Origin of the sequence: Fibrisoma montanum (assembly GCF_003583365.1) — a bacterium.
In the GTDB taxonomy this organism is placed as follows: domain Bacteria; phylum Bacteroidota; class Bacteroidia; order Cytophagales; family Spirosomataceae; genus Fibrisoma; species Fibrisoma montanum.
This window is the reverse complement of sequence record NZ_QXED01000010.1, coordinates 1-57,671: the sequence shown is the minus strand read 5'-3', so window position 1 is coordinate 57,671 and position 57,671 is coordinate 1. Positions and strand designations below refer to the sequence as shown.

Here is a 57,671-nt window from a genome sequence, read left to right as displayed (position 1 = left end):
GGCCTTGCGGCCATGATCCTGCTGGCATGCACGATGAAGGAGACAGCAAACGTCGTTCAAACCGTGCCCCCAACGACGCTTGCCGAAGCGTCTCCGTTTCCTGTCGGATTTGCCATTAACCCATCCCCCATGCAGAACAATGCACGGTATCGGCAGACTGTAACGCAGGAAGCAAGCAGTATCACGGCAGACCTGGCCATGAAGCCCAGTCGGATTAGTCCACAAAAAGGGGTGTTTAACTTCGAAGGGGCGGATTATCTGGTTGACTTTGCCCGCTCACAGAAAAAAAGAGTACATGGGCACACGCTGGTGTGGTACATCAATACCAGTCCGGAATGGCTGAAACAACTCCGCGATTCGACCGAACTGGAAACAACGTTGCGGGAGTATATCCAGACCGTTGGTACGCATTTTAAGGGAAAAGTTGCTTCCTGGGATGTAGTCAATGAAGCCTTCGACAATAACCAGGGAGCTATCCGCCGGGATTCGGTTGATAAATCGGGCCGAACGCTGTTCAACGTTGGTAAAATTTTGGGGAATGATTATGTAGCCCGGATGTTTCAATACGCCCATAAGGCCGACCCGGGTGCTAGGCTCTTTTACAACGATTATGGCCAGGAAACCATACCGGCCAAACTCAACGCCATTGTGGCGATGGCCACTGATTTTCAACAGCGTGGGATTCCTATTCATGGGCTTGGCCTACAGATGCACATTAGCATCGACACTCCTGATGCGGGTATTGAAACCGCCATTCGCAAACTGGCCGACACGGGCTTGCTGATCCACATTTCGGAACTGGACGTTGCCATGAACCCGGGGAAGAAGAAGGATTTCATCGCTACGCCGGCACTCATCGAGCAACAGTATCAGAAATACAAATTTGTGGTCAGTACCTACAAAAAAGTCGTACCCGTCAGTCAGCAGTTTGGCATCACGTTCTGGGGTGTCGACGATGGTACGTCCTGGATACCGGGCCATTGTCAGTGTACGGATTATGCACTGCCATTTGACGCACAATTTGCCAGGAAGCGCGCTTATCAGGGCTTTCTGGATGGATTACACTGAACTGATGATTTCCTGAAATTTTCCTGAGTCTCCTCACATTCCTTTCCCAAGGCAAACAGTCTCCATATCTCAAAAACACGAAACGATGACGACTTCTCCCTCTAGCAGCCCCATTACTCCGCGTACTACTGTCAGTTACCTGACTACTTGTCAGTTACCCGCCATACTCTACAAAACGTTGTTAATCGCTTTTGTCCTTGTTTATGGCCTGTCGACTTGTACGCAGGCACAATCCCTCTCGGTAAGCATGAATTACCCGGCGTTCAGATCGTCATTTATTACAGGATCACAGGTAAACATACAGGCAACGGCAACGGCTCCTGCCGGCGAGACGGTGGCTAAAGTTGAGTTTTTCCTGGCTACGTTTGCAACGGGTCCTAAAACGACGACCAAACTGGGTGAAGACTTGACGGCTCCTTTTTCTTACACCTGGACGATTCCGGAAGGTCAGATTTCCTATAATGAACTGAGTGTAAAAGTAACCAGTTCCACAGGAGCCACGGCGGTGCAGGGAGGTACGGGTTACATCCGGGTAGACGTATATGCGCCTAACCACAATGGTGGAAAAAAATACTATGTTCAGGCCAGTGCCCCGGCAACCAACACGGCCGGAACGCTGGCTGCACCGTTCAACACCATTCAGAAAGCAGTAGATGTCACTACGCCCGGCGACAGTGTTTTTGTGATGGCCGGAACCTATACCAATACGGGTACAAGTGATGTAGCACTCATCCGACGCACCGGCACCGCCGATCACTGGATTGTCTATACCAACTACCAGAACGACAAACCCAAACTGTCGTTTACGGGCTGGCAGGGCTTTAACCTGGTTCCCGGAGCTGCTTACATAAAGATACAGGGTTTCGAGATCGAAGGAAACAATAGAAACGTAACGCTGGCTGAGGCCCAGCAGCAGCCTGGTGCTTGTGAGGGCCCCAATCCGACGGCAATAAGCTCGGCGTTGCCTAAGTTTAATGGGAACGGAATCTCAGTCAGCGGGCGGACAGGCGGTAACTTTCGACCCCACCACATTGTCCTTGCCGATAACATTGTTCACGATTGTGGCGGAGGAGGCATTTCGGTTATCGAGAGTGACTACATAACGATCGAGAACAACACGGTCTACAATACCTCTTGGTACACGATTTTTGGCACCAGCGGAATTAGCGTGCTCAATAGCTGGAATTATGATACCAATTCCGGGGCACCCCGATTCATCATCCGGAATAACCGTTGCTACGGCAATCGCTTGTTCATCAAATGGAATAACAACGGGCTGTGCAAAATCACCGACGGTAACGGTATTATACTCGATAATAACAACGACCGGTTTGGTGCCAACCCACTGGGTGCTTATTCGGGTAAGTTTCTAATTGAAAATAACCTTATTTACCTCAACGGAGGTCGGGGTATCAACCTCAACTACACCAATAATGTGACGTTGCTCAACAACACCAGTTACCAGAATGCGGCCAGCCCTGATATTGAGTCAGATTTTACCATGCGCTACTCGGACAATACCCGTTTTTATAACAACATCTTTTACGGGCGGGCGGATAAACCACTGACGTTAGTTGTAAACTCACTCAATCTTCAGCAGGATAATAACCTTTCATTTGGTGGTACCGGTGAAATCTCCTATTTCACCGGGGGCCAGAACAAGACGGGGCTCAACCCCCAGTTCGTGGATGCTTCAACCGGTGATTTCCAGCTCGCCAGCACCAGTCCTGCCATCAACGCCGGTAGTTCGACACCGGGCCAGTTTACGGCTAAAGATATTCTTGGAACAGCGCGTCCCCAGGGATCGGGCACCGACATCGGGGCGTATGAATTCCAGGGAATGCCCATCCTGATTACTCAGCAACCCGCCAGTAGTTCAGCCGTTTGCACGGGCGCGAGCGTCAGCGCATCGTTGAGCGCCGATGGAGCGGTTCAGTCGTATCAATGGTATAAAGACGGGAGCGTCCTGACGGGAGTTGCCTCAGCGACCACCGCCACGCTGTCGCTCACCCACGTAACCGCCAGCGACCAGGGCACGTATTACGTAGTGATTACTGGTTTCAATAGCCTCACATCGACCGCGTTTAACCTGACTGTCAATGCCCCCCCCACGGTTGGTTTGTCGGCCAGTGGCACCATCAGTTGCCTCACCCCAACCATTACCCTGTCCGCAACGGCCGGTTCAAACCTTACCTATACATTTAGCACCGGTGCCACCCAGCTCGACAATGGCAATACGGCCACTGTCTCACAGGCCGGTACGTATTCGGTGCTGGTCACCTCCGCCGACGGTTGCACGGCATCCGCTTCGGTCGACGTATCGGGAAATCTGACTACGCCCGATGCACCTGCTGTCAGTAGCGTAACGGCCACTCAGGGAACGGGCAACGTAACCCTGGTCGTCTCCAACTGTTCGGGTATGGTGAATTGGAACGGAACCGATGGCAGTAGCTCGATGGTGGTCTCTACCTCTGCGGTTGGCGAGTTCGTCTACTCGGTAACCTGTAAAGTAGGCGTTTGTGTCAGTCCAGCCACCAGCGTGACCGTCAGTGTCAGGGCACTTCCGGCCAGCCTGCGTGTTCACCATCGGGATGCCGACAACAATCAGTTGGCAAACAACATGATTCGACCCTATCTGAACCTGTATAACGAAGGCAGTAATTCCATTCCGTACGGAGAAATCACCGTCCGTTATTGGCTGACGGTGGAAAATTTTTCTCCCCTGACGAACCTGACGGTGTATTGGTCACAACTGGGTACGAACAAGGTCAGCATGAAGTACGTACCGCTGGCCCAGCCGCGTCAGGGCGCATTGGGCTACGTGGAATATTCGTTCGATGCGTCGGCCGGAACTTTAGCCGGGGGTAGTAGTTCGGGCGAAATTCAGACGGGTGTGGGCAAACAGAACTGGACGAATTTCGCTGAATCAGACGACTACTCCTTCGCGTCAAACGGTTCTTACACCCCCAACGACCGAATCACGATTTACCGAAACGGCACGTTGGTGGGTGGTATTGAGCCAGCGTTAATTCCGGCGGTGACCACCCTGAGGGTGTACTCGGAAAACAAAAATGGTAACTCGAACACCAACCAGATCAGTACCCACCTGAAGGTGACCAATGAAGGCAACGTAGCGGTAGACTACAGCCAGCTAACGGTTCGCTACTGGTTCAGTTCGGAGGGCGATAACCCTTTGGTTTACACCCTAGATTACGCCGAATTGGGTAATAACAACATCCGCAGCCGATTTGTCAGAGAGAATCGGGCGGGCACGGATACATACCTGGAACTGAGTTTCGGGCCTGCGCTTAGTCAGCTAAATCCATTGAGTTCAACGGGCATCATTCAGCAGCGGATCAACAAAAATGACTGGTCGAATTTTAACCAAGTCAATGACCATTCGTATAAACCGGCGGGTGTGCTATCGGAAAACACCAAAATTACGGCTTACCTGAACGGATCGCTGGTCTATGGCCAGGAGCCAGCCTCCGCCGGAGCCCGTATCGGCAACGATGAGTTCGCTTCAGCAATGCAGGCCACGGTGCTGGGCAATCCGCTGCCAGGGGGCAGTGAGACTGTCGAAGTAGAAGTAAGGGGTGTTGAAGGGCAGTCCCTTTGGGTATCGCTCACCGATGTGCAGGGTCGGCTTCTTTCCCGCCATCAGGTCGAAACGGCGAGCACTGTGGAGCGTTGCCGACTGCCGATTACGCAACAGCAAACGGGTATTTTCCTGGTACAGGTACGTACCGAGCGGGAGAAACAAACCATTAAAGTGTTAAAATGACGTAAGCAATCGCGCAGAATCAGAGATGAATATTTTAGGTAATGTATTGCTTAACAGCTAATCTACTACGAAAGATGTCATCTCTGATTTTTCTCAATAACGTAATGTTTTTCAGTCATTTAACCGGACGATAGTAGATCAGGAATGAAAAAAGAACGTTTCCTTCTATTCTTTTTCTTCGTTTTCTGTTTGTGGACAGGCTTTTGTGTTGGGCAAAAACCTTCATCCAAAAACTATAGATTATGGTATGACAAACCCGTACCCATGCTGCCAATTACGAATCTGGATTCGCTCAATGCCCAGACATTGGTAGAAGCGACCCCATTGGACCCTGCCTGGGAAAACTGGTCGCTGCCGATTGGGAATGGCTACATGGGTGCCTCGTTGTTTGGCCGGACGGTAACCGAACGGGTGCAACTGACCGAAAACAGCATGGCCGCCAAAAGTCTCTACGGTGGTGTAGGCTTAACTAATTTTGCCGAACTATACCTCGATTTCAACCACAAAACGCCCCAGGAGTATAGACGTAGTTTACGGCTCAACGATGCGGTGTCAACGGTGAAATACGAACAGGACGGGGTCGTTTACGAGCGGGAATACATCGCCAGTTTCCCGGACAAAGTACTCGTCATTCGGTTAATGGCCAGCAAAAAAGGCAAACTGTCGTTTACCGTTCGGCCCGAAATTCCGTACAAAAAACCATTTGGTCCGGCATCAAAAAACAATGGACGGATGGGCCGGGTATCGGCCCAAAACGACCTCATTACGTTGTCGGGCAAGCTGGAACAACTCAACATCCTGTTTGAAGGCCAATTCAAAGTCATACCAACGGGCGGTACGCTGAAAGCCTTCACGGACGCGGAGGGTGATAACGGAAAGATTGTGGTTACCGGCGCTGACGCAGCCCTTATTCTGGTAGCGGTTGGCACAAATTATAAATTAGACAGCTCCATTTTTGAGGAGCATACGAACACCAAAAAATTAGCCGACACCACTTCGCCCCACCCTAAGGTTACGGCTATTATGGAAAAGGCTTCGGCTAAACCTTATACTGACTTGCTGGCGGCTCACAAAAAAGACTACACTATGTTATTCGCAAGAGCCACGGTCGATTTTGGCGCAAACGAGTCGAAATTGACAACGGACGCGCTGTTGAAGAACTACAAAGCGGGCGTAATTGACCATTACCTCGAAGAATTGTACTTTCAGTATGGCCGATACCTGCTCATTTGTTCGTCCCGTCCGGGTACGCTGCCACCTAATCTTCAGGGCATCTGGAGCCAGTACGACGTCACGCCCTGGACGGGGGGCTACTGGCACAACATCAACATACAGATGAATTACTGGCCTGTCTTTACGACTAACTTGAGCGAACTGTTTCAGTCGTTTGCCGATTATAACCTGGCTTATCGCCGGGCCGCCACCAAGGGAGCGACGGACTACATTAGACAAAACAATCCCAACAGGCTGATGGCGGGTGAGGGCGAAAATGGTTGGACCATTGGAACCGGGGCGAGTGCCTATAACATTTCAAAGCCGGGCGTTCATTCTGGGCCGGGCACTGGCACGATGACCACTAAACTGTTTTGGGACTATTATGCGTTTACGGGCGATGAAAAAATCCTGAAAAAAATCACCTATCCGACCCTGTTGGGTATGTCTAAATTCTTAGCCAAAGTAGTGGTCGATACGGCGGGCCTACTCCTCACGTATCCATCATATTCCCCTGAGCAACGCTGGCAGCGAGTGAAAGAGCATTATAAAACAATGGGCAGCGCGTTCGACCAGCAAATGATCTACGAAAACCACCAGGACGTACTGAAAGCCGCTAAACAATTGGGCGACAACGATCCTTTTTTGGCTGTAATTCAGTCTCAGTTACCGAAGTTAGACCCGGTTCAGGTTGGCTGGTCGGGGCAGATTAAAGAATACCGGGAGGAAAATTACTACGGTGAAATCGGCGACCCTCAGCATCGCCATACGTCGCAGTTGGTTGGCCTGTTTCCGGGTACCCTCATCAACTCGACGACCCCCGCCTGGCTGGATGCTGCTAAAATAAGTTTGAATGGACGGGGTGATAAAGCAACGGGCTGGGGCATGGCGTTCAAGCTGAACCTTTGGGCAAGAATTAAAGATGGCGAACGAGCCTACGCCTTATACTGGTCATTGTTGCAGAAAGGAACGTTAAACAATTTATGGGATACTCACCCACCTTTTCAAATCGACGGCAATTTTGGCGGAACGGCGGGCGTGGCCGAAATGCTCCTGCAAAGCCATGAAGGGTTTATTGATCTCTTGCCCGCTCTGCCGCATGCGTGGAAAACCGGTGCTTATTCGGGTTTGGTAGCACGGGGAAATTTTGAGGTGTCTGCTAAATGGGCTGATGGACAAGCGCAAAAGTTTATCATCAAATCCAATGTAGGTGGTATTTGCCAATTAAGATATCCGGATATTCAACAGTCTACTGTGAAAAAAGCTACAGGGAACAACGTAACTGTCACATCAAAAAAGCGGGATTTTATTGCGTTTGATACCAAGATGGGTGATGTGTTTACTATAACGACTATACCGGTTTATAGGGCAGTTAGCAATCCGTTAAACCTAAGTATCAAAGAGCAGGACGACGAAAAAGTCGTTATCCGTTGGAATAAAAGCCCTGACGCAGTTGCGTATAACATCTATGCTCATGTAGGCGATTCCCCGCACTACGACTTAATTCAAGCGAACAGCACAGAGACTAAGGCTGAGTACAAAATCACAGGCATGAAAGGTGCTAAGCACGGGAGATTGAGGGTCACGGCTGTTGATAAAACCGGCCGAGAAAGCAGTGGCCTCATAGTGCAAGTGGTCTATTGATAAGGCAAAACCGGCGGAGGAGCAGGGCCGTTTATTACTACCTAAAAAAGGCAATGTTGTATAAACCTAACGTACCTGCCAGGGCCATGACAGACGCTATGAAGGAACAGTTTATGAAACGGGATGTCATCAACGAGCTGTACTCTCATGATGATTTTCTAAACCCCCTCGGTCGGCCGTTCATGGGTTCGCGGGGCCCGTACAGGTGGACTGTTCGTGAAACCAGAGGCATCAGGAGAGCTATCGCAATTGTTGCGTGACATGGCTCTGGCGGCTAAAATCGCCAACCGGGAAATTAACTGGGCCGGCTTGGTCGATATAACTGGGAGGCTGGGTTCGGCTAACATTCAGGGTGAACATCAGCAGAAGCTGGATGCAATCGCTGATATTTGTTTCTGCAGGGCCTTGACAAATGGGGGACGAAGTGGTGGCTATTGTTTCAGAAGACAAAGAGCTCATAATTCATACGGCCAACTACCAGGCCAAATACGTTGTTGCCATTGACCCACTCGATGGTTCATCGAACATTGATGAAAACGTATCAATTGGCACCATTTTTTCCATTTATCAGCGAGTAACGCCGGTTGGTGCTCCGCCTGAACTAATCGACTTTTTGCAGGGAAGTCGTCGGCAGATTGCGGCCGGGTATATTCTCTACGGGTCTTCGACGATGCTGGTCTATGCAACTGGGCATGGCGTTAACGGCTTTACGTATGACCCTTCGCAGGGAGAGTTTTTTCTTTCCCATGATAACATTCGCTGTCCACAAGCCGGAATGGTCTATTCCTGTAACGAAGGCTACGCCCCTACTTTTTCGGACGGTGTGCAGCACGATTTGCATCAATGCCGAAATCGTAGCTATTCGGCCGCTATATTGGTTCGCTGGTTGGCAATTTTCACCGAAATCTGCTCAAGGGCGGTATCTTTCTTTATCCGGCCACCTCAGAAACTCCGCAGGGTAAGCTTCGCCTGTTGTATGAGTGTTACCCGCTGGCTTATTTAATCGAACAGGCAGGTGGACAAGCTTTCGACTGGGAAGTAGATATCCTGGATAGTATGCCCCAAACCACTTATCAACGGTCAGCGCTGTTTGTAGGTTCAACGGTAATGATGGACGATCTTTTTCAGGTGATGCAACTCCCACATCCAAGCTAATGAATTCACAATATAAGGGGGGACTAGCATAGGGTAAGGACAGAAGCAGTAGGCTTTATTAACCCAACATAATAGAGTAAGTATTGCCGAAATACTTACTTTTAATTTATAAAGGCTTGATTGTCAAATGGTAATAATCTTGTAAGTGATACAATTTATGACTACCCAGGAACTTCAGACCGTGTTGGCTATAAGCCGAACAATAGCCACCATTCGCAAGAAATCTGAATTGCTCCAACTGATTATTGAGCAGCTTCAACCTCTTTTTGGTTTCTATGACTGCGGCTTGTTTGTATTCAATAGGGACAAAACAACGCTGGAGGATTGGGCAGTGAGCATGCCTACCATCAGCCCATCGGAGGCCAATGTGCTACTGGCCCAGCAGCACGCGGCTGTGTTTACGTATTCGGGGTCAGTCTTTGAGTGGGTGTTCGATCGATTAAGGTCGACTAATGCGCCCTTCATTCATAATTATGAGGATCAGGTACCAGGCTGGGTTAATTATGTTCAGGCGTCTGTCATTGACACCATTGGCTATGAAGAATCGATGGTCGCTGTACTGCAAACTGGGGGTGACGAGATTGGCGTATTTATGGTTAATTCGTTACAGAAAGGTACCTTCCAAAAAGACCAGTGTATTTTATATCAAGCCATTGCTGACCAAGTAGCTGGAGCCGTGGCTAACATTTTGGCTAATGAGGAGATTCTGGAACGGGAATGGGAGAAGAGTCAATTACTGGAGATCAGTCAGGCCATCGCTAGGGTTCAGAATCATAAACAGTTGCTTAAAGTTATTTACGAGAAAATCAAGCCAATATTCCCTTACGACAATGCGGGTTTGTTTGTCTTCGATAAAACAGGGGAATGGTTTCGCGAGCTGTTGGACACCGCTGTACTGGCCGATGCCGTGCAAACTGAACTGACAGCGACCCTTGATCTGGGGCCGTTTCCTGTGGCTGGTCATCACCCCAAGGCGTGGCACTACGCACAATCGCCGGTTATCTGCTCGCTAGCCGAACAAGCCCAGTATTTTGACGCTTTAGACATTAGTCAACAATTTGAGGTGGGCCTTCGGCACGGCTTGCAGCAGATGATTGGAGGCCCGCTTACCTGTGGGGGCCGTAAGATTGGGCTAATTAGTTTCAACACAAAGGATAGTAACTTTTACACCCAGCAACACATACCCTTGTTCCAGGCTATCGCCGATCAGATAGCCGTGGCCGTGGCCAATATTCTGGCCAATGAGGAGATTCTCGAACGGGAACGGGAGAAGAGTGTGCTGTTGTCGATAAGTGAGAACATTGCCTCGGTACGCGATAAAGTTGACTTGCTCAAGGTTATCATTGAGAAAATTAAACCTTTGTTCGGTTTCTATGACTGCGGCATACTGGTCATTGATGAAGAAAACCGCTTCCATGATCTGGCCGTTATTCATCCCCATATTGATGATTCTGAGGTCAACCATGAATTAAATAAACTAGGTTTCTTCCAGGATAGCGGACTTGACTATGCTAATTCCGGTCTAGAATGGATCGTCCGTCAACTTGAACGAACGAAGTCGCCTGTTCTGTTCGATTACACCATTGAGCATGCCATCTTCAGCGATAGCTCCATACTGGCCACCATCAGAGGTTTAGGCTATCAGGAAGCGGTGTGCGGTTTGTTGAAGGCTGGCGGATCAACCCTTGGTTGTTTTACTATTAATTATAAACGTAAACAGCAGGCAAATCAAGTTGACCTGGCCTTGTTTCAAAACGTAGTTGATCAACTCTCAGTCGCCGTAGCGAACATCCTGGCTAACGAGGAGATTTTGCAACGGGAGCAGGAGAAGAGTGTGCTGCTTTCCATTAGTGAAGATATTGCCTCCGCCCGCAATACGGTGGAGCTGTTGAGTGTCATCCGGGAGAAAGCCCGAAACCTTATTCCTTTTTACAACACAGGCGTCATCATTGTCGAGGAAGGTGGACAGTACCACTACGATTTAGCGGTTACCATCCCGGTTTGGGATGATTCGGAAGGGAACCGAAAGCTTAGTGAGGCCGGCTTGCACCGCATTGTGCATCCTGATTCGTACATAGACTATGTGATGAAGTTATTAAAGGAGCGGCAAGCACCGATAATTGAAGATTATGAACTACGGTTTAAGCAATTTGACTATCCGTTCTTTCCCGTTGTCAAAGAGGTAGGTGCAAAGGAGGGTCTGGTCGCTTTGCTTCGGACCAGGGGTAAAACATTTGGTACTTTATGGCTTAATTCTCTACAGACAGGATCTTATCATTCAAAACAATTCGAAATCTTCCAGGCTCTGGCCGATCAGGTCGCCGTAGCCGTAGACAACATCCTGGCTAACGAGGAGATTTTGCGACGGGAGCAGGAGAAGTCAAACCTGCTGGCCATTTCCACTGCCATTGCGACCATCCGCGATAAAGACGATCTTTTTCGGGTCATCACCGAAACCGTACGTCCCATCCTGGGCTTCGATGAGGCCGCTCAAATCTTTGCCATCGACCCCACCGACCAGACCATTGGTATATTTCTGCGTAATACCTCCGGGATGATCAGCCAGGATGCCGACTATCAACAGCTAACTCGCCAACGGTTCGCCATTGCCGGATCACCGTTTGAGAAAATTCTGGCCTGGCCCACCGTCTATGTGCTCGACCCGGCAGAGGAGGCTAAGCAGTACCCCCGGTATCCGGGCTTTCCGATCATGGTTCGGATGGGTATCCGCCAATCCATGATTACCCCTCTGCAATACGGTGGCCGGAGCATTGGCACCTTTCACGTATTTTCGACGCGGGCGGACTTCTTTGGCCCCCAGCATTTCGCTTTCTACGAGATGGTGGCTAATCAGATCGCTGTGGCGGTGGCCAACATTTTAGCCAACGAAGAGCTACTCCGGCGTGAGAGCGAAAAGGCCCTGCAACTGGCTGTTTCCAACGCGCTGGCCGATGAACACGACTGGGACCAGAAGTTACTGACCTTAGTTAAAACGATCCAGCCAGCGATTCCCTTCGACTACGCCATTCTCGGCCTGGAAACCGGCGGGCCGATCCGCCACGGCTATGGCTTCTACCGAACCGGTCCCGATGAATATCAAACCCTGCTGGCCGATGATTTTCTGCAACTCAGCCGCCTGACGGCCGAGCAGTACAGCCAGATGCGCCAGCAACTCAATGATTCACAGCCGTTGCTACTGAACGGGGCGGATTTTGAGCAGCATTGTCGACAGTTCGCTCTCAAACAACTCATTAGTCAGACGTTCAGACTGCAAAGTCACCTCCTGTTTCCCATACCGCTCACCCGTGAAGGCCGCTTTACGCTGGCCTTCTATAGTCGCCAAGCGGATACGTACCGATCGTATCACCTTGATTTGTTTCAAAAACTCAGGCCAACCCTCGCTCTGACCCTCGACCGGCTGCTGGCCTACGAAGAAGTAGCGGCCTTGTCTCAGCAGCTGCAACAGGAAAATACATATCTGCAGGAGGAAGTCCTCACGAACTACCGCTTCGAGGAGATTGTTGGCACCAGCCAGGCAGTCCGGGATGTGTTTCAAAAGGTTGGTAAAGTGGGGCCTATGAGCTCGACGGTGCTTATTCTGGGCGAAACCGGTACGGGGAAAGAGCTTGTCGCCCGGGCCATTCACCAGGCCTCGCCCCGACAGGCCAAGCCGCTGATCAAAATCAATTGTGCCGCCCTGCCCGCGCAGCTTATTGAATCAGAGCTGTTTGGTCACGAGAAAGGAGCCTTTACGGGGGCCATTGAACGGCGTATCGGCAAATTTGAGCTGGCCCACGAAAGCACGATTTTCCTCGACGAGATTGGCGAGTTGCCCCTCGAACTACAAGCCAAGCTGCTGCGGGCCATTCAGGAAAAAGAAATTGAACGGCTGGGGTCCAACAAAGTGATTCAAACCGATGTACGGGTGCTGGCCGCCACCAATCGGAACCTGGAAAAAGAAGTAGCCGAAGGGCGCTTTCGCTCGGATCTTTACTTCCGGCTCAACGTGTACCCCATCAAGCTGCCCCCGCTCCGTGAACGCAAGGAAGACATTACCCTGCTGGCCATTCACTTCAGTCAAAAGTTGTCCAAAAAGCTCGGTAAGGCCATTAGCGGCTTCTCAAATGGGGCCATTAAAGAGATGCAGGCCTATCACTGGCCGGGTAATATCCGGGAGCTGGAGCACGTCATTGAGCGGGCCGCCATTGAATCGGAAGGGGGCACGATCCGAAACCTGGGCTTGCTAAAGCGGCCTGAGGGGGAGTTAACGGTGATGATTAATCCCTCCTTTCAGCTTAAGTCATACGCCGATGGGGAGCGCGAATTAATCATGAATACCGTTCGCTACTGCAACGGCCGCATCCGGGGCACGGGTGGAGCGGCTCAACTCCTACAGGTTAAAGCGACCACCCTGGAAGCCCGTATGAAGAAACTAGGCATTAAACGCGAGTTCTTCGTCAACGAAGGGGCGGGGGGCTCAGCGATCCGGTAAGCGTAACGCCCGCCGGGCGTTGCTTACTCAGAGAGCGTCGTAAACTGACGCTTTAGCGGGGAACTGGTCATGAGCTTACCGGCGTCGACAGCGAAGCGTTTAACATGTGGTTGCTGAAAGTGACGTTCCAGTGCCGGTAAGTCCTGCCATTCTTCCTGAATCAGAAATACCTCGGGCTGATCCACCTTTTGGTAGAGTTCGTAACTGAAGCAGCCCGGATCGAGCCGCGATTGTGTGATCAGCGCCTTGACCAGGGGCATCAGCGCGGACTCACGACCCGGCATCAGGTTCAGCGTAGTGGTTGCCAGAATCATAAACGAAAGATTAAGAAGTAGTGATTGGTGTCGAAAACGGCAAATCCCCAAACGGTACCCAATCGTTGACCATTCGATTGGCCAGTTGAAGGGTACCGTCTGGGGTTATTGGCGGGTTATCAGGCCGGTTCCGCCTGAGCCTGGCTGACCTGGTCCATCAGGCCCAGCCCAATGAGCGTATAGCCGTAGCCGCCCTCTTCGAGGAACCGCTGCCGGAAGCGCTGATTGAGGGCAAGACGCGTGTGGCGGAGCGTCAGTGGGGGCTGCTTGATCATCGCCCGGGCCAACTCACGGGCGCGGGGTAAGAGTTGTTCTTTGGGCAGTACTTCGTTGACGACGCCGTAGTCGAGGGCTTGCTGAGCCGTCAGCACCTGACCCGTCAACAGAAAGTATTTACCGCGTACTACACCCAGGATTTCCTGCCAGATCACTTGCGCAATTCCGCCGATAACCATGTGGGCGGCCATGTGAAAATCCTGGAAGGTAGCGTGCTCAGCCGCCAGCACAATGTCATTGACCACCATCAGATCACCGTGGACGTGGGCTGGTCCGTTGACGGCGGCAATCACCGGCGCTTCAATATCGAACAGATTGGCGAACATATTACGGCCATCCCGCGAACCCCGGCTCAGTCCGTCAGGAGTAGTAAAGGCGGTAGGATCAGAGCCCCGGGTACTGGTGCAGAACACATCGCCAGTGCCGGTCAGGATAATGACTTTGTTATCACGGTCGGAGCCGATGTCGTTCCAGGCATAACCCAGCGTGGCGTGAAGGGCATCGGTGACGACCAGCGGGCCGCCATTGTCGTGGAAGGTTACTTCCAGAATGCCGTCCTGGCGTTCCATCTTCAGAAATGGATATTTGTTGGCGTATTCGCTTAGCGTGGCCATAATGGGGTTGGTTTAACCGAATAAGGGAGTTTGAATAAAGAGAAACAGGTTGTTCCGTTGTAGATCGTAGCCGAACGGGTCAGGCCACCGGCTCCTTGAACTGACCGTAGTTTTCCAGCAGCGAGACGCCCAGATAGGCCATACCTGCTCCGGCCTCGTTGAGGACCAGTTTGCGCAGCCGCTGGTTCATCGCTATGCGCGAGTAACGTAACGTCAACGCCGGTATCTCGATCAGTTTCTCGGCATGTTCCCAGGCCCGGGGCAATAGCTTTTCCAGCGGTACTACCTCATTGACAACGCCAAAGGCCAGGGCTTCCTCGGCGTTGAGGGTTTGCCCGGCGAACTGGAAGTAGCGGTGGCGAACCGGTCCGAGGATTTCTTCCCAGATGACCTGCGTATCGCCCCCCGGCACGTTACCCGTTGGGATGTGGGTAGCATCCTGAAATGTAGCGTTGTCGGAGGCCAGGATAATATCACCGCCCATAAAAATTTCGCCGTGGATCGTGGCTGGTCCGTTGATGGCCGTAATCACCGGCACTTCAATTTTGAGCAGCCCAGCTAAAAATCGTTTACCATCCCAGTACCATTCATCGACCTGCTGGGGCGTCATATGGGTGAAGATGTACCCCACCTCACTGTCGACGGCGCTGTTGCAGAACACGTCGCCGGTGCCAGTGATTATAACCACTTTATTGTCGCGGTCGGCGGCAATGTCGGCGAAGGCGTAACCTAGGCCGCTGTGTGCGCCGTTGGTGAAGACCCACGGGCCACCGTTGGTGGTGAGTCGTACCTGTAGGATGCCATCCCGTCGCTCCATAGCGAGAAACTCGTATTTGTCTTTGTACTCGTTGAATGTGCGTTTCATGAGGTCGATTTGTTTGAACGTTTTGAGGACTCGGTTGGCCGGCAACAACGGCTTATTGATAATTCAGATCAACCATGGCTAACCCTTCCAGCGCCAGGCCGTAGCCAGTACCGGCCAGCATCTCCTGCTTTAATCGCTGGGTAACGACTACACGGGTGTAGCGCCGGGTCAGGTTTGGCAGAGCGGCCAGCCTTCGGGCATGCTCCCAGGCGCGGGGCAATACCTGATCGGCCGGCAGTACCTCATTGACGGCACCGTATTGCCTGGCTTGCTGAGCCGTTAGCGTTTGGCCCGTGAGCAGGAAATATTTAGCTCGGGTCAGGCCAATGACAGCCGGCCAGATGACCTGTAAGCCATCGGCGGGAACCAGCCCGGCAGTAAAGTGAGCGCCATCGTGGAAAGTGGCCGTTTCGGACGCCAGGACCATGTCACACAGTAAGGGTACGTCGGAGTGAATGTTCACCGGCCCATTAACGGCAGCAATGACAGGCACTTCAATGTCGAGCAGATTGAGCAGAAGCTGGCGACCTTCCCAGTACAGCGTATCGACACCAACAGACGACGTCAGCGCAGCCGGGTCGGCGAATTGGGCTCCGGCCATAAAGCTTTCGCCCGCTCCGGTGAGAATAACCACTTTGTTTTCCCGGTCGGCACCGATGTCGGCAAAGGCGTACCCCAAGTCGCGGTGCGACTCGTCGGTAATGAGAAAGGATTCGCCTTTCTCGTGCAGGGTTACCTGCAGAATGCCCTCGCTACGTTCCATCTTCAGGTTCGGGTAACGATCGGCGTACTCTTCAAACTGAACAGTCATGTTGCTGAAAATTAAGGTGAAAAAGAATTGGTAAGGCCGTGATATTTGGGAGCAGAAAGCCAGTAGGTTTCAAACTGAACCGATGTTTATGTCAGCGTTGGGGTGGGGTCGAGGAGTTGAACGGTAGCGGCCGTATCCCAGTAAAAGGGGATGATTTCTTTGACTTTACCATCCTGTAGCCGCCACAATTCGGTTAGGGGCATGTCGAGTGGTCGACCCGTCTGGTGGGCTTTTCCTCGCATGATGGCCCGCACAATGACCCAGTCACCGGCATCGAGAAACTCATCGGGCGTGGTTTGAAATCCATCCCATATGTTGAAAATGGCCGTCCCCATCTGCATGAAACCATCGTGGCCCTGGTAGGTGCCACCGTAGGGCAGGGAGGTCGCCTGATGGGTGATGACGTGCTCATCGAGCGATTGGAGAACCGTTGGCAGGTCGTTTCGGGCCACAGCTTGGTAGATGGCCTGGACAACGGCCAAATTAGAGGTAGACATAGACGTAGTGGTTTTTGCGCAGGTTTACACGAATAGTTGTTGATGACGTTTGTCGTGCCAAAGCTGCGTAACGTAATTACGTTGTGGCGCTCAGGGTGACGTCAGTTGATTGCCAAAACGTATGCCAGCCAAAACGGTACTATGTCTGAATGCCGCTAAAAGGCGTTTGAAGAACAACAGAGGGCTATTTTAGGAAAATCAGTCGGGAATAGGCTTGGTCTGATGCCAGTTAAGCCTATTATATTGGAGCCAATAATTGGCCATCTCCAATATATTGGTGATTTCGTTAGTACAATATGAAAACGCCCTATGCATGACCATGCGTAGGGCGTTTGGTGCGTTTGCAAGCACTCAACATGATTTCATCAGCACATTGTGCTGCTATAATCGGCTGCTTTTTCGATACAGTAATTGGGCCGAGTCCTTCAGAATAAAGTAAGTGGATTAGCCCGAAGAAAGTCAACCCAAGGAATGCCGCTTTGCCCAATCAACACTACTTTATTGGGACGTACTTTATGCTGAAAGCTTGCCATGCCCGGAGCACTTTGCCGTCGGCCGCTCTTCACTTCCAGGCCAACTACTTGAGCGCCTTGCTGGAGAACAAAATCTACTTCGTCATTTCCTTCTCGCCAGTAAAACAACTTCAGTTTGCTTGTATGAGCGGATCGGCTTAGATGAACCCCAACTGCCGTTTCCACCCAACGACCCCACTCAACCGGATTGGCCCGGACTTGCTCAAAGTGGTAAGAGGAGAAAATGCTAAACAAAGCACTGTTCTGCACTTGCCACTTAGGAATCGACGCCCGCTGTCGGGCCTTGTCAACGGCATACTTTTCCAAACTGCTTAACAGCCCGGCCGAATCTAAGAGCTGAGCATAGTGGGACAAGGTTGTTGTATTGCCTGCATCCTGGAGCTGCCCCAGCAGTTTGGTGTAGGATAGAATCTGCCCGGAATAGCCACAACCTAACTCAAATAACTGCCGCAACAGGGCGGGTTTATCTACCCGTGTCATCATCAGGATATCTTTGGAGACCGTCGTTTCCACTAAGCTATTGAGCACATAGTCCCGCCAGCGGTCTGGTTCATGAATCAGGGGAGCAGCCCCAGGATACCCCCCAAACCAAACAAACTCATCGGGTGTCATACCAAAGGCCGCTTCCATCTCCCCTAAGCTCCAATGGGTCAGTGGCAGTAGCTCAAAGCGCCCGGCCAGGGATTCACTCAAGCCTCGCTGAAGTAACAAGCGAGCTGACCCAAGTAAGATGACTTTCAGGGGCGTTTGGTTAAAGGTGTCCTGATCCCACTGAGCCTTTACTTGTTCGGCCCAGTTCTCGATTTTTTGAATTTCGTCAATGATGAGAAGCCCTTGCTCGCCAGCGTTGGCGCGGAGTTGGAAGCGGGCGGCTTCCCATTGTTGGGCGATCCAGGCGGAGTTGGCTGCGCTAACGGCATCGGCTGAAATGTACTGAGCTGGGAAGGACAATTGTGGTATGAGTTGGCGTACCAGGGTTGTTTTACCAACCTGTCGGGGGCCACTGAGTACTTGCATAAACCGGCGTGGCTCATTAATTCGGCGCTTGAGAGTAGATAATTCGTCTCGTTCAAACATAATTTTACTCAATACATTGAGTAAAATTAGTAGGAATATTGAGTAAGTCTTCGTTAAAAGATTCAATTTTTATTCACGATCAAAGACACCATCAAAGAGATGTACTAATTTAATCACCCGTTTTGGCAGGTTGGTTGAACAATGATTCGTCCAAAACGTATTAGCTGGTTTTGGAAGATTCAAACTAACCCATTCTGAAAATAGTATACTGTGTCCACTCCTGACTGCCTGCTTGTCACCAACGCACTCGTTACTGCCAACTCTGCACGTCGGTGCCGTTGAAGACGGCGTTTTTCAAAATCTGAGTCTGTTTCATAAAAATTGGATAGACACCCACCGGTACAGGCGCACTGGCTTCAGTCAGTTTCTGTAATTGTTCGGACGTAAATTGAATCGCCAGCGACGCGATGTTGTCGGCTAACTGCTTGGTTTTAGTTGCCCCAATCAACACTGACCCCACCCCTGGTTGCGCTAGAAGCCAAGCCAAAGCAACCTGCGCGACAAGTTTGTTAATCTCCCCGGCTACAGCCCGCAGCACGTCTAAGATGTCCCAGTTGCGGTCGGTAAATTTGCTGTCGCCAAAAGGGTTCGCTCCGTTGAGCCGACCTTCGCCATCCGCTATTCTGTCGCCGTTTCCCCGCTCGTATTTACCGCTTAGAAACCCACCCGCCAGCGGACTCCACGGTACGATGCTCAGGCCACAATCGCGGGCAGCCGATACGTGTTCCTGCTCAATAGACCTTTCTACCAGCGAATACTCCATTTGCAGGGCAATAGGACCGGGTACGTGGTACACCTGCGCCAGCGTGGCCGCTTTGGTCGCATACCAGGCGGGCAAATCTGACAGCGCGAAGTAGCGAATCTTGCCTTCCCGCACCAAGTCACCCAGCGATTGCAGAAGTTCCTCAACCGGAGTTACCGAATCCCAGACGTGCATCCAGTACAAGTCAATATAGTCGGTTTTGAGTCGGCGGAGCGAGCCTTCGAGGGCACGGTAAATGTTCTTTCGTCCGTTGCCGCACAGGTTAGGATTACCCGCGTTAGCATTGGGGCCACCGGGAGCGGCACTGAACGAAAACTTGGTCGCCAGTACGATTCGGTCGCGCAGTTTGCGGTCGGTGATGCACTGCCCGATGAGTTCTTCGCTATGCCCCCCGGCATACACGTCGGCAGTGTCAATGAAATTGCCGCCCGCATCGACGTATTCGTTAAAGATGATTTAGGCCGCGTCGTCGGCGGCTCCCCAGCGTTGAGTGCCGAAAGTCATGGTACCCAGCGAGAGGGGGCTAACAATGAGGCCGGAGCGGCCTAGGGTACGGTAATCCGTGAGTTTCATAATCGTTTTGTTTGTCGCGTGTTGAGTAGATAAATTCATTTAATCCGGTGAAACGTGGTTAACCTGCCCGATTCACGGCGAGTAGGATAGCCACTGCTTGGTAGCTTATTTAACCGCCGTTTATGAAAGCCAACCGCACAATACTCACAAAATGCGTTCCTCGTGCGAGTGGAACGGTGTAGCTCGACCAGGCCAACTCTACTCAATTAATGTTGAGGGGGTCGGGCACGACCCGCCAGATAGCGACCATCCCGTCGCTTTTAGCGGCCCGTCTACTCAGGGCAGAAGTTTGCCGATGAGTCTTTACCGGTTTAGCATGATGTCCTATTCCGGATTGGGCAGCACGTACTCAACCACCGCTGTTTCGCCCAAAGCTACTTTGGCTATGTCGCCTTCCACCTTTGCCACAAGGAGAGAAGCATTGGGTGAGACGGTACCTCACCGCACCATCACCATCGTATGCACGCCCCGGGTGACAGGTACGGAGTAATTGGTCCGGACCAGTTCTGTCCGTTTTGGGTCGTTGGCATCGCCGGCAATGCGCCAGATATCAATGGAGCCGCCGGGTCGCTTTTCGTCAAAATGGTCGAACGTTGCGACGGCCAGGAATCGGCTCGTATTGTCGAAGGCGACCGATTCGGGTAAGATGCCGTCGAAGGCATAGTTGCCCACCCGTTCCAGCAAACCCGATTGCGGATTGAGTCGGATAAGGGTTACCGACGCGAAAAAGCCCTGCTTTGGACTCGTCAGCGGGTTACTGCTCTGTTCCAGGTTAGCTGTTGCCAGCCACCGACCATCGGGGCTGATCGCCAGCCCTTCCGATAGCACACCCGACACAACCCGGTCAACGATCTGATGGACAGGCCGGGTGGCCGTATCGGCCGCCAGCCGCACCGACAGCACCGAGGATGGTACGGAGTTCGTAGCCGAAATGTCTGCGCCAAAGTACATCGCATTGGTGAGGACGTACCGGCCATCAGGCGTAAAGACCGCCTTGAACGGTTGCCGGTCAACCTGTACGGGGCTGCCCCAGGCTGACAGGCTTAGCCGACCGCCCTCATCGGCCACCTGCACAAACGAAAGCGTTGCTTTGGTTGAGTTCAGTACCGCCAGCGTGTTTCGGGTTGGGTGGAACACCGCCCCATTCAACTGCTCGCCAGCTACCCAGTTGGGCAAGTTGGGCGTATATGGCTCGCTTAATTTACCCTTGGCAAACCGATACAGCGTCAGAGGTGGCTGGGCGGTATTGGTCGGTTGTGCCGCCACAACCACCAGCGATCCGTCGGCGTTGAACCCCACAGACTGGGCGTATTCCGGTCCCACAATGCGCTGCACAACGGCCGGATGGTCGGGGTCGGTAAGGTTAACGACGGTTATGACTTTGCCGGGTGGCAGGTCCGACAGTTTTAGGTCGGTATTGCCAATGGGACGTTGCCCCCGCGTTTCGATTACTACCGCATACCGGCCGTCGGGCGACACATCGAGTACCGATGGCGGACCGGTAACGGAATTGCTCACGCCCACTTCCACCGCTTTCAGCTCGCGCACGGGCCTGTCCAGTCGAATCACCGACAGCGCGTCCTGCCCTTCTACCGGCCCCAGCTTCCCATCGATGTAGGCCGAGGGAATCATGTCGGCATCGGACACCGCCACGATGTAGCGACCCTGGAACGCAAAGTTTGCCCCCGACGCCCCCGGCACCGAGCGCAGTTGGCTAAGTGCCATACCGATGTTGCCGAGCCACAGGCTGACGGACAGAAATTGACGTAAGAAGTTCATTGACAAACAACTATATTAAAGAGTATATACAGATACGTCTCGGTTACCGCATCGACAGCCGGAATTGGGCAGGGGTGAGGCCGGTTTTACGCTTAAACAGTCGGTTGAAATAATGGGGATATTCGAACCCCAACTGAAAGGCGGTTTCTTTGATTGAGAGTGGACTGGTGAGTAGCATTCGCTTGGCTTTCTCCAGCATCGCCTGCTGAATATGCTGTTGCGCCCCCTGTCCAGTGAGCGTGCGCAGCATATCGCTGAGGTAGGTCGATGACACGCCTAAACGATCGGCAAAATAGCGTACGCTGGGCATCGGTCGGGTTAGCTCATCGTCGGCAAAGTAGGCTGTCAGAACCTGTCTGAAGCGGCTATGCAAATCGTTCTCCGGAGCCCGGCGCGTTAGAAACTGCCGGTGATAGAAGCGATTGGCATAGGTGAGTAGTACGTCGAGTTGAGCCACCATGACATCTTGACTAAACGCGTCGATTGGCCGTTCGTATTCAGTGCGCATACTGGTTAGAACGGGCATTAGCATCTGCTCTTCCGAGGTCGACAGGTGTAAAGCTTCATACACGTCGTAGTAGAAAAATGTATAGTCCTTTATTTTTTTCGCGAGCGGGTACTTCGTCAGTAAATCAGGATGAAACACCAGTACCCAACCGCTAACCGCTGGGTCTATATTCGTACTAATGCGGAACACCTCTCCCGGTGCAGAGAATCCAAGTACCCCCTCGCTAAAGTCGTAGGGCTGATGACCGTAATACACACGACTGGTTAGGTTGCGTTTGAGGAAAATAGTGTACAGTTGCGGCACTAATCGCTCAGCAATGGGCGGGGTCAGGACGCGGCCGTCGTCCACCGTTGGCACCAGCTCAATAAGCGTGAGCAGCGGATGCGCGGGCTTCGGTAGCCCGAAAAAAGCGGTGTAATCGGCCACCGTGTTCAGTAACTGAACTTTGCTGGTTGGTTCGTTCATCAGTGACAAGTAGTAGCACAAAGGTCGGCTGCTATTACGGTTTCTATATAACACATAGCCCATCATTCATTACACAAATCGCGCTAATAAGCTCTCGGATTTACCGCCTGTTCCTGTTCGAGGGAATTTCCACCGATTGGCACTGGGCAAACGCCGTACTTACGGGCAATTTAGGGGGGCCATCACCCTTCTAAATTGCCCTCACCATTTGTTCACTTCGCCCCGGCATCCGGTTGCTCGGGTATGGTCGTGGTGAACCGGACAGGGGAGCGTTCGCGTCTTGCTGGTCCTGACCAAGTGTGGGTGTCGCATATCACCTACATTGCTTAGCAAGCGGAAGTGGTGGAACCGGGTGTATTTTTTAGTCTGGAAGATACTCGTCTGGAGGTTGGTAAGTATACCGCAACTAGTACAACCCCAGGTGCAAAAGCACTCAGGCATTGGTTTTTTCAGCCCTGTTCAATTTGAGATTTAACCCATGTCTTAAAACAAAGAGAAAGACTGTCTGCTAAAACCAGGCTAACCCACCTTTCAGATAAATCAAGACTATTTCGCGGACAATTCTCTTTTGGCTAAACCTAAAGTCGTTTAGGCTAAATCTGTTTTTTGACGCCGGTGCAACTTTGTATCAACAAAAAACAGATAAAATGAAAAACGAAGTCAACAAATGGACAACCGCTAATATTCCTCAGAAGAGCAATGGCTTAGCGGTAATTACAGGCAGTACCGAGGGTATTGGCTTTGAAGACGCACTGGCCTTATCGTCTTCAGGATGGGAAGTGATCATTATGGGTCGTACCCCTCAGAAAGGGGCTGAAGCCATTGCCCGAATTCATCAAGTGAACCCAAGGGCAAAGGTGAGCTTTGAAAAAATAGATCTTGCCAATCTGACTTCCATCAAAGACTTTGCGTCGAGAATGACGGCCAAAGGGCGGGCGATTGACCTTCTGATTAATAATGCCGGGGTAATGACACCGCCTAAGCGACTGGAAACGGCTGATGGCTTCGAGTTGCAGTTTGGCACCAACCACCTTGGCCACTTCGCACTGACCGCCCAGCTTCTTCCCCTGCTACGTAAGGCAGCAAATCCTCGGGTTGTTACCGTTTCCAGCGTCGCCAATCGGGAAGGAGCCATCAATTTTGATGACCTTCAGTCAACAGCTTCTTATGTGCCGATGAAAGCATACGGGCAGGCAAAACTGGCGAACCTGATGTTTGCGCTGGAACTTCAGCGACAAAGTGATAAGCACGGTTGGGGTATAACAAGCATAGCGGCTCATCCGGGCGTATCGCGAACCAATCTGCTCATTACAGGGGCCGGCCAATGGAGTGTTATGGGCATGGTGCGAACTTTCCTTCCGTTTTTATTCCAGCCAGCGGCACAAGGCGCATTACCGACCTTATACGCAGCGACTTCTCCTGAGGCAAAAGGTGGGCTCTATTACGGACCAAGTAAGATGGGGGAAACCCGCGGAACGCCCGCCACAGCCCAAATCCCCACCCAAGCTGCGGATTTGAACACGTCCTTGAAGTTGTGGGAAGTATCGAAAGCCTTATCCAGGGTTGGCATCTAACACCTGGTGCTACGCACGACGTTGCTTAATTCGGCAATAAAGGCGTTTGAGACGCAACAGAAACGGGCTGGCCGAGCACGGAAGCCAATCGGTCGGTAGCACCACCGTTGACGTTTAGTAATGACAAGTCTGAAAATCTTAACTAAGAAAAAAATGAAAACCATCCTTTTTGCGGCAACAATGCTGTTTGTATCCGTTGCCACTGTAGCCCAGCAGTTATCCGCCGATAAAATCATCGGTGTTTGGGAAGATGTAGATTCTGATTTGGCGCTGAAATTTGAATTTTACAAAGCAGGCGACAAATATTTTGGCAAACTCCTGTATGCCTCCGATATGTTCGAGGCAGACGGAAAAACACCCAAAAAAGATTTCAAAAATCCAGATAAAGCCCTGCAGAACAGGTCGCGCTATGGCATAACGAACATTACCAACCTCACTTTCGACAAGGGCGAATACCTAAACGGTACGCTGTACAACCCCGACGAAGGGAGAAATTACAGCGTGAAAGTCAAACTGAGGAATCTAAACGAAATGGACTATCGTGCTTACATGGGTATCGCTTTGTTAGGCCGATCAATGACGTTTAAACGAGTTCAATGACTAACCAGAAGCTATGTCTGCTTTTTGTGTAGGACGCTTTTGCCAGTACATTCTACACAAAAAGCAGACACAATAATAACACGAAATCAATATGAGAAACGTACTAGCGTTACCGATGATTGCAACGTTGCTTTCGGCTTGTAATCCCAACAAAACCGTCTTTATAAGCAACAAAACGGGTAGTACCATCACCCTTAGAATAGACGAAGACTATAAAGGCAGTGAGGTTGCCTTCACCGATTCACTAAACGGTCTGGTCGTAAAGGACAAGAAAGTGTTCGACTTTGGTAAGGGCAGATGGACGAAAGACGACAAGGCTCATCTTGAAGAGTTGCTTCGCCATACTAAAATCGTCCGGGAGGGCAATGCTGCCAAGGCCGAAGTTTCTAAGAGCATCAACGTATCGCTCATCCGGTTTGACGTAGAAGAACTTTGGGTGCGAATCAACTAAACAAAAAATAAGTTTAGATCAAATTTTGTCTGATGAAAAAGACCAGCCCAACACGAATAAAAACCATCACGGAAGCACACCGAATTTTTGGCTTGCCGAAACCCGAACACCCGCTTATCAGCGTGTTCGATTACGCTTCACTCCAATTGCCCAGCACGCAAGTGGCCGAATTCAGCTTACTGTTCGACTTTTATTACATATCGCTAAAAAAAGGATTCAGCAACAAACTGTATTATGGACAACAAACGTACGATTTCGACGAGGGAGTGCTATATTTTGTTGCGCCTAATCAAATTCTGAGAGGTGCAGGGGCCAGTGCAGACGATGACCTCTCAGGCTGGATTATATGTATCCATCCCGACTTTTTGTGGGGAACATCTTTGGCAAATAAAATCAAGAAATACGACTACTTCGACTACACGGTAAACGAAGCATTGTTTCTTTCGGACAAAGAAAAAACAATCCTCAACGGGATCGTCGAAAAGATCAAAGACGAATATCATGCTAACATTGACAAGTTTAGCCAGGATATCATCATTTCGCATGTAGAAACCTTATTGAATTACTCGGAACGCTTTTATCAACGGCAATTCATCACTCGAAAAATCACGAATCATCAACTACTTGACCGATTCGAAAAACTGCTTGCCGATTATTTTAGCCATGATGATTTAGCGACAAGAGGATTACCGACCGTTCAATATATTTCCGACAATTTAAATCTGTCACCTACTTATCTGCGGAGTTTGCTTAAAACGCTAACTGGACAAACTACCCAGCAACACATCCATGACAAACTGATCGAAAAAGCCAAAGAAAAACTATCAACCACGCGCTTATCGGTTAGTGAAATTGCTTACGAGCTGGGTTTTGAGCATTTGCCCTCGTTCAGCAAACTGTTCAAAGCCAAAACGAACCAGAGTCCGCTGGAGTTCAGGGCTTCATTTAACTGATTCGTTCCGATTGACTGATCGCTACACCCCACCTAACTCAAGTGATGGCCGATTGTGTAGCTCCCACATTATCCCTTGCAGTTTTCGATCGAGGTTTCTTTAGCCTGTTGCTAAAAGAAGCCGCATTAGGCTAATCACACCACTTACTGCCCGCTAGGCCGACGACGGTGTTATTGCAACCAACAATAACACGACCGACTACCTTTGATTTCTACAATACCGTTTATGAAATCAACTCCGCTTGACGAGCTTTATACGGCCCTTACCCCCGCCAGCGATGCAGCCGATACCTTGCAGCCGTCGGGCATCTAAACGGAGGTTGGGCACTTCAACGTGTTCAAGGTGTCAGACCTCATGCGCGGTTACCACAGTAAGCCACCGATGGCCTTCGACCGGCGAGCGTTCTATAAAATTAGTCTGAATCGCGGGCATAGCCGGATCGAGTATGCCGACAAAGTCGTTGACGTTGGCCAGCAGGCTCTGTGGTTTGCCAACTCGCAGGTTCCCTACCGATGGCTTCCCCATGATGAAGCCCAAACCGGCTATTTTTGCATCTTCACGGAGAATTTCTTGCTTCCTGCCCAGGTGAGAACAAGCCTGGACGAGTTGCCTATTTTTCGGCCGGGTAGTTCACCGGTGCTGATGGTCGATGACGACGATTTTGCCTGTCTAAAGGCCATTTTCGAGAAGATGTCGAACGAAATTTCATCCAGCTACACCTACAAATACGATTTGCTGCGAGCCTATTTGCTGGAGCTAATTCATATGGGGCAAAAACGCCAGCCCTCCCCTGTATCGGCTTCACCCCACACCGCATCAGCCCGGGTAACGGCCCTGTTCACTGACCTGTTGGAACGACAATTCCCCCTGGCAACCCCGCAACAGCAACTACGCCTACGTACGGCCAAGGACTACGCTGACCAACTGGCCTTGCATGTTAATCACCTCAACCGGGTGCTGCGCGAAACAACCGGCTATACAACCACTAAACTGATTGGCGATCGGGTGACGCAAGAAGCTAAAATGCTGCTCAAGCAAACCGACTGGGCGGTCTCTGAAATCTCGGACAGCCTTGGTTTTGCCGACGTGGCTCACTTCTGTAATTTCTTTAAACGGCAAACAGGCCAGGTACCCAGTGCTCTGCGGGCATAGAACAATTGGTTGATTTATTCAGTAAACCGTTTGACTCGCGCAAACAGGCACCGGCTGAGAAGCAGACCTTTGCCGTGTCGTTAGCAATCACATTCTGCTAGCAACATTAACCATGCGAATCTTTGTCACCGGGGCTACGGGATACATTGGCTCGGCCCTTGTTAAAGAATTAATCGGAGCGGGCTACCAAGTGGTTGGTCTTGCACGCTCGGAAGAATCGGCCCACAAACTGGTTGCGGCTGGCATTGAGCCGCACCTGGGTGCGCTTAACGACTACGACAGTCTACGTCGGGGTGCTGCCGCTTCGGATGGGGTCATCCACTTGGCGTACAATCACGACTTTTCAGCGTATGCCACCGCCGGGGAAACGGACCGACGGGCAGTCGAAGCCCTCGGCACCGCGCTCATCGGCTCAAATCGGCCCTTCGTGATTACGTCGGGCATCACCGTGCTGACGCCTGGTCGTGTCACTCACGAAGGCGATGCGTTTGATCAAAATGCAGCGTCGGCCCCTCGTATTCCCTCGGAAGAAGTTATGGAAAGGCTGGCTTCCCAAGGTGTGCGGACATCGGTCGTGCGTCTGTCGCCATCCGTGCACGGCGAAGGAGACTACGCCTTTGTGCCAACGCTGATTGGTATTGCCCGCCAAAAAGGCGTATCAGCCTACGTGGGTGAGGGAACGAACCGTTGGCCTGCTATCCACCGGCTCGATGCCGTTCAGCTTTTTCGGCTGGCGTTGGAAAAGGGAACCGCGGGAGCCAAATTTCACGGGGTTGCGGATGAGGGCGTACCGGTCCGCGATATCGCCGAAGTGATTGGACGGCATCTACATCTACCCGTCGTTAGTAAGCCCGTCGAGGAGGCTGCTGACCATTTCGGCTGGATTAGTACCTTTCAAAGCGTCGACTGCCCGGCTTCCAGTGCATTGACACAAGAGCAACTGGACCCCAAGCCACCCTTCGCTCTTGGCCGACCTGGAGCAGGGGCATTATTTTGACGGGAAGAAAAGTGGACAATTGCGCGGCTGACGGTGCGAAGGGTCAGGTTGTCGGTGGTGGTACCGGTCTCCGCACCGCACAACCTGGCTTGGCTTGAACAAGTCCCATTCTGATTCCAATAAAACGTTCCAACAAAGCCGTTGCCCCAACGCAACATTGAACTAGTGAACAACGGCTAATTCATCTGGCCATAAGCAGTAAACAATTAGTTGATGTAGCGTTGGCGCAAGCGTTGGCAGACATACCCGCTGTCCATTCAAGTGACGAGTCATTTCCAGATTACGGGTACAATTACCAATCAGGGCAGGCTATCAATCGGAGCGCCGATGCGATAGCCTGCCCTAAGTCAGTTGCCACGGTGTACATCAACAAGCGCGCAGACAGCATCTTCAACATAACGGTTCATAAATGAGGCTGATTCAATGTCGGCCTAGCTTCCGTAACTATCCATGTTTAGCAAGCTCCTTTCGAATACGACTCAACGATTGAGGAGTAATTTTCAGATAGGATGCAATGTATTGTTGGGGCACTTGTTGCGCCAATGTCGGATAGCGACTAACAAACTCAAGGTACTTTGTTTTCGCCGTACCGAAATTCAGAAAATCATTGTCTTTAATTTTATTCAGTAAGGTGGCTTCGACGATGCTCTTAAAAAAAATAAATAAGTTAGGAACCTTCAAAAAATAGCTTTCAAAAACCGCAAGCTTAACGGTGTACACCTCGCTCTGAACAACCGTTTCGATAGCATCCGTCGCTGCCTGCCGGGAATAATAACTTTCCAGATTGGCAAAAAACTGATGCTCCCGGACAAAATATTTAGTCACCTCCGTCCCATCCGCATCCAGGCTATAAATACGCAAAACACCAGTATCAACGAAGATAATCTCGGTAGCTACTTTATCCAGATCCTGTAGGGATTCACCCGCTTTAAGTGTGCGATACGTAAAATGCGCGGTCAACGTATCAATATCGTCTTTTGCCAGGATACCACCGAAAGACAAGGCCGCTTTTAGCTTCTGCATTTACTTAACTAATTTATTGGCTACTATACTTTCCGCGCAAGCCAGTACCGCTTCTTCGGCTGGTATAGGTTGCCAGCCCAATTCTTTACGGGCTTTACTTGCGTCTATTTTCCGCTCTACGACTTCCAGAAGCGTTGGTTTGAGTACCGGCTGAACGTAGGAAAGCATCTTGGTGATAACGTTGGGAAGTTGAGCGGTTGGAATTTTCCGTTCCGGGTAGTGCCGCTTTAGTAACTGAGCAATTTCCTTTAGTGTCAAATGCTGCGCGGTGGCAATGTACCGATTTCCGGCTGCTTGTGGCGCTTCCATCGCTCTAATCAGCAGGTCAGCCACCGACCGAACATCCACAATGTCAAACTCAATCTTGGGTAAGGCCGGAAAACTACCGTTCATAAGCATGATGATCATGTTGGCGGAGGTGCCAAAATCCTGGTCAATAACGGGCCCTAACATCACCCCCGGATTGACGGTTGTCAACTCCAGGTCATGATCAGTACGGTTTTCCTGGATAAAATCCCAAGCCGCCTTTTCGGCTATCGTCTTGCTTTTGTAGTAGGGAGTAATGTCCTCGTTTCTGGTTACATCGCTCCAATCGCTTTCCGTAAATACCTTTCTGAGTTCTTTCGGTGTTTTTCCGTAGGCGATGGCGGCTAATGAGGAAGTTATCACCACGCGCTTCACGTTATTTTTTAGCGCAGCTTTCATAATGGTTAGCGTTCCGTTTTTGGCCGGAATAATTAACTCATCCTCATGTTTGGGTGATTCTCGCGGAAAAGGCGAGGCCACATGTTGAACGTAGTCGACCTGGCTGGTGAGTTCGTACCAACGATCTTCATCGCTTAAGTCAGCCTCGGCAAACGTAAGGTTTTCAATGTGATCCGTATGTTTTGCAATGACGTCCCTGATCTCATTGATTCTTTTTTTGCTTCGTAGTGTTCCGATCACTTTGTAGCCTTTGTTCAAGAGCTGAATGGCGGTGTGTGAACCTAAAAAGCCCGTTACACCGGTTAGTAGTACTCGCTTGCTGTCCATGACATGATGCCTGTTTGTTTGGTCAAAGGTCTTCAAGCTCAGACGGTCCACTATTAACATTTGGTAAAAAAACGGCAACCGTGTGCTACGGACGAAAGTTGACAGACGTTAAGAACACTTAAAGGTCTGTACTGGTGAAACGTAGTGATTTCGGCAGCACATAACCGTCTTCGCCTACTCCTTCAAGACGAGGGCAAACTTTTTACAAACCTGACGCGTTAAACTCACGTAAATTGTCAGTAATATTGCTGACAAAATGTTAACCGTAGGATGGACACAAAGTCAGACCGTAAGATTCCACCTGCATCGTCGGTGCTGTTGGCGGCTAATCCCATAGTACGAGTGTTGCCTGAACGTACCGCTCCTTTCGAGCTGATTGCCCAGTCCCGATCCGGGATGGCTCATGGGGAAGTGCGAGCCCTGGCCACCTTGCTGGAGTTGACCATCCGCGAGTTGGCTACGCTGCTCTCGATGAACGAGCGGACGATGGCCCGTCGATTAGTCAGTGGTTCTTTGAACAAGGTTGAGTCCGAACGGCTTTTGCTGCTGAAAGCCTTGGCGACTCATGGCCTCCGGGTGTTTGAAGACCAGGGTAAGTTCAACCGCTGGCTGCGCCGACCGTTGGAGATTTTAGAAGGACAATCCCCTTTACAACTTCTGGATACGGCGACGGGCTTCCAGGTGGTGGACCAGATCTTGGGTCGCATTGAGTATGGCGTCTATAGTTGAGGTATGCCCTTAGTTTACCGGATTCAAAAAAAGCAGTTTGTCGATTCGGTGTTGACTGGCGAGGGCGCTCGGCTTAACGGCGGGCGCTGGAACCCACCCGGTACCCCGCTACTCTATACCTCCACAACGCCCGAACTGGCGTTACTGGAAACGCTGGTTCACCTGGACGGCACGCCTATCCGGGACCTGCCTCCTTTTGTACGTATCAGCATTGAGGTGCCCGACGCCATTGAAGAACTATTGATAGCCGAGCTACCCACCGGTTGGAATGCCTTGAAGTATCCGGAGACCCTACCCTTTCACCTACTCCCCAAGCTCAGCTCCGGCTACCCGGCCTTAGGCTTTTCCCTACCCTCGGTGGTAGTAAAGGACTCGCCCTCGCGCAACGTTCTGATTAATCCGTTGCATCCGTTGATGAGCCAAGTGAAAATTGTTGACGTGCTTGCCCATGCATTTGATGAACGATTGCACAAGTAAGGCATCCAGGTATTAACTAAACCATGGACCACAGGGCTAAAGCCAGCAATCAAACAGCCATAGCGGCTAAAATCCCTGCCTGATTGTTGATGTGTCTGTAGGGGTTGGTTTTCAAATCATCAGCGTTCGCGACGTCAGCGATTCGCTGGTACCGGGGGCGTGCGTTCCGCGGTATTTCTGCCGGATCGCGTTCAGTCTTTTGCGAGAACGCTGCATAAACCGGGCGTTGCAGTGGGATTGAAACCTGGCTGGATGATTTATTCCGAAAAAAGCCTGCTAAGAAGTAAACCGCACGAATCGTTAAAACCGCCCTCTCAAGGCAATCATAAAGTTCTGGCCCGGTGCCACAAGGCCCGAACTGTAGGGCCGATACCGCTGGTCAGTCAGGTTTTCAATTCCGCCGTTGATGGATAAATAAGGAGTTACCAGATACTGAACTTTCAGGTTGAGCGTGTACCAACTGGGCGAGTAGGGCTTTCCATTTGCATCGATCGCGTACATATAATCTTTACCCTGTTCTTCCTGCGCCAATTGGCTGTTTGTAACCGGACTGTTGTAAATGCCATAAACCTCTACCCGAAACTTATTAGCCGTATAGTTGAGCCGAGTCAGGCCAAAGAAGGGAGCTGCGTGGCGGAGCGGACTGGTGGTACCGTCATCAACAACTTCTTCGCCTTTCTGGTAGGTGAACTGCGACGACAGACCAAAACCAGCTGGTAAGGTCAAATTAATGCCCGCCTGTAGGCCGTACACCCGGGCATTCGCTGCGTTTTGAATGGCCTGAACCTGGCTTAGTTCGCCATTATATAAAATGCTGTCGCGGCCATTCAGGGTAAAATTCCGCCGAACGAGCGCGTTGTCCAGTAGGGTGTAGTACCCCGTCAGGTCCACTTTCAGCGTATTGCCAATCACTTTGGCAATGCCTACCTCGGCATTATAAGCATATTCGGCCTTCAAAGCCGGGTTGGGAACAATCACGGAACCGGGTGTTGACTCGAATACCTTACCGATATCATCGACGTTGGGTGACCGGAAACCCGTGGCCAGATTGACGCTGAAGGCCCAGGATTCAGATGGACTATAAACCCCTCCCAGACTGCCCGTCAAGGCACCGTTGTGTAAGCGGGCGGTAGTGAACGGGAACGGGTAAAAGGTGGTTTCAAACTGCGAATTCAGTGCAAACTGATTATAGCGGGCACCCGCCTGGACCGTTAGCTGATCGCTCGCTTTGAGTTGATAGGTTGAATAGACGGCATACGATGCCCAGTTCGATTGGGGGTAGCGTGGAGGACCGGGTTGAGCGACGTTCGTGCTGATATTCAATGTAGTCGCCGTTGAAACAACGTCGTTGTAGATGGCTTCCAGACCATAAAACACGCGCTGCCTGTCGGTCATTCGTTTGTCGAAGTCAACCGAAGCTGATAACGCCTGTACATTCTCTTCCGTCGTTCGCCGTTCGGGGGTTTTCAGATCGCGGTCGATGCGGCTCTCGGCGAAAAACTGATGGGCCAGTCGCACCGTCATCTGGTCGTAAAGGCCTCCCGACATCGTATGGTTTATTGCGAACTTGTTCATCACCCACGTTTGAGGGCCATAGTTCCATTCGGCCGAACGTGGAAGTCCCCGCCGGTAGCGCAGCAATCGGTCATAACGGGCGTAATCGGAGGTGTTCGAGTAGTGAAATCCATAGTCGAAATTCCAGCGCTCGTTCGGCTTGAACCGAATTTTTTGCATCAGATTGATCTGTGAATACCCGCTGGGCCGCTGCACCCTCGGATCGGCGTTGGGAATGACGCGGTCTTCGTTGTTAATCCGTTCGACGTATTCCGGTCGCAGGTATTCACTCGGTCCGTGCGCACCCATCCGCAGATCGCCGAAGTAATTATGCGACACGCTACTGGTGAGTGCCCATTTCTGCCAGCCAACATTAACGTCGGCATGGCCGGTTAGTTCACTGTTGGCCGATGAATATCGCCCGGCTGCACCTCCCGAAATGAATGGCTTGGTTCCCGTGGCTAATTTGGGGGTGAGCGTGAAGAAACTCATCACTCCGGCAATGGCATCACTGCCGTACATTACCGATCCTGGCCCGAACAGAACCTCCGTATTCGCGATGGCAAATGGATCTAACGAAAGTACATTCTGTACGTTACCACTCCGGAAAATAGCGGTGTTCATCCGTACGCCATCCACCATAAGCAGCAGGCGATTGGTAGCGAAGCCCCGAATCATGGGACTGCCTCCGCCCTGCTGACTTTTCTGGATAAACACATCACCCGAAATACCGAGCAGGTCTGCTGCCGTCTGCGGATTCTGAAACTGGACATCTTTGGCCGAAATCGTCGTGATTTTATTCGGAACGTCCCGACTCAACTGGTTCCAGCGATTCGCCGTCACTACAACCTGATCTAATGAAATCGTTGTCGGGCGAATGGATACGGAAAAACCACCCTGGAGCAATGCGTCATAACTCACCGTTTGTCGCCCGTAACCAATCCTTTGAATCTGAATGGCTTCAGCCCCTTTAAAAGCCGTGATATCGGCCTTTCCGCTGGCATTCGTCACGACGGATGCCCTGGGGACTTCGCTCGAAATCTGCACGCCCTCGAGCGGCTGGTTATCTTCCCGGCTCTTAATCGTCAACACCTGCGCGTGTGCGATGGAACAAACGGGTATAAAAAAGAGAAGGAATATACGTTTCTTCATGAAATATACTTCAAAAGGCAAATTAAATGTTGTCTCAGCAGCAATGAACTTAAAAATTGAATACTATTTTGTATAATACACGAAATAAAAGTTTTTTCGCAGCTGAGTCTTAACACCAATACATATTACGAATGAATTCGGGGACTACACAGCCAAAACGCAAGAAATAAATTCATGAATGATATCAAAGATAGCTCCCGCCGACTTCGTTTTTATCGCAAAATTCACGGAGCTTTAGGGGGAGCGCTGTTTATTTTCTTCACGCTGATTGCTGGAACGGGCCTGTTGCTGGGCTGGAAAAAACATTCCGGTGGATTGCTCTTAGCCAAATCGTACGCTGGTGCTTCGACCGATGCGAAACGGTGGTTGCCTATTGACTCGCTGCAACGAATTGCGTTTCGTACGCTGCGCGATTCCGTATCAGCCGACTTATCAACTAACCTGGACCGGATCGACATACGTCCGCAGAAAGGAATGGTCAAATTTGTGTTTCAGGATCACTACTGGGGTATTCAGTTGGATTGCACGACGGGTCAGGTGCTGCATATCGAGCGTCGGCGATCCGATTTTATTGAGCATCTGCACGATGGTTCGTATTTCGATTCGCTGCTTCAATCTGGCGATCAGCTCATTAAACTAACGTTCACAACCATAATGGGTGTTTCACTACTAATCTTTTCCATCACGGGCTTTTACCTGTATTATGGGCCCAAACGAATCCGCAAACTGAAGCAGGCCCGGTCGGCCAAAGCGGTCGTGTAGTATGGTGGTGTTTCCTGGGGATTGATCTTAACCTACATTTTATGCGTTCTATTTTTACGTTCATTACTCCTCTGGTAGCCCTGGCGCTGTTGTCCTCCGCACCCGCCCTGGCCCAACGTAAACAAAAGCCAAAGACGGTTTCGACTTCCGTCAGAACCGCCACTGACAGTTTATTCAACGGGTTACGTTGGCGCAATATTGGCCCATTCCGGGGCGGGCGCTCACTGGCGGCCGCCGGGCATCCCGATCAGCCACTCACCTATTACTTTGGGGCCGTCGGCGGGGGAGTCTGGAAAACAACCGACGGGGGCGCCAACTGGGCACCCGTCTCCGACAGTACGTTTAAATCCAGTTCGGTCGGGGCAATTACCGTTGCGCCGTCGGACCCCAACACGATTTACGTCGGGATGGGCGAGTCCGACATCCGCAGCAATATTTCCAACGGCGACGGGGTTTACAAATCAACTGATGCGGGCAAAACCTGGAAACACATGGGCCTGAAAAAGGCCGACGCCATTGGCAATATCGAAGTCCATCCCCAGAATCCCGATATCGCCTACGTGGCCGCCCTGGGCAATCCGTTTGCCCCCAACAAGGAGCGGGGCGTATTCAAAACGACCGATGGTGGCAAAACCTGGAAACACATCCTGGCTAAAAACGACAGCACGGGCGCAGCGGTCGTCGAACTGGACCCCAACAACCCGTCTATTGTGTATGCATCTACCTGGCAGGCCTACCGCAACAGCTACATGATGAGTAGCGGGGGGCCGGGCTGCGGTCTCTACAAATCGACCGATGGGGGCGAGACCTGGATGCCCCTCCACTACCGGCCCGGTATGCCGCGGGGACTGCTCGGCAAAATTGGTATTGCGGTCTCGCCCGCCAACTCGAACCGCCTGTACGCAATGATTGAAAACGCGAAAGGCGGGCTGTACCGCTCGGATGATGCCGGGATGAGCTGGCAGCTGATCAACGAAGACAAAAATCTCTGGCAGCGACCCTGGTATTATATGATGCTGGCCGCTGATCCGCAGAACGAAAATGGCCTCATCGTGCTGAACGTGAATGCAATGAAGTCGTTTGATGGCGGTAAAACCTTTCAGACCATCAATGTACACCACGGCGATACGCACGATATCTGGTGGAACCCGAAGAACCCGCAGAATTTCATTATCGCCGACGATGGCGGGGCCGAAATAACTTACAACGGGGGAGCCACGTTTTCGGACATAGACATCCCCACGGCCCAGTTTTACCACGTTTCGGTCGATAACGATTTTCCCTATAATCTGTACGGTGCCCAGCAGGATAACTCCGCCATAAGAATCGCCAGCCGAACGACCGACTTTGTCATCGGACCCTCGGCCTGGTATTCGGTAGCCGGGGGCGAGTCGGGTTATATCACGTCGGACCCCAACAATCCGAACGTCACCTTCGGCGGTAGTTACGACGGGCTGATTACGCGCTACGACAAGGCGACTGACCAGAACCAGCGCATTAATGTTTATCCCGAATACAGCATGGGGGCGCCTTCATCCGACCGCAAATACCGCTTCCAGTGGACATTCCCGATTGTGTTTTCGCCCCATGACCCAAAGGCTCTATACGTGACCTCGCAGTACGTGCATCGGAGTATGGATTACGGCCATTCGTGGGAAGACATCAGCCCCGACCTGACCCGCAACGACCCCAAAACGCAAGGCGACACGGGCGGGCCGATCACGAAAGACAATACCGGGGCCGAAACGTACCCCACGATATTTACATTTGCCGAATCGCCGTTGGAGAAAGGGGTTTTCTGGGCCGGTTCCGACGACGGCGTGATGCACATCAGCCGCGACGATGCCAAAACGTGGCAGAAAATTACGCCCCCCACGTCGATGCTGCCGGAATGGGCCATCCTGAGCCTCGTGCATCCATCCGACCATGCTAAAGGCAAGGCCTATCTGGCTGCGAAACGCTATATGTCGGGGGATACCAAACCGTATCTGTTCAAAACGACGGACTACGGCAAAACCTGGACTCCCATCACAACGGGTATTCCGGCGGATGAATACACCCATGTCGTGCGCGAAGACCCCAACAAACCCGGTTTGCTGTATGCCGGCACAGAACGGGGCGTATACGTTTCGTTCAACGACGGGGCCTTGTGGCAAAAATTAAACCTGAATCTGCCCATCACGCCCATCCGCGACCTACAGATTCACAAGCGCGAGAACGATTTGATTGTGGCCACTCACGGCCGCTCGTTCTGGATTATGGACGATATTACGCCCCTGCATGAAATTGCCGACGGGCAGGACGCGCTGGCGGGCAAAAAAGCGCACCTGTTCAAACCCAGACCGGCCTTCCGGATGGACGGTGGTAGCCAGGTATTGGGGCCGGGCGACGTGGCGGAACAGGGCGAAAATGCGCCAAACGGTGTGCTGGTTAGGTATTACCTGAAAAGCAGACCGACGAAGGAGTTGAAGCTGGTCTTTCTGACCAGCGCAAACGATACAGTTATCACCTATTCGAGTACGAAAGATCGACGTGGACAACCGCTCAAGGTTGTCAAAGAATTTTTTGAGGACATCACCATCCGACGGCCCGGTACGCCCCCCACACAGGCGGGGATGAATGCGTTTGTCTGGGACATGCGCTATCCGGATGCGACGCCCGTCGAAGGCACCAACGTCATGTGGACGGGCCGGGGAACGGGCGCGAAAGTCGTGCCAGGATCGTACAAAGTCCGGCTGTTGCTGGGCGATTCGCTGGTGGCCGAACAACCGATCACCATTCTGAAAGACCCCCGGCTACCCCTTACCGATGCCGACTACAAAGAGCAGTTTGATTTGCTGATGAAAATCAATGGCAAACTGTCGGAAACGCACAAGGGCATCAATCAGATTCGGCTGATTCGGAATCAGATCAACGGGTATCTAAAGGACGTAAAAGACCCGGCTGTGGCGGAGAAGTTCAAGAAGGCCACCAAGCCTCTGCTCGAAAGCCTCGATCAGTTGGAATCAACTCTGATGCAACCTAAATCGAAGGCAATGCAAGATGCTCTGGCCTACCCGATTCGACTGAACGATAAACTGTCGGGTGTAGCGGGCGTGGTGGGTTCGGCCGAGACCAAACCAACCAAAGCTTCTTACGTTGTTTATGAGGCTCTCGAAAAACAGGTCAATACGGCCCTGGGCAAGTTGAAGGAGATTATCAATCAGCAGGTTCCGGAATTTAATCGGATGGTAACTGAACAGCGCATTCCAGCTATTACTCCCTAATCATGCACCTGCAACTCTCCTCCCCGATGAAGAATTCTTTCTACTTCCTGATAACGCTTGCCACCAGCGCACTACTCTGGGGGCAAGCGGTTGCCCAACAAGCCACTACCACCGATACAAGCACAAACCGGCTGTTTAAAGGAATGACCTGGCGCAATATCGGCCCCACGCGGGGTGGGCGTTCGCTGGGGGTAGCTGGTTCGCCAACCCGCAAATATGAATACTACTTTGGCGCGGTGGGGGGCGGCCTCTGGAAAACAACCGATGGTGGCCTGACGTGGTCGCCCGTTACGGATGGACAGATCCGAAGCTCCTCGGTGGGTGCGGTGGCCGTGTCCGAATCGAACCCTGATGTGGTGTACATTGGGACCGGCGAAACCCAGTTTCGGGGCAACATCATGCAGGGCGATGGCGTGTATAGATCCGTCGATGGGGGGAAAACCTGGAAGAACGTTGGCCTGACCAACACCCAGGCGATTGCCCGCGTCCGGGTTCACCCGACCAACCCCAATATTGTTTATGTTGCGGCTCTCGGCCATCCCTACGGCCCGAACGAAGAGCGGGGTATTTTTCGCACGACCGACGGCGGCACCACCTGGAAGAAGATTCTTTACAAAGGGGATAAAGCCGGGGGAGCTGACCTGATAATTGACCGTACGAACCCTAACGTCATCTACGCATCGATCTGGCAGGTATACCGCACACCCTGGAAAATGTGGGGGGGCGGGGGAGCCTCCGGTCTGTTCAAATCGACCGACGGGGGCAAGACCTGGACCGAACTCACCCGGAAACCGGGCATGCCGAAAGGGACCGTTGGCAAGATTGGCGTGAGTGTTTCGCCCGCCGACCCAAACCGGGTGTGGGCCATCGTCGAAGCCGAGGATGGGGGCGTGTATCGCTCCGACGATGCCGGGATGACGTGGAGCCGCGTTAACGAAGAACGAAAACTCCGGCAGCGGGCATTTTACTATTCGCGTATTTACGCCGACCCGAAGGATAAAAATACGGTCTATTGCCTGAACGTGGGTTTTTATAAATCGACGGATGGGGGTGTGAAATTCAATAAAGCCATTAAAGTCCCCCACGGCGATAACCACGATCTATGGATTGATCCCACCGACTCAACCCGGATGGTTGCCGCCAACGATGGGGGGGGCTGTGTGTCGGTTAATGGCGGCAAAACCTGGACTGACGAGAATTACCCAACCGCGCAATTGTACCACATCACGGTTACGAGCGATTTTCCATACCACGTAGCCGGCGCGCAGCAGGACAATTCGACCGTGGCGGTCCCGAGCGAAGGCTGGACAAACTACCTGGCGCGGGATAATAGTCTGCGGAACAAAGAATGGTCGTATCAGGTCGGCGGGGGCGAGAGCGGCTACATCGCGCAGGACCCCAAGAATCCCGACATCTTTTACGCCGGTAGCCAGGGGGCCTTGCTAACCCGTTACAATCGCTCAACGGGGCAAACCCGCGACATTCAGGTGTACCCGCGCTTCTTTTCCGGCGAACCGGCCAGTGCGCTGCCGCAACGGTGGCAGTGGACGTACCCTATCGTTTTCTCGCCGAAAGACCCGAACCGGCTGTATGTTTGCTCCCAGTATGTTTGGATGACGACCAACGAAGGCCAGACCTGGGAGAAAATCAGTCCCGACCTGACCCTGGCCGACACGGCCACGCTGGGGAAAAGCGGTGGAGTGATAACGATGGACATGAACGGCCCTGAAATCTACGCGACCGTGTTTGCCCTGGCACCATCGTACCACGATGTCAACACAATCTGGGCCGGTTCCGACGATGGTCTGTTGCACATTACCCGCGACCATGGGAAAAACTGGCAGCGAATTACGCCCCCCGATATGCCGAAACATACGCGCATTAGCATTATCGACGCGTCGCGGCATAAACCCGGAACGGCCTACGTCGCAGCCAAACGCTACCAGATGGACGACCGCGCTCCCTATATCTGGAAAACGGATGATTACGGCAAGACCTGGAAAAAAATCATAACGGGTATTCGGTCGGATGCGTACGTACACGCCGTACGCGAGGACATAACGCGCCCCGGTCTTCTCTACGCCGGTACGGAACACGGCATCTGGGTATCGTTCAACGATGGCGAGAATTGGGAACCCCTGCGGCTGAACCTGCCCGATACGCAGATTGCCGATTTGCAGGTCACGGAAAAAGACGTGGTGATCGGGACGCACGGCCGGTCGATTTACGTGCTGGACGACGTAGCGCCCGTGCGCGAGTTCACCGCTGGACTCGACAAGGAGCCGGTGCATTTTTACAGACCGTACTACGCCGTTCGGCGGGTGCAGAACGCGGTGTTTCAGTACCAGCTCGCGCAGCAGGCCGACAGCGTGAAAATCGAAATCTTGGATGCGGCTGGCGTCGTTATCCGGTCATTTACCGGCGATAAGCCAAAGAATGAGTCGAAAAAAACCGACGAGGAAGAGGATGAAGATGCGCCACCCAAACCCAAAAAGCCCACCACAGCCGCCGGTCTGAACCGCTTCGAGTGGGATCTGCGCTACCCCGGATCGACGGACTTCAAGGGCATGATCCTGTGGGGAGCGCGACCCACGAATGGCCCGCTGGCCCTGCCCGGCCAATACCAGGTTCGACTGACGGTTGGGGGGAAATCCATCATGCATCCGTTCGAGATTCGGCTCGACCCCCGGCTGAACGACGTCAAACTCGCCGACGTGCAGGAGCAGTTTGCCCTGGCCATGAAACTCCGCGACCAGACCAGCAAGGCCAATGAGGCCGTGATTCAGATTCGGGCGATAAAGGAGAAACTGACGAAGCAACCCGATACGCCGGCCAATCGGAAGCTGAAAGAGCAACTGAATACCATTGAGGAAAATTTGTACCAGATCCGAAATCAGAGCGGTCAGGACCCGCTGAACTTCCCCATCAAGCTGAATAACCGACTGGCGGCTCTCTGGCGCAGTGTTGAGACGGGGGATGCCAAACCCACCGACAACGCCTACAAGGTGTACGACGAGCTCTCCGCCGAACTGACGCAGCAGTTGACCCAACTCGACAGTCTGCTTAAAACAAAAGCAGTGAAGGACATTGGGATGGAATGACAGGTAGCCGTTCTGCTGCCGTTTGCCTCTATAATCAATTCATTTAACGCCATACAACCATGAATCTCTTTCCGAATCGACGAATCTCAAGCCTGTTTCGCTTTCATTTTGTGGTTGCCTTCACTGGGTTGCTTTTGCTGCTGAACGGCCGTTGGGCAACTGCTCAACCGATTCCTGCACAGGCCGGGCAGGAATCGGCGACTGTAGCCACGTCGGTCATGAAGGCCATGCAATGGCGGCTGATTGGCCCCTTTCGGGGGGGACGTTCGGTGGCCGTAGCTGGGCACCCAACGGAGCGGTTAACATTCTATATGAGTACGACCGGTGGAGGGGTCTGGAAAACGGAGAACGGGGGTATCACCTGGCAAAATATCTCCGATGGTTTTTTCAAGATGGGTTCGGTGGGGGCCATCGCCGTGGCCCAATCAAATCCTGCTATCATCTACGTTGGGATGGGCGAACACACCCTGCGCGGTAACCTGGCTCCCGGCGATGGTGTCTATAAATCGACCGATGGTGGCAAAACCTGGAGTCATGTGGGGTTGACGGATACGCAGCATATTGGTTCAATAATCATTGACCCGACAAACCCCGATGTGGTGTATGTGGCGGCTATCGGCCATGCGTTTGGGCCAAACGAGGAACGGGGTGTATTCCGCACCCAGGACGGGGGGAAGACCTGGCAGAAGGTGCTGTATAAAAACCCGAACGTAGGAGCCATTGATCTCACGATGGACCCGGCTAACCCGAAAACAATCTATGCGTCCACGTTTGAGTTCCGCCGGTTTCCGTGGGGTGTTCGCAGCGCGGGGCCGGGGGCGGGTATCCACAAGTCGACGGATGGCGGCAGTACCTGGACCGATATTACCCTGAACAAAGGATTACCGACCGGCACCAACCGGGGGCGTATAGGACTGGCACTTTCACTGGCCAAACCCGATCGGGTCTGGGCCATTATTGAGGCTGAAAACGAACAGACGGGGGTATATAGAACCGACGACGGTGGCGTTAGCTGGCAGTTGATGAGTCAGTTTGCCGATCTGTTCCAACGTCCCTGGTACTACCACCACCTGACCGCCGACCCCAAAGATCCCGAAACGCTTTGGGTTCTCAACATCAACATGTGGAAATCGGGCGATGGAGGCAAAACCTACAAACGGGTCGAGACCCCGCACGGAGACAATCACCAGCTCTGGATCGATCCGAACGATACGAAGCGGATGGTGCAGGCCAACGACGGGGGCGGCACCGTAAGTTTCGACGGCGGCAACTCATGGTCTACGATCTACAACCAGCCCACGGCCCAGATGTACCATGTTGTGACGGACAACAAATTTCCGTACCGGGTGTATGGCGCGCAGCAGGATAACTCCACGATCTCGGTTCCGAGTCGATCAGACTACGGAGCCATTTATCCGCACGAAAACTACGACGTAGGCGGGGGGGAATCAGGCTACATCGCCTTTAACAGAAACGACCCGACACTGATTTTTGCGGCTAACCACCACTGGCTTACCCGCCTGAATCTGAAAACCAACCAGCTTAAGGATGTATCGGTCATTCCTGACGATATGTACGGCTACGGCTCCGCCGACCTGGCGTATCGTTTTCAATGGACCTACCCCGTCATCATGTCGCCCCACAACCCAAAGGTGCTGTACGCGACCTCTCAGTACGTACATCGCTCTACCGATCAAGGGCAGAGCTGGCAGGTTATCAGCCCGAACCTGTCGCGGTCGGACCCCGCTACGCTTGAAAAAACGCCGACGATGGACGACCCCTCGATTGGTAAAGACTGGGGACCCATCAAACGCGACAATACGGGCGTGGAATGGTATGGGACGATTTTCGCGCTGGCCGAATCGCCGGTGAAAGCAGGTGTGTTGTGGGCGGGGTCGGACGATGGTTACGTACAGGTCTCCGCCGATAACGGCAAAACCTGGAAAAACGTTACTCCGAAGGAAATGCCGTCCTTTGCCCGCATCAGCATCATCGACCCGTCGGCTCACAACCCGGCTACGGCCTACGTGGCCGCGCTGAAATACAAGCAGGACGATTTTCGCCCGTACATCTATAAGACAAACGATTTTGGCAAAACCTGGACCAAAATTACCCAGGGCATTCCAGACGATGACTACATCCGGGTGATCCGGGAAGATCCCAAACGGCGGGGGCTGCTCTACGGGGGCGGGGAAAAAGGCATGTATGTATCGTTCAACGACGGAGGTCGCTGGCATTCGCTTCAGTTGAATCTGCCGAGGGTGCCCATTCACGATCTGGCTATTCAGGATAATGATCTGGTTGCGGCCACTCATGGGCGTTCGTTCTGGATATTGGACGATCTAACGACCCTGCATCAGCTAACCGACGAGGTACAGAAGTCGGCCGTTCATCTCTTCAAACCCCGGCCTACGATCCGGCTCAAAGCGGATCTGGACCCCGCCATTAAGCCCGTTCCGAATGGGAGCAGCGATTTGGGTACGAATCCACCCAACGGTGTGAAGGTCGTCTACTACCTGGCGGAGAAGCCAAAAGCTCCCATAACTTTATCGTTTCTGGATGCGAACGGTCAGTTGATCAAATCGTATAAAAGCAATATAGTGCCTACTCCGGCATCCACCACGGCTGGCGTGGCCAAAGACTCAGCGAACCTGGCCGAGATGCGGCAACCGACGGCCCCCGTCCGGCGCGAACCGGCTTTGCCCGCGCAGGTCGGGGGTAATTCGTTTGTTTGGGCCGATATGCGCTACCCAGACCCGATTGCGCTCCCGAACTCGGTGACCCATGGCCGGGCCCGGGGGCCGCTGGCCATGCCGGGGACGTACACTGTTCAACTGACAGTCGATGGAAGCACGTACACGCAGCAATTCGAGATTGTGAAAGATCCCCGCATCGAAACGACACCGGAAGAATTCAAGCAACAGTTCGACCTGCTCATTAAAATTCGGGAGCGGATCAATGAACTGCGGAATGGCGTCCTGTCGATTCGGCAAATGCGGCAGCAGTTAGACAGCACGTACAAATCGCAGGACGATCAATCGGTAAAGGAGCTGAAGGATCAACTGCTACGTATCGAGGATGCGCTTTATCAGTACCGGGCGAAAGCTACCCAGGATTTGACGAACCACCCGGTTCGGCTGCATACAAAATTCACGGCTTTGGCGGGTTTTATCGAGTCCGACGATTCAAAACCAACGCAGCAGCAGGGGGAGCAGTACAACGCCCTGTCGAAAAGTTTGGCTGAACAGCTCAAAAAGCTGGAGACCGTAAAGGCAGCCGTTCAGCGGAAGCTACGACCGACCGGGTAAGATGGGAGAGCATCAAAACGTGTGACGGTCCGTAACCGGCTTCGCACCCAACCACTGCCCTGAAATGAGAATCTCCGGCGGATGATTGGGTGCGAAGCAACCCTGTCTTGACCAGGAATCAATTCACAAACACCACGCCCTTTTCTTTGGCCATCTGGTTGATCTTTGCTAGGTTGTTCCCAACGCAATTGGCCAGTTTACTCAACTGCTCATCAACCGCCTTCGACAGCTTTTCACGTACTTCCTGCCCCTGTTTGGTCGGCGGATAATCGCCCTGCGCCTGCTCAACCATCAGGTGGGCCAGTCGGTTGTTGACCTTAATGCCGTAGTTGAGCGGGTCCTGAACACTGCTGTTCTTGGTTTGGTGAATGTCGTTCTCAATGGTTTTCAACTCATCCTCAAACCGTTTGATAGCCTCGTTGATGTCTTTGTTTTTGGGGTCTTCCCCCATTTTCTTTTTCAGATAACTCAGATCATCCCGGATTTTCCGAATGTTGATGATGCCCTCATTGGCTTCGCTCACCTTATCCCGGACTTTGATCAGAAAATCGAACTGTGCCTGAAACTCGTCGGGCGTGGTCGATAAGCGCGGGTCTTTGAGAATTTCGAAGTCCTGCGCCTGCGACACCCCATTAACCGTCAGGCGGACTTTGTAGGTACCCGGTACGGCTTTGGGGCCAAGGTTAGGCGACCCGTAAAACACCATGCCCGGAAATGTTTTGTACCCCGGATAGCGCATGTCCCACACAAACCGATCACCCCCGGCCTTGAGGGTCAACTGATTGGCTTTGTCTTTTGCCTTGTTACTGAACGTACGAATCGTGTCGCCATCGTTCTCCAGAATATCCAGCCGGACGTCGGATTTCTCGTCTACTGTTTTGAGGACGTAATGAATCAACACGCCGTTGGGATGGTTTTCGCCCTCGCGCATCGCATCCCGTTTGTTAGTACCCGCCATGCGGTACGACGGCATCGGTTTATACAGGATAGCGGTTTTGGTCGCCAGTTCAGGGGTAATCTGGTGGAGGGGCGTGAGGTCGTCGATAATCCAAAAGCTGCGCCCGTGGGTGGCGGTAATGAGGTTGTCGTTCTTTACAGCCAGGTCATGGATCGGTACCGGCGGCAGGTTAAGCTGCAGCTTTGACCAGTTCTCGCCATCGTCGAACGAAACCCAAACCCCTTTCTCCGTACCGGCGTAGAGCAGCCCTTTGCGTTTCGGATCGGCCCGCACCACGCGCACGAACTCATCTCTGGGAATGCCTTTAGTCGGCACGGTCCAGGTTTTGCCGTAATCGAGCGTTTTGTAGATGTAGGGCGTGTAATCGCCGAATTTGTAGGCGGTGGCAGCAATGTACGCCCCGCCCTTCACGAACGGATTTACCTCCACTGCATTGACCATATTGACCGTTGGCGACATCGGCGGGGTGATGTTTTTCCAGGTCTTGCCTCCGTCGGTGGTCACGTGTACCAGTCCGTCGTCGGAACCCGCCCAGATTTCGCCTTCGCTGTAGGGAGATTCGGTCGCAGCAAAAATATTGGCGTAGTATTCGGCCCCCGTGTTGTCCTGCGTGATTGGTCCGCCCGACGATTTAATCGTTTCGGGTATGCCCCGCGACAGATCGGGGCTGATCACCTCCCAGCTTTGGCCCCCGTTCAGGCTGACGTGCAGGTAGTTCGATGCCGCGTAGAGTTTTTTCGGGTTGTGCGGGCTGAAGAAAACCGGGTAGTTCCAGTTGAAGCGGTACTTCATCACGTCGGCCCCCGATCCGGCGGGCAGGTCGGGATAGACGTTGGTCGAGCGTTCCTGCCCGGTGGCCAGGTCCTGCATGGTCATGTAGCCTTTGTAATCCCCGCCGTATACCACCTCGCTGTTCAACGGGTCGGGAGCCAGGTGCGCGCTCTCGCCGATGGCCAGAGCCACCCAATCCTTCTCGGTGATGGCAGCCCCGCCCGTGCGGTGCGGAATCCTGACGCTTGAGTTATCCTGCTGGGCACCGTAGATGCGGTAGGGAAACTGGTTGTCGGTCGATACCCGGTAAAACTGCGCCGTGGGCTGATTGTGGTAGGTAGTCCAGTTATTGCCACCGTCGTTCGATATTTGGGCGCCCCCATCGTCGGCAATAGCCATGCGTTGGTTGTTTTCGGGGTCGATCCAGAGGTCGTGGTGATCGCCGTGGGGGGCGTTTTTCAACTCGAATGTCCGGCCCCCATCCTTCGACACGCCGTAGCTTACATTCATGACATACACCAAATCTTCGTTCTGCGAATCGGCGTAAATCCGGCAGTAGTACCAGGCCCGTTGCAACAGCGTACGATCCTGATTGATACGCGCCCAGGTCTTTCCCGCATCGTCGGACCGATAGATGCCGGGAGCTTCCGAATTTTCGATGATGGTCCAGACGCGGTTCGAGTTTTTGGGCGAAACCGTCACGCCAATAATGCCGTTAACGCCTTTGGGCATACCAGGCTTGTTGGTGAGTTCGTCCCAGGTTTCGCCCCCGTCAATGCTTTTCCACAGTTTGGAGTCGGGTCCTCCGCTATCCATTCGGTAGCCATTGCGGGTCATGTTCCAGGTGCTGGCGTATAGGATGCGCGGATTGTTGGGGTCGAGAATCAGATCGGCAGCCCCGGCTCTCTCGTTGATATACAAAATTTTTTTCCAGGTTTGCCCGCCATCGGTACTGCGTAAAATGCCCCGCATGGCGTTGGGTTTCCACAGATTACCCAACGCAGCCACGTAAACCACGTCGGCGTTTTTGGGGTGAACGCGAATGCGGGCGATGTGTTTGGAGTCGGTCAGGCCAATGGATTTCCAGGTCGTACCGGCATCGGTCGATTTCCAGAGACCCGAACCGGAAGCCACGTTATTACGCAGGGTTTGTTCGCCCTCGCCGACATAGATCACGTTAGGGTCGCTCTCGGCCACGGCAACCGCCCCAATCGTACCGCCGAAGTACGCATCGGTGATATTTCCCCACGTCTGCCCGGCATCGGTTGTGCGCCAGACACCCCCGCCCACCGTTCCGAAATAGTATAGGTTAGGATTACCCCGTACACCTGTGACGGTACAGGAACGCCCACCCCGGAATGGCCCCAGTTCGCGCCAGCGCAGGCCTTCGTACAGCACGGGGTCGAATACGGTTGCGGAGTGTGCGCGGTGCGGTTGCGCGCTGGCCCAATGGCCCGTGAGAAGGCCTATTGCCCCCAGTACTAGGAATGGTTTCATCAGGAATAAGTGGTTGTATTATAGGATCAAACCGATTTTTTGGGTTCTCCTCAAGATACTAGGATCTATTCAAACCGCCACCAAAACCATTCTTTTTTGGTGACTTCACTGGGTTCATTACAGATTAGCTGCTTCGTTCCAGCCTACCAGGCTCAATCGGTCTTGGATGAGTTTGCTTTCAGTACGGATGCTCATCTCCATTACGGATACTGGTCAATTCAATCAGCCTCAGGGAAGCCAAGGCCTCTTCGGCCATTGAAAACCTCTTTACTACGGATGATGAGTTGTACCGCCCCTTTAACGATCAGCAGAGTGAACTCACTACCGAGCCGACAAAAGAAGTAGTCCGCTATCGGGAAGCCCTCTGGACAGGCTTACACTTCCTGCAATAGCATGGCCGTTTTAGCCTAGACTAATTTATGCAGGTCTTTCAAGCGATCAAGCAAACGACCGAGGTCATACGACCGGCTTTCTCGCAGGTCTACATCCGACAAGGCGGCAGTGGCCTCAATGCAGGTAAACCGGTGTACACCCCCCCCTCGAGGAGCGGGTATCCTGGAAGCCAAGCTGGCCAATCTGTGTGCCTTTCTCAACGATGACCGCCAGTACCCGGTCGATCCCTTGCTGAAGATGGCGATGGCTCATTTTCAGTTTGAAGCCATCCATCCCTTTCGCGATGGCAACGGCCGAACTGGCCGGGTGGTCAACATCCATGTACTCACCCAAAAAGGGCTGTTAGATTATCCCATTCTGTACCTAAGCCGCTATATTGTCGAACACAAAGAAGAGTACTACAATGTCTTAGCCGGCGTTTCGCAGCGGGGTGATTGGCCCAAGTGGCTGAGCTATATGCTGCAGGCCGTAGCTTATACGGCCCAGCTCACCTATGAGAAGATCAATCGGATACTACAAGCGCGGGACGCCATCCAAGAAGTGATTGCCAGCCAGACTACGGTTCGTCGTCCTGACCAGTTAACGCAGAAGATTTTCACCCAACCCGTTACCCGGGTGCGGCATCTGACCGAGGATCGGACGTATGCCGAGAACACGGCCCGTGATTACCTCAACCGTTTAGTTGAGTTAGGCATCTTAGCGCGTAAAACGTTGAGCGGCAACCATTACTATCTCAACCGGGAGTTGTACAGCATCTTAGCGGAGTAGATCAGGATGGGTGCACTTTACTGTGCTGAAAGATTAGCCCATTTCAGCAGGACAGTGTGCTGATGAAATCATATTAAGCCTTCAATCAATGAGAATGGTTAATGCATGGTCATGCGTTATCCATTCTCTTAGTGTATTGCCATAATCACCAATTTAGAATTACTACTGTTCCACAAATGTACTCACTTCGGCCGGGTGTCTACACTGGCCAGAATAGCTTCTTCTTTGCTGCGCGGATGCCAGTTTAAAGTTTCAACTGCTTTTTTGTTGGATATCTTCAAATAACCTTCTGATGCTGGTGGTTGCAGGTCTGCAACCAATGCCGCGCTTTCTGGACGCTGCTTTTTGATCAATTCGGCGACATCATAAAAACTCACAGTTCCCTCTGATGTGGCCAGAAAACGTTGTCCAGCTGCTTGGGGCAGTCGCATGGCTTTTATATGGATGTCTGCCACATCGCGGACATCGACGACACCAAATGTAAAATCAGGGCTTTCTTTGATGGTACCGTCTAGGATGGCCTGAATTACCCCCTCGAAAGAAGCCGGATAAATGCCGCCGATGATCGGGCCAAATATGCCGACAGGATTTATAACGGTCAGCTCCATACCTTCGCCTTCGTCTTTAATAAAGTCCCAGGCAGCTTCTTCGGCAACGGTTTTAGATTTGATGTAGGCTGGAATATTGGCGTTTTTATCGGTCCAGTCATTTTCATCGAAGGTATGCCCTTTGCGGTCTGCCCCATAGCCGATCGCGGCAAACGAGGAAGTAAGCACCACCCGTTTGACCCCGGCCTGTCTGGTCGCCTTCAAGACTCTCAGTGAACCGTCGCGGGCCGGAATAATTAGTTCGTTTTCGTCTTCGGGCTCTGCCAGTGGAAAAGGTGAAGCTACGTGCAATACATAGTCACAATCCTTAACGGCTTCATCCCAGCCCGTATCGCTGGTAAGATCGGCTTCGAAAAAAGACAATGTTGAAAAATCGGCAAGCCCAGCTTCCTTAAGTGCGTCAATGATCGTTGGCGTTTTGGATAATGTCCGAAGCGTAGTTTTAACGGTATATCCCTGCTGCAACAGTTGTAAAATCGTGTGGATTCCTACAAACCCGGTTCCCCCGGTAACTAATACGGTCTGATTGTTCATTGTTGTTTCTAGTAAATTCTAATGCAAATTTCACAAATTGGAGCAGAGCCAGCTTTGTTGGGTGGGTCAACTTCACTTTGCTGTAGCGTTCAGGTACGCTTCATTTTCTCCTGACTCCGTTAGTCAAACCAGTTTAAAATGAATAGTTGACCCCGGTCAGCTTCTCGCCCAGTTCCCATAATCGGCTGGCCGCAGCTAAATCGTTTGCCTGTTTTGGAATGGCAGCTGGTCCAGGGAAACCTTTAAGCTTCATAAATCCGGTAGGTCCCCAGTAGCTGCCATTGCTTACGGTAGGATCCGTCGCTGCCAGCAGGGAGGGTAAAGCGGCTTTATCGGCAGCTTGCGAAAGCAGTGGCGTAATGATCCTGGCCATCAAAAAGCCGCTCGTCCGTTGCAAATTGGTGGGTGAGCCCCCCGGATGTACGGCAATAGACATGGTGTCAGACCGGGACGCTTCCAGCTTTCGCGCCAGCTCTACTGCGAAAACCAGGTTAGCCAGTTTCGCCTGGCTATACGCATCATAAGTCTTGTATTTTTTGTGCTCACTCATTATATCCTCAAGATCGAGCTTACCATAATTAGCGCCCAGGCTTGAAAGTGAGACGATCCGGGAGCCCGGCGTTGCCAGTAAGAGCGGTAACAGCAAGCCTGTCAACGCGTAGTGTCCTAAATAATTGGTACCAATCTGCATTTCAAACCCTTGCTTTGTTTTAGAATAAGGCGTGGCCATAACCCCCGCATTGTTGATAAGCACATCCAGCTTATTATTCGTTTGCCTGACCGTTTCAACGCATTTTCTGACCGAATCCAGGTCGGCCAGATCCAGGGTAACCAGCGTGATCCGGGCAGCCGGCACAACATGGGTTAACCGCTTTTTTGCCTCGTCTGCTTTCCTGTGATCACGGCAAGCCATGATGACATGCGCGCCCTTTTTGGCTAATGCTAAACTGGTTTCGAAGCCAATCCCCGAATTGGCTCCGGTAACAAGCATAGTCTTCCCGGACAGATCCGGTATATTGTCTGTGGTCCACTTTTCCATGAAAATATTGACTGTAAGTCAGCTCGAAACTGACTGAGATGGGTTAATTAAAACTGGCCCGAAATTCCAGCGGTGTCCGGTTGGTTTTGTTTTTAAATAACTTGTTGAACGACTGAGGCCGCTCGAAACCTAATGCATAGGCTATCTCGGCCACCGAAAGGCTTGTCGTCGACAGTTTTTCTTTGGCCTTTTCAATGATCACTTCCTGAATGTGCTGCTGGGCACTCTGGCCGGTTAACGTGCGCAGCATATCACTCATGTATCGGGGTGAGATGCTCAGTTGCGAGGCAATATCTTCCAGTGACGGCAAGCCGCGGTCAATGGCTGTTCGGGAATCGAAATACTGATTTACGATTTTTTCGAACTGAACCAATAAGGCGCTGCTCGCTTTTTTGCGGGTAATAAATTGCCGTTGGTAAAAGCGGTCGCAGTACTGCAGCATCAGCTCGATCTGCGTCAAAATGATGTTCTGCGTATGGCCGTCAATGAATTGGTATTCACGTTCAATTTTTGTGAAGATCTCGGTAATGGTCTGCTCCTCCTTCTCCGAAAGATGCAGGGCTTCATTGAATTCATAGGAAAAGAACCCATAGCTTTTTAGGGTGGTGCTCAGCGGATGTCCGTACAGAAAATCGGGATGAAACAAAAGCATCCAGCCACTCCCACAATCCTGGATGAGTGCGTTCAAATCATCGAGTTCAACCGCCTGCACCTGTTTGGGCGACGAAAAACTCATAATCCCTTTGTCGAAATCATAGTATTGCTGCCCGTATTTCACTCTGACGGTCACATCGTGCTTGATGGAAACGGAATAAAAGTTGGCTGCAAATTTGGCCCAGACATCACTGGCCAAAGGGTTTACGTCTTTGACATTAATCACACTCACCAGCGGGTGTAACGGGGCCGGAAGCGAAAGCAACCGGTGAAATTCGGAAATGGATTCGATGAGCTGCATGGTTGACCAGTTTACCCGATGAATAGTTGTTCGATCTCACGCATGGTTGCCAGCTGACCAATTTCCTCGCGTCTGGCATAAAGCCCAACGGCATCCTTTCCGGCTACGTATTTCAATTGATCCTTACCGTCGGTAGCGGCCTCAAAAACCGTTTCAGCGATGAATTCAGGCGTAGAAGCCGATTGCATCGACTGCTCAAAAGAACCGAACATGCGTTCGACCAAACTCTGATAATGAGGCAGCGTGTTTTGCTCCATAGACCGGCCCGCGAAGTCGGTATAAATGCCCCCGGGCGCCACCGTTTTGATGGCGATATTTAACGTTTTCAGCTCATACCACATACTTTCAGACCAACCTTCCAAGGCGAATTTAGTAGCATGGTAAATGGATGAAATCGGGAAGGCTACCGAGCCGCCAATGGAGGTCGTCGTAATGAACGTACCCGTTCCTTTCTCCCTGAAAGCAGGAATAAACGCTTGCGTGACGCGAATCACGCCCAATAAATTGGTGTTGACTTCTTTCACGATCTGCTCGTCGGTTAATGCCTCCAATGGCCCCATCAGCCCATAACCCGCGTTATTAAACACCACATCAACAGCACCCAAAGCAAGCGCTTGGCCTACGGTTTCTTTGACTTGCAACGGGTCTGTCACATCCAGGGGAAGCAGGGTGACGTTGTCGAGCTGGTTCAGCTCCGTTTCTGATGCCGGGTTACGCATGGTTGCGATAACGTTCCAACCCTTACGTTGAAATAACTTGGCAGTGGCTTTTCCCAATCCTGATGAGGCCCCGGTGATGAAAATTGTCTGTTGCATGATCGCTGTTTGTTTAGTTGACAATGCAAAGTTGGGCCGCCGAAAGTTGCCGGGTGTTTCCGGATTGCGTAAGGTTGTTTCCGAATTGACGAACGGATACCTTTTCAACAAATCGTATCCGCTGCCAGGAGCTATTGACACGCCCAACAACGTATTATTGACACGCTAAACAAAGTCGTCGGCGTAAATTTGATGTATTTTTGATTTTTAACTATCAAAGACTATGGCTGAACAGCAGCAGAATAAATATGCCAAAATTGTCTGGACCGTCACGGAAGACAATTTTTTCAAAGACGAGATTATCCTTGAATTTCATTCCTTCGTCCGCATTATTTCCGGCGAAATGCGAGTGGTGCAGGCCGAGCGGTCTTACACATTCGGCGCGGGCGATACGCTGCTTTTTCCGCGTAACCAACTGTCGGCCGTTATCAAGCGTCCTAAAGACGGGCGGCCCTACAAAGCCATTGTGCTCGGGTTGACGACCGACCGATTGAAGGAATTTTATACCACAAACAAAATAGAGACCATTCACCCGATTCAGTATGGGACCAAGAAGTTTGATCGACATCCGCTGCTGGACGGATTTTTTGCGTCCCTAAGCTCTTTTTTTGACCTACAAGACGAACTACCCGAACCCATTGCGTCGCTGAAAATGCAGGAAGCGGTTTCCATTTTGCGCGCCCTCGACAAAACCGTAGACGGTTTGTTGGCCGACTTTTCCCAGCCCGGAAAAATCAACCTGGCTGATTTCATGGAGAAACATTATATGTTCAACATGCCTATGGAAAAGTTCGGTTACCTGACCGGGCGTAGTCTATCGACCTTTCACCGGGACTTCAAAAAGGTTTTTTATACATCGCCCCAAAGATGGCTTACTAAAAAGCGGCTGGACCTGGCCCATTATCAACTGACCGAAAAAAAGAAAAAACCGGTTGACGTGTATCTGGAAGCGGGGTTTGAAAATCTGTCCCACTTCTCCTTCGCTTTCAAAAAGCAATTCGGATACGCGCCAACCAGTCTAATTTAATGAGCTAATGAAGCCGGGTAATGGGAAAAAGCAGGCTCACTACTGGCCCGCATGGCCGCTACTACATTGTCTGAATAAGGGCCAAGGAGCGTTAAGTGATCAATTTTCCAATCTACCTTGTATTTCGCCGATAGTGGTTTGATCAACTCTAAGTGGCCCAGAAAAGCGGCCTCATTGGCATAAGCTTCAATGATCAGGCATTCGAAAGTCGCCGGATCATAATAACATTCATGCAATAGCACCGACTCCGGCCCCTCTTTTTCTACGATGATTTTTGTTTCAGCCACCATCTGTTTAAAGGTCTCCCAATCATTGGGATTGACCGAAGCCTGGGCATGAACTCTGACAATGGATTGTTTGGACATGACAAGTTGGATTAGGGTACGACAATGATTTTGCCCACCGTATTTTTTGTCTGAATCAGCGCGTGGGCCTTGTACATTTCTTCGAATGGAAACACGTGCGAAATATGCGTTTTGACCTCGCCCGACGCTAGCAGCCGCGCTACATACGCCATGTTCTCTTCATAGTTCTCATTTGGCGTTACATTTACCCGCAGCACGTTTACATTCTTTTCCCTGAGCGCTCTTTCGATGAATTCCGGTTCGGGATATACGATGAGGCTGAGCAGGGTTCCCCCCGGCTTTAGGGCTTTTAGCGAACGTTCAATATGTTTATCATCTTCGGTCCATACCGTATCGTGGACGATATCGGCATCGGTAACCAGCTCTTCAAAAACCTGTGTTTTGTAATCGATAAACTCATCAGCTCCGAGACCCAAAACAAAATCGCGGTTTTCGGCCGAAGAAACACCGACCACATAAGCCCCAAAATGTTTGGCGAATTGCACCGCATAGTGCCCGACGCCCCCGGAAGCTCCGTGAATAAGGACCTTGTCTCCTTTTTTGATTTTGCCAATGTTTACCAAAGACTGCCAGGCGGTCATCGCAGCCATCGTGGCACCGGCGGCAGCTTCAAAGCTTACATTGGCCGGTTTTAAGACGAGCTCTTTTTCGGGCGCAGCCACGTATTCAGCATACGCATTGGCCTGACCAATAAACTTAAAATTGCCAAACACGTCGTCTCCTGCTTTGAACTTCGTCACATTCTTGCCCGTCTCGGTAACGACGCCGGCCACGTCCCAGCCCAGGATAACATGATGCTCGGCACCCGTAGTCTGATAAATAACGTCCAGATAGGGCTTATTCCGGCGCACATAGGCATCCACCGGATTAACGCTGATCGCTTTTACCTGCACTAAAACTTCATTTTCTGCTATGGATGGTACTGGCACATCTGCCAGAATCAAATTCTCCGCTTCGCCGACCTCTTTTAAAATGATTGCTTTCATAATCCGATTGTTTATGAAGCAAAACTACCGGACTGAGAAGGGTGGGGGTTTGTTTAAAGTGTCAAATTTACTTTGTTTAGAATGTCACTGATCCTTGGGATATGACATGTGGAGGAATACAAACCCCGCTTTCTGACTATTCGTATGCTACTAACTGGGTTGACAATCATTACAAAATAATCGTCTCCCAAAACGCCCCTTCTGGAGACGAGTAGTGCTCCACTGGTTTGCTTCGAAAAGTGAGGTTCAATGGGTTTGAATAGGCATCCGAGTACTAAGCTTGGAGATCTTTGTACGTCGGCTAACCTAGCCCCACTCGGTCAACCCAGCATCAAGTGCCTGATCCCACCCTTCATTTGTCGTGTTTACCCCCTACTCACAAGCGCTAAACACGCCTACCTTTACTCCCTCAAATCATCTCTAATGCACCAGCCTATGACTGACCAACCTCAACCCCCACTTAACATCCGGGAGGTCTGTATCGAAGAGTCTACCTTTTTGAGCGTTAATCTGAACCGGGCGTACTTTGAGGATGTCTCCTTAATCGGAGCCACGCTTCGCAACGCGAACTTAAGCGATCTTGAGATTGAAGGCGCACAACTGGGAGGAGCCTATTTTCACCAGATCGGCATGCCTCCTAAAGATCATCCACACTATGATCCGTTAGCCAAACAACAACCGCTCCGCTTTGACGATTGTGAGCTGTCGGGAAGTACCTTCGTCAATTGCAACCTGGAAGGTGTCGAGTTGACGAACTGCCTTTTGAAGGGCATGCGGATCAACGGTATTTTAGTGGAGGAGTTGTTAGCTCTTTATGGCCAGCAGTAACCCAGACAGCATGCGCAGTCTAGGTTATGGAAACCTAGTACTGGTACACTCTCAACAAACGCTCTTTTCTTGGGATGGATGTTTACACTGGTTGAGTCATATGACCTCAATAGCGGACCATCAATTATTCACCTGACGACCCATGCGTTTTGGCAAAATTATTCTTGGGTTGTAATGAGATAATCAAGTGATTATTTCAGCACAATTAGGCAGTTGTCAACTGCTTAATTGTAATCTTAGCCTTATTCGCTTCAGTCGGTCAACTTATGATGAGTGAAAAAAGGCGGCTAGTTGCTGGTTCACCTCTTGCTGGTCGAACGATGTAGCATCATAGGCCCCGCCGAGCCATTACAGCATTTCCGGCCGCTCGGGGTGTCGTTTGTCAGCTATAATACGCAGCATCTCGTAAAAACCGGGAATGCCGCCACAGTCCTCAGGTGGACAGTTTAACTTCCCTCCTATACAGATAGGGTACTAGAGGGAGGCATCAACCGCAAGCCATTTCTCTAGGCTTGAGGGGCACGGCCTTTTTTTCGAGAGTCATAACTTCAACTTTTATCTGTGTACGAGAAAGTTCGTTTGAATAAAGTTGATTTTGAGCTTGATACTTGTCAGCTTTTGTCGTCAATGAACAAAAGATGATTTTCTTACAAACGCAGCTTCATGAGTACTAGGGTGTGTTGACAGTTAAGCTAACAAAATCAAAGTTGAGGCTATGTATATGAATCCAGCAAAGCAACTGGCGGTCTTATCGTAGCGAGTAGCCACCCGGCGGTACTGCTTGAGCTTGTTGAAATAACGCTCTACTTTGTTGCGGTCTTTGTATAAGTTCTCGTCAAACGAACGCTTAAAGAGTCGATTCTTCTTAGCTGGTATAACCGCTTGAGTCTGAGAGTCAGCCAACCAACTCAACAACGCATCGGCATCATAGCGGCACCGGCCGCCCGGCCCGGTCAGCGATCACTGCATCCGTTTCATAGCCAGTCAGTAACGCTTGGGCCTGTTTGATGTCAGCCTGTTGGCCAACGCTAAGAATAATTCGTAGCGGGTTGCCCAATGCATCCACCACCGCATGAATTTTGGTGGTCCAACCGCCCACCGATTGACCTAAGCATTCGCTGGCAGGATCTCCTTTTTTTGACCAGCCGCATGCTGGTGGACACGCACCGTGGTCGAGTCGATCATCAACCAGTCCAAGTCTGGCTCTTGTAAAGCCTGGAAGACGTTACGCCAAACGCCGGACTTGGCCCAGCGCCGGAAGCGCCGAAAGACTGAATTCCAGGGGCCATAACGTTCAGGCAATTCGCGCCAGGCAGCACCGCTACGGGCTAACCCAATGACAGCATTAATAAACAGCCGGTTATCGGCTCGGCTACGACCCACATCGCCGGGCTTGCCTTTCAACAAAGGCTCGATTCGCTTCTAGTCGGCATCACTGATTTTGTCTTAGCCCCCTATTAGTTGGACAGATTTTCTAAAACGGTTGAGTCACACACCACTGCTTTCTCCCACTTTTCTTGCGGGGTAATAAAGTCTAGGGATCGGTGACGCCTTGCATAGTTGTAA

At 51.8% G+C, this 57,671-nt stretch carries 44 protein-coding genes and 1 pseudogene (1 of these 45 running past the window's edge); 22 read left to right on the top strand and 23 right to left on the bottom strand.

What is annotated here, in order from left to right; genetic code table 11:
• The 5 genes and pseudogenes from DYU11_RS27185 to DYU11_RS27165 form a co-directional block, all read left to right on the top strand.
• Positions 1-1,068, top strand: the 3' portion of a protein-coding gene (locus tag DYU11_RS27185; RefSeq protein ID WP_119670893.1) for an endo-1,4-beta-xylanase. The gene continues 24 nt to the left of window position 1, outside the view; 1,068 of the gene's 1,092 nt are visible here — the last part of the coding sequence; its start codon lies beyond the left edge, outside the window; its stop codon occupies positions 1,066-1,068.
• 85 nt (positions 1,069-1,153) lie between these two features.
• On the top strand, positions 1,154-4,852 hold the full coding sequence (locus tag DYU11_RS27180) for a cellulose binding domain-containing protein (protein ID WP_119670892.1): 3,699 nt from the start codon (positions 1,154-1,156) through the stop codon (positions 4,850-4,852).
• 264 nt (positions 4,853-5,116) lie between these two features.
• Positions 5,117-7,708 carry a glycosyl hydrolase family 95 catalytic domain-containing protein gene (locus DYU11_RS27175; protein WP_158600376.1) on the top strand — a complete coding sequence of 864 codons (2,592 nt, stop codon included), beginning with the start codon at positions 5,117-5,119 and terminating at the stop codon, positions 7,706-7,708.
• 210 nt (positions 7,709-7,918) lie between these two features.
• Positions 7,919-8,863, top strand: a pseudogene (fbp, locus tag DYU11_RS27170) (class 1 fructose-bisphosphatase).
• 157 nt (positions 8,864-9,020) lie between these two features.
• The gene (locus tag DYU11_RS27165; RefSeq protein ID WP_119670890.1) at positions 9,021-13,355 is read left to right on the top strand and encodes a sigma-54-dependent Fis family transcriptional regulator; all 4,335 of its coding nucleotides are present in this window, start codon (positions 9,021-9,023) and stop codon (positions 13,353-13,355) included.
• Positions 13,356-13,378: 23 nt separating this feature from the next.
• Here DYU11_RS27165 and DYU11_RS27160 read toward each other — a convergent pair whose 3' ends face one another.
• The 7 genes from DYU11_RS27160 to DYU11_RS27130 form a co-directional block, all read right to left on the bottom strand.
• Positions 13,379-13,669, bottom strand: coding sequence for a putative quinol monooxygenase (locus DYU11_RS27160; RefSeq protein WP_119670889.1), 291 nt, complete (start codon positions 13,667-13,669; stop codon positions 13,379-13,381).
• 119 nt (positions 13,670-13,788) lie between these two features.
• Positions 13,789-14,559 carry an enoyl-CoA hydratase/isomerase family protein gene (locus DYU11_RS27155; protein ID WP_119670888.1) on the bottom strand — a complete coding sequence of 257 codons (771 nt, stop codon included), beginning with the start codon at positions 14,557-14,559 and terminating at the stop codon, positions 13,789-13,791.
• Between the two features lie 79 nt (positions 14,560-14,638).
• The gene (locus DYU11_RS27150; RefSeq protein WP_147368048.1) at positions 14,639-15,424 is read right to left on the bottom strand and encodes an enoyl-CoA hydratase/isomerase family protein; all 786 of its coding nucleotides are present in this window, start codon (positions 15,422-15,424) and stop codon (positions 14,639-14,641) included.
• A 52-nt stretch (positions 15,425-15,476) separates the two neighbouring features.
• Positions 15,477-16,235, bottom strand: coding sequence for an enoyl-CoA hydratase/isomerase family protein (locus DYU11_RS27145; RefSeq protein ID WP_119670886.1), 759 nt, complete (start codon positions 16,233-16,235; stop codon positions 15,477-15,479).
• A gap of 86 nt (positions 16,236-16,321) precedes the next feature.
• Positions 16,322-16,732, bottom strand: a complete 411-nt coding sequence (locus DYU11_RS27140; protein ID WP_119670885.1) for a nuclear transport factor 2 family protein — start codon at positions 16,730-16,732, stop codon at positions 16,322-16,324.
• A 425-nt stretch (positions 16,733-17,157) separates the two neighbouring features.
• Positions 17,158-18,408 carry an ATP-binding protein gene (locus tag DYU11_RS27135; protein ID WP_310589510.1) on the bottom strand — a complete coding sequence of 417 codons (1,251 nt, stop codon included), beginning with the start codon at positions 18,406-18,408 and terminating at the stop codon, positions 17,158-17,160.
• A gap of 184 nt (positions 18,409-18,592) precedes the next feature.
• Entirely contained in the window at positions 18,593-19,507 is a 915-nt protein-coding gene (locus tag DYU11_RS27130) for an aldo/keto reductase (RefSeq protein ID WP_229366076.1), read from the bottom strand.
• Here DYU11_RS27130 and DYU11_RS33525 point away from each other — a divergent pair.
• On the top strand, positions 19,490-19,654 hold the full coding sequence (locus DYU11_RS33525; protein WP_199736806.1) for a hypothetical protein: 165 nt from the start codon (positions 19,490-19,492) through the stop codon (positions 19,652-19,654). The genes DYU11_RS27130 and DYU11_RS33525 overlap by 18 nt on opposite strands.
• A 462-nt stretch (positions 19,655-20,116) precedes the next feature.
• Here DYU11_RS33525 and DYU11_RS27125 read toward each other — a convergent pair whose 3' ends face one another.
• Together DYU11_RS27125 and DYU11_RS27120 are read right to left on the bottom strand one after the other, a co-directional pair.
• Positions 20,117-21,457: a lactonase family protein gene (locus tag DYU11_RS27125; protein WP_119670883.1), complete on the bottom strand. Its 1,341-nt coding sequence runs from the start codon at positions 21,455-21,457 to the stop codon at positions 20,117-20,119.
• Positions 21,458-21,500: 43 nt separating this feature from the next.
• On the bottom strand, positions 21,501-22,430 hold the full coding sequence (locus tag DYU11_RS27120; RefSeq protein WP_158600375.1) for a helix-turn-helix domain-containing protein: 930 nt from the start codon (positions 22,428-22,430) through the stop codon (positions 21,501-21,503).
• Positions 22,431-23,077: 647 nt separating this feature from the next.
• On the opposite strand from DYU11_RS27120, the gene DYU11_RS27115 reads away from it, so the two are divergent.
• The 6 genes from DYU11_RS27115 (at position 23,078) to DYU11_RS27090 (ending at position 28,157) form a co-directional block, all read left to right on the top strand.
• Positions 23,078-24,004, top strand: coding sequence for an SDR family oxidoreductase (locus tag DYU11_RS27115; protein WP_119670881.1), 927 nt, complete (start codon positions 23,078-23,080; stop codon positions 24,002-24,004).
• Between the two features lie 153 nt (positions 24,005-24,157).
• Complete coding sequence (locus DYU11_RS27110) at positions 24,158-24,604, top strand: DUF2147 domain-containing protein (protein WP_158600374.1); 447 nt, start codon at positions 24,158-24,160, stop codon at positions 24,602-24,604.
• A gap of 91 nt (positions 24,605-24,695) precedes the next feature.
• A complete protein-coding gene (locus DYU11_RS27105; RefSeq protein ID WP_229366075.1) occupies positions 24,696-25,055 on the top strand; it encodes a hypothetical protein in 360 nt (119 codons plus the stop codon).
• A 32-nt stretch (positions 25,056-25,087) separates the two neighbouring features.
• Entirely contained in the window at positions 25,088-26,008 is a 921-nt protein-coding gene (locus DYU11_RS27100) for a helix-turn-helix domain-containing protein (RefSeq protein ID WP_119670879.1), read from the top strand.
• Positions 26,009-26,362: 354 nt separating this feature from the next.
• Positions 26,363-27,160, top strand: a complete 798-nt coding sequence (locus DYU11_RS27095; protein WP_229366073.1) for a helix-turn-helix domain-containing protein — start codon at positions 26,363-26,365, stop codon at positions 27,158-27,160.
• Positions 27,161-27,272: 112 nt separating this feature from the next.
• A complete protein-coding gene (locus DYU11_RS27090) occupies positions 27,273-28,157 on the top strand; it encodes an SDR family oxidoreductase (protein ID WP_229366071.1) in 885 nt (294 codons plus the stop codon).
• Between the two features lie 444 nt (positions 28,158-28,601).
• Here DYU11_RS27090 and DYU11_RS27085 read toward each other — a convergent pair whose 3' ends face one another.
• Positions 28,602-29,180 (bottom strand): Crp/Fnr family transcriptional regulator, encoded by a 579-nt coding sequence (locus DYU11_RS27085; protein WP_119670878.1) that lies wholly within the window; start codon positions 29,178-29,180, stop codon positions 28,602-28,604.
• Positions 29,181-30,212 (bottom strand): SDR family oxidoreductase, encoded by a 1,032-nt coding sequence (locus DYU11_RS27080; protein ID WP_119671027.1) that lies wholly within the window; start codon positions 30,210-30,212, stop codon positions 29,181-29,183.
• 270 nt (positions 30,213-30,482) lie between these two features.
• On the opposite strand from DYU11_RS27080, the gene DYU11_RS27075 reads away from it, so the two are divergent.
• Both DYU11_RS27075 and DYU11_RS27070 read left to right on the top strand, forming a co-directional pair.
• Positions 30,483-30,941 carry an Xre family toxin-antitoxin system antitoxin gene (locus DYU11_RS27075; protein WP_119670877.1) on the top strand — a complete coding sequence of 153 codons (459 nt, stop codon included), beginning with the start codon at positions 30,483-30,485 and terminating at the stop codon, positions 30,939-30,941.
• A gap of 3 nt (positions 30,942-30,944) precedes the next feature.
• Positions 30,945-31,418 (top strand): RES family NAD+ phosphorylase, encoded by a 474-nt coding sequence (locus DYU11_RS27070; RefSeq protein WP_119670876.1) that lies wholly within the window; start codon positions 30,945-30,947, stop codon positions 31,416-31,418.
• A 300-nt stretch (positions 31,419-31,718) separates the two neighbouring features.
• Here DYU11_RS27070 and DYU11_RS27065 read toward each other — a convergent pair whose 3' ends face one another.
• Positions 31,719-34,124, bottom strand: coding sequence for a TonB-dependent receptor (locus DYU11_RS27065; protein WP_119670875.1), 2,406 nt, complete (start codon positions 34,122-34,124; stop codon positions 31,719-31,721).
• 174 nt (positions 34,125-34,298) lie between these two features.
• Here DYU11_RS27065 and DYU11_RS27060 point away from each other — a divergent pair, with 174 nt between their 5' ends.
• From DYU11_RS27060 to DYU11_RS27045, 4 genes are read left to right on the top strand one after another with little or no spacing between them, the layout of a single operon-like run.
• Positions 34,299-34,886 (top strand): PepSY domain-containing protein, encoded by a 588-nt coding sequence (locus DYU11_RS27060; protein WP_119670874.1) that lies wholly within the window; start codon positions 34,299-34,301, stop codon positions 34,884-34,886.
• A 41-nt stretch (positions 34,887-34,927) separates the two neighbouring features.
• Complete coding sequence (locus DYU11_RS27055) at positions 34,928-38,152, top strand: WD40/YVTN/BNR-like repeat-containing protein (RefSeq protein ID WP_119670873.1); 3,225 nt, start codon at positions 34,928-34,930, stop codon at positions 38,150-38,152.
• 26 nt (positions 38,153-38,178) lie between these two features.
• Complete coding sequence (locus tag DYU11_RS27050) at positions 38,179-41,253, top strand: VPS10 domain-containing protein (RefSeq protein WP_119670872.1); 3,075 nt, start codon at positions 38,179-38,181, stop codon at positions 41,251-41,253.
• Between the two features lie 59 nt (positions 41,254-41,312).
• Positions 41,313-44,561, top strand: coding sequence for a WD40/YVTN/BNR-like repeat-containing protein (locus tag DYU11_RS27045; protein ID WP_119670871.1), 3,249 nt, complete (start codon positions 41,313-41,315; stop codon positions 44,559-44,561).
• A 118-nt stretch (positions 44,562-44,679) separates the two neighbouring features.
• Here DYU11_RS27045 and DYU11_RS27040 read toward each other — a convergent pair whose 3' ends face one another.
• Positions 44,680-47,787 (bottom strand): sialidase family protein, encoded by a 3,108-nt coding sequence (locus DYU11_RS27040; protein WP_119670870.1) that lies wholly within the window; start codon positions 47,785-47,787, stop codon positions 44,680-44,682.
• A 206-nt stretch (positions 47,788-47,993) separates the two neighbouring features.
• On the opposite strand from DYU11_RS27040, the gene DYU11_RS34020 reads away from it, so the two are divergent.
• Positions 47,994-48,179: a Fic/DOC family N-terminal domain-containing protein gene (locus DYU11_RS34020; protein WP_119670869.1), complete on the top strand. Its 186-nt coding sequence runs from the start codon at positions 47,994-47,996 to the stop codon at positions 48,177-48,179.
• A 118-nt stretch (positions 48,180-48,297) separates the two neighbouring features.
• On the top strand, positions 48,298-48,948 hold the full coding sequence (locus DYU11_RS27030; RefSeq protein WP_119670868.1) for a Fic family protein: 651 nt from the start codon (positions 48,298-48,300) through the stop codon (positions 48,946-48,948).
• 182 nt (positions 48,949-49,130) lie between these two features.
• On the opposite strand, the gene DYU11_RS27025 is transcribed toward DYU11_RS27030, so the two are convergent.
• From DYU11_RS27025 to DYU11_RS27010, 4 genes are all read right to left on the bottom strand, one after another.
• Positions 49,131-50,090: an SDR family oxidoreductase gene (locus DYU11_RS27025; protein WP_119670867.1), complete on the bottom strand. Its 960-nt coding sequence runs from the start codon at positions 50,088-50,090 to the stop codon at positions 49,131-49,133.
• 133 nt (positions 50,091-50,223) lie between these two features.
• Positions 50,224-51,129, bottom strand: a complete 906-nt coding sequence (locus tag DYU11_RS27020) for an oxidoreductase (protein ID WP_119670866.1) — start codon at positions 51,127-51,129, stop codon at positions 50,224-50,226.
• A gap of 43 nt (positions 51,130-51,172) precedes the next feature.
• Positions 51,173-52,084: a helix-turn-helix domain-containing protein gene (locus DYU11_RS27015; RefSeq protein WP_119670865.1), complete on the bottom strand. Its 912-nt coding sequence runs from the start codon at positions 52,082-52,084 to the stop codon at positions 51,173-51,175.
• A gap of 11 nt (positions 52,085-52,095) precedes the next feature.
• Complete coding sequence (locus DYU11_RS27010) at positions 52,096-52,899, bottom strand: SDR family oxidoreductase (RefSeq protein WP_119670864.1); 804 nt, start codon at positions 52,897-52,899, stop codon at positions 52,096-52,098.
• 223 nt (positions 52,900-53,122) lie between these two features.
• Between DYU11_RS27010 and DYU11_RS27005 the strand changes: the two genes are divergently transcribed.
• Positions 53,123-53,926 carry an AraC family transcriptional regulator gene (locus DYU11_RS27005; RefSeq protein ID WP_119670863.1) on the top strand — a complete coding sequence of 268 codons (804 nt, stop codon included), beginning with the start codon at positions 53,123-53,125 and terminating at the stop codon, positions 53,924-53,926.
• Here DYU11_RS27005 and DYU11_RS27000 read toward each other — a convergent pair.
• Both DYU11_RS27000 and DYU11_RS26995 read right to left on the bottom strand, forming a co-directional pair.
• Positions 53,923-54,291 carry a hypothetical protein gene (locus DYU11_RS27000; RefSeq protein WP_119670862.1) on the bottom strand — a complete coding sequence of 123 codons (369 nt, stop codon included), beginning with the start codon at positions 54,289-54,291 and terminating at the stop codon, positions 53,923-53,925. The two genes, DYU11_RS27005 and DYU11_RS27000, sit on opposite strands and share 4 nt — an antisense overlap.
• A gap of 11 nt (positions 54,292-54,302) precedes the next feature.
• On the bottom strand, positions 54,303-55,277 hold the full coding sequence (locus DYU11_RS26995) for an NADP-dependent oxidoreductase (RefSeq protein ID WP_119670861.1): 975 nt from the start codon (positions 55,275-55,277) through the stop codon (positions 54,303-54,305).
• A gap of 435 nt (positions 55,278-55,712) precedes the next feature.
• Here DYU11_RS26995 and DYU11_RS26990 point away from each other — a divergent pair, with 435 nt between their 5' ends.
• Positions 55,713-56,105: a pentapeptide repeat-containing protein gene (locus DYU11_RS26990; protein ID WP_158600373.1), complete on the top strand. Its 393-nt coding sequence runs from the start codon at positions 55,713-55,715 to the stop codon at positions 56,103-56,105.
• 348 nt (positions 56,106-56,453) lie between these two features.
• Here DYU11_RS26990 and DYU11_RS34015 read toward each other — a convergent pair whose 3' ends face one another.
• The 4 genes from DYU11_RS34015 to DYU11_RS34000 form a co-directional block, all read right to left on the bottom strand.
• Positions 56,454-56,567 carry an IS1096 element passenger TnpR family protein gene (locus tag DYU11_RS34015; RefSeq protein ID WP_374756009.1) on the bottom strand — a complete coding sequence of 38 codons (114 nt, stop codon included), beginning with the start codon at positions 56,565-56,567 and terminating at the stop codon, positions 56,454-56,456.
• A gap of 225 nt (positions 56,568-56,792) precedes the next feature.
• The gene (locus DYU11_RS34010) at positions 56,793-57,062 is read right to left on the bottom strand and encodes a transposase (protein ID WP_374756008.1); all 270 of its coding nucleotides are present in this window, start codon (positions 57,060-57,062) and stop codon (positions 56,793-56,795) included.
• Positions 57,031-57,204 (bottom strand): transposase, encoded by a 174-nt coding sequence (locus DYU11_RS34005; RefSeq protein WP_374756005.1) that lies wholly within the window; start codon positions 57,202-57,204, stop codon positions 57,031-57,033. Before DYU11_RS34005 ends, DYU11_RS34010 begins: the two co-directional genes overlap by 32 nt.
• Positions 57,205-57,212: 8 nt before the next feature.
• The gene (locus DYU11_RS34000) at positions 57,213-57,521 is read right to left on the bottom strand and encodes an IS5 family transposase (protein WP_374756007.1); all 309 of its coding nucleotides are present in this window, start codon (positions 57,519-57,521) and stop codon (positions 57,213-57,215) included.
• Positions 57,522-57,671 lie beyond the last annotated feature (150 nt).

Coding starts and splice junctions, on each gene's coding strand:
- DYU11_RS27180 (WP_119670892.1), top strand. CDS start 1,154: ATGACGACTTCTCCCTCTAGCAGCCCCATTACTCCGCGTACTACTGTC.
- DYU11_RS27175 (WP_158600376.1), top strand. CDS start 5,117: ATGCTGCCAATTACGAATCTGGATTCGCTCAATGCCCAGACATTGGTA.
- DYU11_RS27165 (WP_119670890.1), top strand. CDS start 9,021: ATGACTACCCAGGAACTTCAGACCGTGTTGGCTATAAGCCGAACAATA.
- DYU11_RS27160 (WP_119670889.1), bottom strand. CDS start 13,669: ATGATTCTGGCAACCACTACGCTGAACCTGATGCCGGGTCGTGAGTCC.
- DYU11_RS27155 (WP_119670888.1), bottom strand. CDS start 14,559: ATGGCCACGCTAAGCGAATACGCCAACAAATATCCATTTCTGAAGATG.
- DYU11_RS27150 (WP_147368048.1), bottom strand. CDS start 15,424: ATGAAACGCACATTCAACGAGTACAAAGACAAATACGAGTTTCTCGCT.
- DYU11_RS27145 (WP_119670886.1), bottom strand. CDS start 16,235: ATGACTGTTCAGTTTGAAGAGTACGCCGATCGTTACCCGAACCTGAAG.
- DYU11_RS27140 (WP_119670885.1), bottom strand. CDS start 16,732: ATGTCTACCTCTAATTTGGCCGTTGTCCAGGCCATCTACCAAGCTGTG.
- DYU11_RS33525 (WP_199736806.1), top strand. CDS start 19,490: ATGCCCCCCGGCATACACGTCGGCAGTGTCAATGAAATTGCCGCCCGC.
- DYU11_RS27125 (WP_119670883.1), bottom strand. CDS start 21,457: ATGAACTTCTTACGTCAATTTCTGTCCGTCAGCCTGTGGCTCGGCAAC.
- DYU11_RS27120 (WP_158600375.1), bottom strand. CDS start 22,430: ATGAACGAACCAACCAGCAAAGTTCAGTTACTGAACACGGTGGCCGAT.
- DYU11_RS27115 (WP_119670881.1), top strand. CDS start 23,078: ATGAAAAACGAAGTCAACAAATGGACAACCGCTAATATTCCTCAGAAG.
- DYU11_RS27110 (WP_158600374.1), top strand. CDS start 24,158: ATGAAAACCATCCTTTTTGCGGCAACAATGCTGTTTGTATCCGTTGCC.
- DYU11_RS27105 (WP_229366075.1), top strand. CDS start 24,696: ATGAGAAACGTACTAGCGTTACCGATGATTGCAACGTTGCTTTCGGCT.
- DYU11_RS27100 (WP_119670879.1), top strand. CDS start 25,088: ATGAAAAAGACCAGCCCAACACGAATAAAAACCATCACGGAAGCACAC.
- DYU11_RS27095 (WP_229366073.1), top strand. CDS start 26,363: ATGCGCGGTTACCACAGTAAGCCACCGATGGCCTTCGACCGGCGAGCG.
- DYU11_RS27090 (WP_229366071.1), top strand. CDS start 27,273: ATGCGAATCTTTGTCACCGGGGCTACGGGATACATTGGCTCGGCCCTT.
- DYU11_RS27085 (WP_119670878.1), bottom strand. CDS start 29,180: ATGCAGAAGCTAAAAGCGGCCTTGTCTTTCGGTGGTATCCTGGCAAAA.
- DYU11_RS27080 (WP_119671027.1), bottom strand. CDS start 30,212: ATGGACAGCAAGCGAGTACTACTAACCGGTGTAACGGGCTTTTTAGGT.
- DYU11_RS27075 (WP_119670877.1), top strand. CDS start 30,483: ATGGACACAAAGTCAGACCGTAAGATTCCACCTGCATCGTCGGTGCTG.
- DYU11_RS27070 (WP_119670876.1), top strand. CDS start 30,945: ATGCCCTTAGTTTACCGGATTCAAAAAAAGCAGTTTGTCGATTCGGTG.
- DYU11_RS27065 (WP_119670875.1), bottom strand. CDS start 34,124: ATGAAGAAACGTATATTCCTTCTCTTTTTTATACCCGTTTGTTCCATC.
- DYU11_RS27060 (WP_119670874.1), top strand. CDS start 34,299: ATGAATGATATCAAAGATAGCTCCCGCCGACTTCGTTTTTATCGCAAA.
- DYU11_RS27055 (WP_119670873.1), top strand. CDS start 34,928: ATGCGTTCTATTTTTACGTTCATTACTCCTCTGGTAGCCCTGGCGCTG.
- DYU11_RS27050 (WP_119670872.1), top strand. CDS start 38,179: ATGAAGAATTCTTTCTACTTCCTGATAACGCTTGCCACCAGCGCACTA.
- DYU11_RS27045 (WP_119670871.1), top strand. CDS start 41,313: ATGAATCTCTTTCCGAATCGACGAATCTCAAGCCTGTTTCGCTTTCAT.
- DYU11_RS27040 (WP_119670870.1), bottom strand. CDS start 47,787: ATGAAACCATTCCTAGTACTGGGGGCAATAGGCCTTCTCACGGGCCAT.
- DYU11_RS27030 (WP_119670868.1), top strand. CDS start 48,298: ATGCAGGTAAACCGGTGTACACCCCCCCCTCGAGGAGCGGGTATCCTG.
- DYU11_RS27025 (WP_119670867.1), bottom strand. CDS start 50,090: ATGAACAATCAGACCGTATTAGTTACCGGGGGAACCGGGTTTGTAGGA.
- DYU11_RS27020 (WP_119670866.1), bottom strand. CDS start 51,129: ATGGAAAAGTGGACCACAGACAATATACCGGATCTGTCCGGGAAGACT.
- DYU11_RS27015 (WP_119670865.1), bottom strand. CDS start 52,084: ATGCAGCTCATCGAATCCATTTCCGAATTTCACCGGTTGCTTTCGCTT.
- DYU11_RS27010 (WP_119670864.1), bottom strand. CDS start 52,899: ATGCAACAGACAATTTTCATCACCGGGGCCTCATCAGGATTGGGAAAA.
- DYU11_RS27005 (WP_119670863.1), top strand. CDS start 53,123: ATGGCTGAACAGCAGCAGAATAAATATGCCAAAATTGTCTGGACCGTC.
- DYU11_RS27000 (WP_119670862.1), bottom strand. CDS start 54,291: ATGTCCAAACAATCCATTGTCAGAGTTCATGCCCAGGCTTCGGTCAAT.
- DYU11_RS26995 (WP_119670861.1), bottom strand. CDS start 55,277: ATGAAAGCAATCATTTTAAAAGAGGTCGGCGAAGCGGAGAATTTGATT.
- DYU11_RS26990 (WP_158600373.1), top strand. CDS start 55,713: ATGACTGACCAACCTCAACCCCCACTTAACATCCGGGAGGTCTGTATC.